We start from the raw sequence: 54,782 nt of genomic DNA, 5'->3' as shown, positions 1-54,782 counted from the left end.
GATGGCCAGCTGTTGGCTTACGGCGGCATTAGCCGAACGCTCTTCCACTCCTGCGAGCAGAGAGAAAGCAAGCACAACAAATGAAACCAGAGCCTTCAAGACGGACCTCCTCCCAAAGAGCCGATCAGGTCATATAGTTTTCATAGAGTCATCGAAATCAACAAAGTTCATCCAACCTGTATCAAACCCTTTTATACCTGCGTCAATGACAGTGCACCGAGCAGCACAAACAGACCACAGGCACTCCAGCGCACCCAGTGCAGCGGAATTTTCTGCATCAGCCAGCCACCAAACCAGGCCACCGGCACATTGGCCAGCAGCATACCCAGGGTCGTACCAGCAACGACGGCCAGCAGCGCATCTTCATAACGGGCGGCAAGAATCACGGTGGCGATCTGGGTTTTATCACCGATTTCGGCAATAAAGAACAGAATACAGGTGGCGATAAAGGCGCCGTATTTCAGCGAACCGCTCTCCTCCTCGTCATCCTTGTCCGGCACCAATACCCAGAGCCCCACCGCGATAAAGCTCAGGCCGATAATCCAGGGAACCCAGTTTTCCGGAATCCATTCCACCAGCCAGGCACCAAACCAGGCGGAAACACCATGGTTAACCAGGGTTGCGATCAGAATGCCAAAAATGATGGCCATACGCTGCGCCGGAAAACGGGCAACGAGAAAGAGAGTAAGCAGCTGGGTTTTATCACCGATTTCGGCGATAGCCACCGCAAGAGTAGATGAGAGAAAAGCTTCCATTGATAGACTTCCGGGCGGGCATAAACCATAAGACACCAACACGCCGGCCCGCCTGGAGCAGCATGCAGTGTCTCAGGTCTCGTCAAACCGCGGATTGCGGTTGTCATTGCCATGAGCATTGAGGCTCAATTATGTTGACAATGACGCTATCCGGCTGGGAACCGGAAAACAGACTACTCCCCCAAGAGCGTAGGCCATCATAGCAAACCTGCCCGCCGGAAAAAACCTCCAGCGGGCAGATAAGGCTCGATCAGAGCTGTTCGAGACTCCAGTCGAACGCGATCCGGTCTTCATCGTCGACCAGCGCTTTCAGAGCCTTAAGGCTCTCTTCTAGCTGAGCCAGGGTCGGACGATTGATATTCACATGGCCCACCTTGCGTCCCGGACGCAGGGATTTGCCGTACCAGTGCACATGCACACCGTCGACACCCAGCCATTCCGGCTTCCAGGTGCGGCCCAGCAGGTTGTACATCACTGAGACGCCCTTGATCTCCGGCGTAATCAGGGGCAGCTCCGCCAGCGCCCGCAGGTGCAGCTCGAACTGGCTGATGGTCGCGCCTTCCTGGGTCCAGTGGCCCGAGTTGTGAACACGGGGAGCCAGCTCGTTGACCAGCAGATCACCGTCAACCACGAAGCACTCCATCGCCATGACACCGATGTAGTCCTGGTCGTCCATGATCCGGCCCAACCACTCTTCTGCGTGTTGCTGCTGGATCTCCGGCACCGGCAGACCGGCGACGCTGGCGCGCAGAATACCGTTCTCGTGCCAGTTGCGGGTCAGCGGATAGAACACCTTCTCGCCCTTGGCATTGCGGGCACCGACCAGTGAAACCTCATGACTGAACGGGATCATCGCCTCGGCGATACAGGTTTCAGCCCACTCGGCTTCAACCTCGCCACCGCGCTGCCAGCGCCACTGGCCACGACCGTCGTAACCGCCGCGACGACGCTTGACGACCGCACGTTCACCCAGACTTTCCAGCTTCTCGGTCAGACCGGCTTCGCTGTCCAGATCAACCCAGGGCGCAGTCGGCACCTGCAGCTGATCGAGCAGGCTCTTCTGGCGCTTGCGATCGATTACCGCATGCAGCGCTTGAGCGTTGCGGAAGTTAGGGTGATTCTTCAGCTGCAGACCGGTGACCGTGTCGGGCCAGTGTTCGACCTCAACGGTGATCACGTCATCCGCATGCAGGGCAACCTCGATATCCTGGTTGGGCTCAACCGGCATCACCTGCAACTGCATCGGCGCACCGGCCTGCTGCAGCATCTGACCCAGCTGACCGTTACCGGCCACGACAATTCTTGGCAACATCATTCAACCTGCAATCTATTAGTCACGGGGATCGGGATTATCGAGCACAGCCTGGGTCTGGGCCTGACGCCAGTTCCCGATTCGCTCGGCCAGTTCGCTATCCTCAACAGCCAGCATCTGGGCCGCCATCAGGCCCGCATTGAACGCGCCGGCACCGCCGATCGCCAGTGTACCCACCGGGATACCACGCGGCATCTGTACGATGGACAGCAGGCTGTCCTTACCGCTCAGCGCCTTGCTCTGAACCGGCACACCCAGTACCGGCAGCAGGGTTTTGGCAGCGATCATGCCCGGCAGGTGCGCCGCACCACCGGCACCGGCGATGATAACCTTAAAACCATTCTCGGCAGCATGCTCCGCGAAGTCGAACATCTTGTCCGGTGTACGGTGAGCCGAAACAACTTCTGTATGGTAAGCCACACCCAGAGTCTCGAGGATTCCGGCGGCCTCCTCCATTGTCGGCCAGTCCGAGCGCGATCCCATCACGATCGCAACTTTTGCACCCATCTGTGTCTCCTGTCACAACACTGTTCGGCAGTCGGGCCTTTGGCCTGCGCTGCGCTCGAAAAGAGACAAGCGTTCGGGTTTTCGGAAGACGCTTGCCATTGAAGGCGGGGGATTATAGCAAGCCCGAGCCTTAATAAGGAGGCTTGGTCTGATTTGTCACTGTTTTCGTCGCAATCAGGCCAAAGCGCTTACCGGGACTAGCCAAGCGCTGCCGTCCCCAGGGCATTGACCACGGGTAAGATAGCAATGCCCCCTCTCTTTCAGGGTACGGGATGCCTCCGGGGCGGGCCTCGGTTAGAATGGCCGCACATCCATTATTACAGGGACCTCTGGAATGCGTGTTTTTACCCCGACCCGTGGCCTTACCCTCGCTGTTGCCGCGCTGCTGCTGACCGGCTGCGAGTCGATGTCGTCCATGCCGTTCATCGGCCAGCAAGCCGCCGAGCCGGAACCGGCGGCTGTACAGAAGTCGCAAGCGAAAGCCGAGCCGATGAGCCGCAACGAGAAGATCTCCCTGGGTCTCAGTGAGGAGCTGGATTGGTTCCCGGACCTGGATGAGCCGCTGGAACAGCTGCAGTCCCAGTACAGCACAGAATCCTCACCGGCCGAGCGCAGCCGGACCCTGTCCAGCATCGCCTACCTGCATGACGCACGTCTGTTTGTGCTGTTTCAGGATATGCTCGACTTCCTGCCCAGGGATGCGCGCGTCAATGAACTGCAAGAGCAGAACACCTGGCTGGACCGCCGTAAATCGCTGATGACCCGCGCGTTCCTGAGCCGACAGGACGCAAACGAGGCACGCATCGCCGCAGGTCAGGCCTTTATCGATGCAACCCTGGCCCGGATCGACGAGATCGAGGCCAAACGTAAACTGGTTATCATCGAGTAAAGTGGAACCAGACCTTCGGCGCCTATAACCAGAAATGCGCCAGGATCCCAACCACAGCAAAGGAGGTCGGGATCGACAGCAGTATCAGGCCGGCGACCCTGTCCGTCGGCCCCTCATACCTCAGCGTCAGTACATAGCTGATAACCGCCACCGGCATCGCAGCCTGGACCATCAGCACCCTGGCCTCCAGCTCATCCATACCCAGCACCCAGACCACGGTCGCAGCAGCCGCGAGACCGACCAGGGGCCGGTAGACTGCCATCAACAGTAGCGGCGTCCACTCTGTTGAGCGCCCGAACTTCAGATCTGCCAGGGAACGTCCCAGCATCATCAACATGATCGGCAGCGTGATACCGCCCACCATATCCAGGGTTTTCATCACGAATCCCGGCGGCTGCAGATCCAGCCCCAGCAACAGAGCGGCCACCAACAGCGCCAGTGCAGGCGCATTGCGCAGCAACTGCCGCGGCGCAAAACTGCCGGACATCACCGATACGCCCAGCGTAAAGTGACTGATGGTCACCACCGACGACACCACCACCGCAATCGCCAGAGCCTGCTCACCAAACAGGGCAAAGACCACCGGAATCCCCAGGTTGCCGGTATTCGGATTAACCAGTACAGAGAGGTAGCGCCTGATCGGCTGACCGCACAGTCTGAGCACCACCAGGGTCACAACCGCCGAGAGCACCAGCGTCGACGCCATGGCAAGAATCAACAGCCCCATGCCGGAAAGATCCATCTGCATATTAAGCAACGAATGGATCAGCAGCGCCGGCAGTCCGATATTGGTGACCATCTGCCCCAGGGCAGGATTATCCAGCCAGGTGGTGGTGCGGCTGAGCAAGGCGCCCAGCAGGGCAATAAACAGAACAGGCAGGATCGGAACGAGGAACGCTTCTAACATCGGGGAGAGCAACCCTAACAATCGGATCGGCCGACAACGGCGCCAGCAGACAGGGGTAAAGAGTGAAACCACGCCCCCACTGGCAGTTAACCGGGTATGATCCTGCTCGCGGGCGTCAGCCGAAGTCAGCCCTGGAAGTGGAACTGTTCGGCCGCCCTATTATGCTCGATCCGCCACTAAAATTCAGTGGCTTAGACTCATAGGCTTAGACTCAGTCGTCCCAGCCCTCATCTTCCATCAGGTCGAAGCGGTCATCGCCGTTACTGCGTTTGCGCTTGAGGATATTGGCCAGCCAGAACTCCGGCGCGTCGCTTGCGAGCTGTGCCTGAAGCGAATCGACCAGCTCCTCCACATCCGGCCCACCCTTGACCTTGATCGGGTTGATTCCAAGGGTGACCAGCTGACGGGTGGCCGAGCCTCCTATCGAGCCACAGTAGACCACGTCAGCCCCTACCAGCCAGGCCATTTTCGGCTTCAGCTTGTCTTCATTGCCATCTTTCTTCTCATATCCGAAGTCACGGCTGGCGATCAGCTCGGCACTGTCTGCAGTAACCGCCCAGGTATAAAACGCCTGGGCAGAACCAAAGTGCTGATCCACCATATCCCCATCCTGGGAGGCAAAGGCCACGATCAAAGCCTGTTCGTTGTCGATCGCATCGGCAACACACTCAACGCTAACAGCAGTGTTCATACTTTTCTCCTCTCGGGTGAGTCTCCGGCAGGCGCCGGGTGCGGGTGCAGTCGGTACTGGCCATTAGATAACTGCAAGCCGCGCACCATCAGGACCAGCCACAGAGACGCGGAGAAAAAGCGATATTTTTCAACAAACTAGAGAAAGGAATGTACCAAGACGAGGCAAACGCGGGGAACAGCGCCCCGCGATTGTCGGTTTTATAACACTCGGATCAGCTTCGTTTAACAAACACTCAAGCGCTGCGGGCAACCTGTGAGTCCCCCAGGGACGGAGCATCACGCAACTGACGCCGTATTACCTTGCCAACGGGTGACTTCGGCAACTCTTTGACGAACTCCACATCCCGCGGCACCTTGTAGGCAGTAAGGTGTGATCGGCACCAGGCCCTGATCGCGGCCCGGTCCAGCGACGACGAGGTGCTGACCACAAACAGCTTTACGCGCTCGCCGCTGTCCGGGTCGGGTACGCCGATGGCTGCACACTCGACCACCTCAGGGTGTGCGGTAACCACATCCTCCACCTCGTTGGGAAAGACATTGAAACCGGAGACGATGATCACATCCTTGGCCCGATCCACAATGCGCAGGTAGCCATCACTCTGCTGGACCGCGATATCGCCGGTTTTCAGGAACCCCTCTTCGTTGATTGTCTCTCGGGTCTCCTCCTGGCGCTGCCAGTAGCCGGCCATCACCTGCGGGCCGCGCACACACAACATACCGGGCACTCCGTCGGGTACCTTTTGCCCGTCGTCATCAATTACCCTGACCTCGGTGTAGGGCAGTGGTATGCCTATGGTACCGGACTGGATCGCATGACGGGGGTTGATCGCCACCGCCGGAGACGCCTCGGTCAGGCCATAGGCCTCGACAACCGGGCACCCGGTCACTTTTTCCCAACGCTGTGCCGCATCCCGGGTCAGCGCCATGCCACCGGAGAGTGTCAGCTCAAGCTGATCGAACGCCTGGGACCTGAAGCCTTCGCGATTACACAGGGCGTTAAACAGGGTGTTGAGTCCGATAAACGCGGTCATCGGCCAATGAGCGATCTCCCGAACCAGCGAATCGATATCCCGCGGATTGGCAATCAACACACTGTGCCCTCCTGAGGCCATAATGATCTGGGATACGGTAAACGCGTAGATATGATAAAGCGGTAACGGCAGTACCACGGTTGACGCCCAACCCGAGCCCTCCCGGTTGATAAAGTCATAACCCTGCATCAGATTGGCCAGCAGATTGCCGTGCGTAAGCATCGCGCCCTTGGCCACCCCGGTCGTCCCACCGGTGTACTGCAACACAGCCAGGTCATGCAGCCCGGGCTTCACCGGCTCAGGTTTTTCGCCCATATGCTCGAGCAGAACATCTCTAAGCCCCAGCGACCCCGGCAGATAAAAATCCGGTTCCAGATGGCGAATATATTTTATCGTGGCATTAATGAGCGCGCGTTTTACAAAGCCGTGCAGATCACCCACCTGGGTCACGAACAGGTGCTTGATATCGGTCTTTTCGAGAATTCCTTCCGCCTTGTGCGCCATGCTTTTGTGGATGACCAGTGCACGTGCACCCGAGTCGACAAACTGGTGCTCCATCTCTTCGGCGGTGTACAGCGGGTTGGTATTGACCACCACCAGCCCTGCTCTCAACGCACCGAACAGTACCACCGGATACTGGATCAGATTAGGCAGCTGAATTGCGATACGGTCGCCCGGACGCAGGTCAGTGTGACGCTGCAAATAGACCGCAAAGGATGCGGACAGGCGTTCCAGCTCGGCATAGTTCAGGGTGCGTCCAAAACTGGTGAAGGCGGGCTTGTCCCCATAACGGGCACAGGTTCGTTCGAAAAAGTCGACGAGATTCGCATAGGCCGACCGGTTCAGGCCCGCCGACAGCGTTGCATAAGCGTTAGTACTGGCCATCATCTTACTCGCCCTCCGCTTGTTATTATTGCGGGCGACCCGAAAAAAAGGGGCTTGATTTAAGCTTAGTCCGATCCCCTTGGCTGTCACGCATGAAAAACAAAAACCGGAAATAAAGCCCGACGCCACCCCTTAGCTCAGAACAAAAAAGGGTGCCCCATGAGCACCCTTTGACGGTTCAACTTTTAACGGTTTATCTGCACTTGGGACCATTACCCTTGCAGGTACTTGAACCACCTCCAGAATCACCGCCACTGGAGGTGTTCGAAACCGTTACGTCATTACTGTAGGCCCAGGCCGATGCCCCCGCCGCATTGTAGGACTGGACCCGATACTGATAGATGCCATCGAGTCCCGTATCAGTAAAGCTGCTCGAGGTAACCTCACCAACAGTCGAATAGCCAGACCATTTGTTCTTCCGATTCTGTTGGCTGCGCTCAACCCTGAAACCGGTCTCATTGTCGCTCTCATCAAACCAGCTCAACGTTACGATACCAGCATCGGCAAAAGCGAATGCATTGGTCGGTGCCATTGGTGGCACGGGCTCCGGCTCTACAGTGCCGCCAGCAGCAAGCGTCAGCGCATTGCCTGCGCTGAGCAGCCCATCACCACAGAGATTGCAGGTACCGGGTATGGTTCGAGCACTGGCCTTAAGCACCGCTTCAACCTCGGCGGGTGTGATCGAGGGGTTCTTGATGTAGAGCAACGCCGCCACAGCAGCTGCATGTGGCGTCGCCATACTGGTTCCCTGGTAGTAGGCGTAGCTTTCGCCCGCCGGTGTCTTAGTACCTGCGTTTAAGGTCGACAGCACACCAGCGGTGTTATCACTACTCATATCACCGCCGGGGGCCGCCAGATCAACACTTTCGCCGTAATTGGAATAGTAGGCACGGTCGCCGGAAGGCCCGGTAGCCGCAACAGAGATGACATTGGCACAACTCGCGGGAGAGTAGTTCGCTGCATCCGCATTGGAGTTGCCTGCCGCAACAACAACGGTTGTGTTCGCTGCGACCGCATCGTTAATCGCCAGCTGGTACTCGGAATCGGGTGCGCAGGCACCGCCGCCGCCCAGGCTCATATTAATGACCTGTACCGGCTTATCGATGGTCGGCAGGCCCGGGATGTCATAACCCGCCGCCCAACGGATACCGTCAGCGATATCCGAGCCATAGCCACCACACTGACCCAGGCCTCGGACAGGCACGACCTGAATCAGGTTATAGCCCACTCCGGCAACGCCTTTACTATTGTTGGTCACGGCCGCGATAGTACCCGCCACATGGGTACCGTGCCAGCTGCTGTCGCTCGACCTTGAGCCGAGATAACAGTAGTTGCTGGGCGTCCAGTCGCCGGGATCGCTGGCATCGGTGTCACGACCATCACCATCGTTGGAGATATACGGGTCGTGAACCATATCCACCCCGTCCACCAGATTAGCCACCAAATCGGAGTGAGCGGTGTATCCGGTATCGATCACCGCGACACGTACCGGCGTATCTGCGGAGTCCAGCTGGGCCCAGGCGCCAGGCGCGTCCATCCCGGCACTGCCGTGATAGTGCCACTGAGAATCATAAACAGGGCTTCCGTCCGAGACCCATTTACCTTCAGAAGGCGGATCCTGCAGGGTATCGATGGCGAACATCATCTCGTCCGCCGCCGCGTACTGGACGCCAGAGGTTGCCATCAGTGCCTTGGCGTAACCTTTCACCTGCGGCAGGGATTCACGGGAAGGCAACTTATAAACTGTCGAGCCCAGCGAGGTTTCCCGCACGTAGATGAGGTCCTGCCCGATTATCCGAGAAAGCCCAGGGGCCTTGGGACGCCCATTTGCCCAGTTGTCATCAAAGCGAACAATAATCTGGTCGGTCAGGTTGTGGGGTTGACCCGCCAAAGCTGTTTCAACCGAAAGCAGACTCACGGGAATAAGTAATGCAGAAGCCCAAGCGTAGAGAGATTTCATTTTTTATAATCCAACAGCAGGTTCATCGACGGGTCTTTTGGCCACTCATTCTTATGTAATCGGCCACGAAAAGGCGTTATTCAGCCAGAATTTCTCAAGAAAAACCTCAACATTTATAGTTATATTCAAGTTCAGCGCCCTGCTGTGCTCTTTTTTCACCCACAGACAGCCTTAATCGGCAATAAGCCGCGACGAACCGCTCAGACCTTGCCCTACTGCACGGGACCTCTGAACAATTCGCTAAAAAATCGTCTTAACATCCAGCCAGACAGCATAAAGTGGAAGGTCAGCGCGTTTATAGTTAACCGGCTCGCTGCTAAACTACAGCCCGCAAACGGCAGCTTTGGTTTCGCTGCCCAACTCACTCTTGCAGACAGGACGAGTGGATGAAATTTCGTTTTCCCGTTGTCATCATCGATGAAGATTTCCGCGCGGAGAATATCTCCGGCTCCGGCGTCCGTGACCTGGCCGACGCCATCAAGAACGAGGGTATGGAGGTCATCGGCTTCACCAGCTACGGCGACCTTACCTCCTTTGCCCAGCAGGCCAGCAGAGCCTCGTGCTTCATCCTTTCCATCGACGATGAAGAGTTCGGCAGCGGCAGTGACGAAGACGTCAGCATTGCGCTGAAAGCGATCAGGGATTTCATCAACGAAGTGCGCAAGCGCAACAACGAAATTCCGATCTTTTTGTACGGTGAAACCCGCACCTCGCGCCATATCTCCAACGATATCCTGCGCGAACTGCATGGCTTCATCCATATGTTCGAGGATACGCCGGAGTTTGTTGCCCGCCATATCATCCGGGAAGCGCGCAAATACCTGGACAGCCTGGCACCGCCGTTCTTCCGTGCGCTGATGGATTACGCCAGCGACTCCTCCTACTCCTGGCACTGCCCGGGGCACTCAGGTGGCGTCGCCTTTCTGAAAAGCCCGGTGGGCCAGATGTTCCACCAGTTCTTCGGCGAGAACATGCTGCGCGCCGACGTCTGTAACGCCGTCGACGAACTGGGCCAGCTGCTCGATCACACCGGCCCCGTTTCCGATAGTGAGGCGAACGCAGCGCGCATTTTCAACGCCGATCACCTGTTCTTCGTCACCAACGGTACCTCCACTTCCAACAAGGTGGTCTGGCACTCCACAGTGGCGCCAGGCGATATTGTCGTGGTCGATCGCAACTGCCATAAATCGATCCTGCACTCGATCATCATGACCGGTGCCGTTCCGGTATTCCTGATGCCGACACGTAACCATTACGGCATCATCGGCCCGATCCCGAAGAGTGAATTCGACCCGGAAACGATCCGCAAAAAGATCGAAGCCAACCCGTTCGCCCGCAAGGCTAAAAACAAGAAGCCGCGTATCCTGACCATTACTCAGAGCACCTACGACGGCATTCTGTACAACGTTGAAACCATCAAGGGGATGCTCGGCAACACCATCGACACCCTGCACTTCGACGAAGCCTGGCTGCCGCATGCGTCCTTCCACCCCTTCTATCGCAACATGCATGCGATCGGTGAGGGACGTCCTCGCTCCGACGAGACGCTGGTTTTCGCCACCCAGTCCACTCATAAGCTTCTGGCCGGCCTGTCTCAGGCTTCACAGATCCTGGTGCAGGACGGCACCAAGCGGAAACTGGATACCCACCGCTTTAACGAGTCCTACCTGATGCACTCGTCCACCAGCCCGCAGTACTCGATCATCGCTTCCTGCGACGTGGCCGCGGCGATGATGGAACCGCCGGGGGGCAAGGCACTGGTCGAGGAATCCCTGCACGAAGCACTGGATTTCCGTCGTGCCATGCACAAGGCCGATGAGGAGTTCGGCAAGGATGATTGGTGGTTCAAGGTCTGGGGACCTCTGCCCAAAGCGGAAGAAGGTGTCGGTGACCGTGACGACTGGGTGATCCACGAAGACGACACCTGGCACGGCTTCGGCAAGATCGAATCCGGCTTCAACATGCTCGACCCGATCAAGTCGACCATTATCACTCCGGGACTCAACCTGGATGGCGAGTTCGACGAAGACGGTATCCCAGCCGCCATCGTCAGCAAATACCTGGCTGAGCACGGCATCATTATCGAGAAGACCGGGCTCTATTCGTTCTTCATCATGTTCACCATCGGCATCACCAAGGGCCGCTGGAACTCCATGGTGACCGAGCTGCAGCAGTTCAAGGACGATTACGACCACAATCTACCGATGTGGCGGGTGATGCCGGAATTTGCCGCCAAGTACCCTCAGTACGAGCGTGTCGGCCTGCGTGATCTGTGTAACGCTATCCATAACGTCTACAAGGAGTACAACGTCGCACGGATCACCACAGACATGTACCTGTCCAACATCGAGCCGGCGATGACTCCGGCGGATGCCTGGGCGAAGATGGCACACCGTGATGTGGAGCGGGTATCCATTGATGAGCTGGAAGGCCGGGTAACCGCCATGCTGGTCACCCCCTACCCGCCGGGGATTCCCCTGCTGGTGCCGGGTGAGCGCTTCAACAGCACCATCATCGATTACCTGAAGTTTGCCCGTGACTTCAACTCTCGCTTCCCCGGCTTCGAGACCGATGTACACGGCCTCGTGCGGGAGAATATAGACGGTGAAGACCGCTACTTCGTCGATGTGGTAAAAGACTGAGGTCTTAATCAGGCCGCCTGGACACGATCCTCGATGGTGTTCAAGCGGTCAATGATCTCACTGGAGATCTGTGAAACCTGGTCGTAGACACCTTCGGCCGCTGCCTTATTGCCCTGCTCGACCAGCTCAATCGCCTTCCTGACCAGCGCGTGCAGCTCTTCATGGGGCTTCTCGATCGCCTTCATCTCCTCGATACGACCGTACTTTTCCATCCCTGTGCTGTAAAACCACTTACCGAATGCACAGTCATGGTGAGATACGGCCTCATCCCGCTTCAGTGTTGCCTGACCGTCCAGGTAGCGGCGCAGGCGTACTTTCCAGTTCAGGTGCGCAGCCTTGGCCGCGCCGAGATCCACTCCCTGAACACCGGTCTTGAAGTGGCCCAACTCTTCCATCAGCTTGTGAATGTGGCCGGTGATATTACCTGCGGCGCCGACAGTGCTTTCGGAGAATGCGGCGGTGCGCCGCGAACCATCGGATATGGCCAGGATGTTGCGATCCATGTCCTGAGCGACCTGGCTCTGCTCTTCCGCCGCGGCCGCAATCTGCGCATTCATATCAACAATGACCCCGACGGCGGCCACTATCTCCTCCAGTACACCACGGGTATGGTGTGCATCCTCGGCAGTGCGGCCCACGGCGGCACGGGATTTATCCATCGCCTCCACCGCCGAGCGGGCCCCACCCTCGAGACGCTCAACGATCTCGCGAATACTGTCGATCGAGTCCTGGGTCCGTTGTGCCAGGGAGCGCACTTCATCGGCAACAACCGCAAAACCGCGACCCTGCTCACCGGCCCTGGCAGCCTCTATGGCTGCATTCAACGCCAGCAGGTTGGTCTGTTCGGCAATACTGGTAATCACGCCGAGGATTTTGGAAACCTCCCCGGTATCCTCCGCCAGGCTGTCGATCACCCGGTTGGAATCATCAACCATGGCAACCACCTCCTCAACACTGACAACCGTATGCTGCATCACCCGCTGCCCCTCTTCCGCGGAGCTGCTGGCCTGCTCTGCCGCCTGTGCCGCGCTGGCGGCATTACGCGCCACCTCCTGCACAGTGGCCGCCATTTCGTTAATCGCGGTTGCCACCTGCTCGATCGACGCCTGCTGCTCCCTCACGCCCCGGTTGGTATCGCCCAGCGTAGAGATCACCTGGTCCGAGGTGGTATTCACCCGGCTGGACGTCATGGTCACCGTGTGCAGCAGCTTACCGATCTGAACGACGATATCGTTGTAGGCGGTATAGTTCTGACCGATCTCGTTATCGGGATTGTCCACCTGGATCGGCACGGAAAAGTCGTGACTGCTGAGAAGACGCAGATGATCGCGCAGGCTGGCCACCTGTCGCATCATCACGGTCAAGCCGAAAACTCGACCACAGAACAGCATCAGGACCAGCAGCAGTGTCACCCCGACAACCACCCACTGCGCCTGCTCGGTAGTTGCCTGCTGCCGGGCCTGAAGACTTGCCTGCTCAGCACTCACCTGCGCGATAACATCCGCCGCCACGCCCTGCTGTGTAAGACGGGTCGCCAGGCCGGCACCCGAGTCGGTAACCGTGGTCAGCTGATGCTCCAGCGCCAGCCAGGCGAAGACGGCAAGCGCAAGAACAAGCACCAGGCTGACGAGGTAGGAGAAAAGAAATTGGGCGTTTAAGGAGCGCATCCCGAACATCGAGAGGATACGTTCTATGGATTTACCGATCCGGTAGCGGGTTCCACGCACAAGCGAGGGCGAAGAGGTCATCGGGGAACATCTCCCTGTATTTAAAGAAGTAACTCACATACAGTAAAGATATCTAATAAAGCGGATTGATATGCAATTAAAAAAGCGTAAAGCGGGCCTGCGCAGAACAAAAAGCTGATATCTGTCACCTGCTTCAGTATTTTACGACACGCATCGCCCGCGCAATACTAAGGCCTAGTCGGACTCGCCCCGCTTTTTGTCACTCTTCTCCATCGCCTCTTTAAGCGCCTTGCGTTCCGCCTTGCTCAACCACTTGTCGATCCAGTCCTGCATGTCTGAGCGCTTGCTTGAGCTCTTGCGCCAGGCCTTGTACGCCTTGATATGCTTCTTGGTGACACCCGCCTTACCGTCATTTTTCTCTGAGATACAGCTCTCCGGAAACAGAGAATTCTTTTCAAACTGGCGGCTTATCCACCTGGCTACGAAGCTTTTGTCATCCTTGCTGAACTTCATGGACTTTCCTCAGCTGGGTTAGGAGTTGCGGCGTTGGCACACCGCCCGGTGGTCGCCACCCTATGACACATAAATGACAATATTATTAAGCTTTGCTGTGACGCAACTAAAGAGCGCTCCTGTGCCCGCCCACGCCTGCTTCTGGACGAATCGGTCGCCACAGCCATACTTAATGGCAGCACCGACGTTGACGAGGTCAAATATGAGCAAACCAATATCCCGGGCAACCTTTGACCAGGTGATCGTACCCTGCTATATGCCACCGGATGTTATCCCGGTGCGCGGGGAAGGTTCGCGACTCTGGGATCAGCATGGCCGGGAATATATCGACCTGGCGGGCGGTATCGCCGTTAACTGCCTGGGCCATCGTCACCCGGCACTGATGCAGGCACTGCAGGAACAGGCAGAGCGCGTCTGGCACCTCAGTAATGTATTTACCAATGAACCTGCTCTGGAGCTTGCCGAGCGGCTGACGGAACTGACCTTTGCGGAACAGGTTTTCTACGCCAACTCGGGGGCTGAAGCCAATGAAGCCGCGTTCAAGCTGGCGCGAAAATACGCCTTCGATCACGCCGGCCCCGAGAGCGGCAAACATGAAATCATCTCGTTCTACGGAAGCTTCCATGGCCGCACGCTGTTTACCGTGACTGTGGGCGGACAGGCCAAATACTGCCAGGGGTTCGAGCCGGTGCCCGGCGGCATTACGCACCTGCCCTATAATGACATTAGCGCGCTGGAGCAGGCGGTCAGCGATAAAACCTGCGCTGTCGTCATGGAACCGATCCTCGGCGAGGGCGGCATCATCCCCGCCGACCCCGCGTTCGCCGAGCGTGCACGCCAGCTATGTGATGAACACGATGCGCTGCTGATCTTCGACGAGGTACAGACCGGTGCCGGCCGCACGGGTTCGCTCTATGCCTATATGGAGATGGGCATCACGCCGGATATCCTGACATCGGCCAAGGGGCTCGGTGGCGGATTTCCGATCGGCGCCATGCTGACGACGCGAAAAATCGCCGCCAGTTTCGGCTTCGGCAGCCATGGCACCACCTACGGTGGCAACCCGCTGGGCTGCGCCGTCTCGCTGGCGGTAATCAACACACTCGATGACACCCGTCTGATGGCGGCCGTACGGCGAAAATCACAGCTCATCCAGAACGAGCTGCATGCATTGAATCTTCGTCATGCCGTCTTCAGCGATATTCGCGGACGCGGACTTCTGCTCGGCGCACAACTGGCCCACCACTGGACAGGCCAGGCCCGCCGGGTACTCGAATCTGCCAGAAACCAGGGGCTGATGCTGTTGATGGCCGGCCCCGATGTTATCCGTCTTACCCCATCCCTGGTCATTCCCGACGCCGATATACAGGAAGCGATGACGCGCCTGGACCGGGCCCTGAACGACATGATCAGCGAAGGGCCGGTGGACAGCTGAGCGGAGCGGCCTTCCCCGGAGTTACGGACATAGACAGGAGTATTCAGTTATGAATCTCAGCCCTTACCAGTCCGAACTCGATTGGATCGACTCTCAGCAACAGACGATGCTGGAAGCCACCATAGAGCTCGCCCGGATCAACTCCGGCAGCTGGAACGCGCAGGGCGTTAACCGTGTCGGGGAACACCTGCTGAAGTACTGCGAGACTCTCCGGGTCAAGCAGCGCCTGATCGATCTGCCCCCGGTGGAGGAGATCGATAAGAACGGCGAGATCCGCCAGCGCAACGTGGGACGAGCGATCCGCCTGCAGAAGCACCCCGGGGCCGACCGGCAGATCATGCTGTGCGGACACCTGGACACCGTTTTCCCGCAAAGCGACAGCTTCCAGAGCGTCGACTGGCTGGACGACTACACCCTCAACGGTCCCGGCGTCTGTGACATGAAAAGCGGATTGCTGATCATGATCCACGCCCTCCTCGCCCTGGAGCAAAGTCCCCTCGCCGGCCGTCTGGGCTGGACGGTGATTCTGAATCCGGATGAGGAGATCGGCTCTCCCAGCTCTGCCGCACTGATCGCAGACACCGCGGCTCATGCCCAGGCGGGCTTGGTATTTGAGCCTGCCCTGCCGGATGGCAGCTTCGCCGGTCAACGCAAAGGCAGCGGCAACTTCAGCGCAGTAGCCCGGGGCCGCGCCGCCCATGCCGGGCGCGACATCGAACGGGGCCGCAATGCGATCAGGGCCCTGTGCGATTTTGTCGCCGCACTGGATGAGCTTAACGGCCAGCGGGAAGGCGTCACCTTCAACCCTGCGCACGTCAGCGGCGGCGGTGCCCTTAACCAGGTGCCCGATCTGGCGATCGCGCGCTTTAACATACGCACCGAGCACCATGACGACGAGCATTGGGTCCAGCAGCAGCTGCGCCGGCTCGCCGGCGAGATCAACGAACGGGACGGGCTGTCTCTGAAGATCCACGGCGGTTTCACCCGTCCGCCTAAACTGCTGACCCCGGCCAACCAGGCCCTGTTCGGGCTGCTGGCGGAGTGCGGCAGCTCGCTCGATCTGCAGGTGCGCTATTCCAAAACCGGTGGCTGTTGCGATGGCAACAACATCGCCGCCGCCGGCACCCCCAACATCGACACCCTTGGTGGTGAAGGTGGGCACATCCACAGCAGCGAAGAGTTTCTCGTCGTCAGCAGCCTGAGCCGACGCTGCAAACTTACCGCCCTGCTACTTTTCTCATTGGCGAAAGGTCACCTGGATTACCAGCTCTGGCCGCATCTGGAACGCTGAGGACACCAGGGAGCGACTATGTCAGGCAAACTACTGATCAACAATCGCTGGATCATTGGCAAAAACGACCCCTTTGAGTCCTTCGACCCGGGTCGGGGTCAGGTTTTATGGCAGGGCCGGGAAGCCAGCGCAGACCAGATAGACGATGCCATCGAAGCCGCGCGCCACGCCTTCAGAGACTGGTCACGCACATCCCTGGCCGAGCGGCTCGATATCTGCCACCTGTTTGCTCAGCGCCTTAAACGGGACCAGGAGGCGCTGGCAAGGGCGCTTGGCGAGGAAACCGGGAAACCGCTCTGGGAGGCCCGGACAGAAATCACCGCGATGATCGGCAAGGTGGATATTTCAGCCCGTGCGGCCGCGCAACGCAGTGGCGACACCGAGCAGCCCCTCGGCGATGCGCGCTCGGTTGTACGGCATCGTCCCCACGGCGTTCTGGCGGTATTCGGACCCTATAACTTTCCGGGGCACCTGCCCAACGGACATATCGTGCCGGCCCTGCTGGCCGGCAACACCGTTGTTTTCAAACCCAGCGAACTAACGCCAAGATTCGCCGAACTCACCCTGGGCCACTGGCTCGCCGCCGGTATACCGGCGGGTGTCATCAACCTGATTCAGGGTGATGGCGACGCCGGACGGGCATTGGCGTCCCACCCCGGTATCGATGGCCTGCTGTTCACCGGCTCTTCCGCAGTAGGCCACCATCTGCACCGTCAGTTTTCCGGCCAGCCGGAGAAGATCCTGGCGCTGGAGATGGGCGGTAATAATCCGTTGATCATCGGAGAGGTCAGCGATCTACGCAGCGCCAGTTACGAAACGATCCAGTCCGCCTACCTCAGTGCCGGCCAGCGCTGTACCTGCGCCCGGCGTCTTATCGTACCGGCGGGAGAAAAAGGCGAGGCGTTTCTGCAAACATTGACGGCGATGATTAAGACAATCAGCGTGGGCCTATTTGATGATGACCCTCAGCCCTTCATGGGCTGCCTGATCTCCAGCGAGGCGGCCGACCGGATGCTCGGCGCCCAGGCGAATCTGGAAGCGATGGGCGGCCAGGTTCTGCAACGCATGGCTAAACTCCCGCGCAGCAACGCCCTGCTGAGCCCCGGCCTGATCGATGTGTCCGGCGTCGACATCCTACCGGATGACGAATATTTCGGTCCCCTATTGCAGGTGCAACGTTATACCGGGTTCGACGAGGCGATAGAGCTGGCCAACGAAACCCGCTTTGGGCTGGCGGCCGGCCTGTTCAGCGACAGCCGCGATCAGTACGAACTGTTCTGGCACGCCGCCCGCGCCGGTATCGTCAACTGGAACCGCCAGCTCACCGGCGCCAGCAGCAGTGCGCCCTTTGGCGGCATAAAATCCAGCGGTAACCACCGTGCCAGCGCCTGGTATGCCGCCGATTACTGCGCCTATCCCGTGGCCGGCCTGGAAAGAGACCGGCTAATAACACCCGATTCGCCGACACCGGGCATCGTACTGGACCCCTGACGATGAACGCGGTCGAGGCAAACTTTGACGGACTGGTCGGTCCAACGCACAACTACGCAGGCCTGTCGCGCGGTAATATCGCGTCGGAGCGGCACCGCGGGCAGGCATCCAGCCCCAGACAGGCAGCCCTGCAGGGGCTGGCGAAGATGAAATACCTGGCCGATCTTGGTCTGGTGCAGGCTGTACTGCCACCCCAGGAACGCCCGGATATCACCACGCTGCGACGGCTTGGCTTTTACGGCAGTGACACGCGGGTACTTGCCGATGCCATGCAACAGGCTCCCCTGCTCCTGGCCAACTGCAGTTCTGCCTCGGCGATGTGGAGCGCCAATGCCGCGACGGTTTCGCCCAGTGCCGATACGCTCGACGCCCGGGTGCATTTCACCCCGGCCAACCTGATCAGCAAACTGCATCGCTCCCTGGAAGCCGCCACCACCGCCAGAGTACTGCAGGCGATTTTTCCCGACGATGAATATTTCCATCATCATTCCCCACTACCGGCCCATGAGTCCCTTGGCGATGAGGGCGCAGCCAATCACAGCCGGTTTTGCAGCGATTACGGCGAACCTGGCATCGAGCTGTTCGTCTACGGCCGCAGCATCTTCTCATCAGCCGACTCGCCGGTTCGCTTCCCGGCGCGGCAAACCCTGGAAGCCAGCCAGGCCATAGCTCGCAAACATCGATTAAAACAGGACGCGACCCTGTTCCTGCAGCAGAACCCGGCCGTCATCGACCAGGGAGTGTTCCACAATGATGTGATCGCGGTGGGCAACCGCACACTGCTGTTCTGCCATGAACACGCCTTTGTCGACCCCAAGCCTCTATACCGCCTGCTGGAACAGCGATTGGGTGCGCAATTCCGGTTAATCGAGGTGAGCGAAAATGAGGTCAGCGTCGCGGATGCCGTATCGAGCTACCTGTTCAACAGCCAGCTACTTTCACTGCCGGAAGGCGGCCAGCTGTTACTGGTCCCATCGGAATGCCGCGAAAATCCGGGCGTCTGGTCGTATCTGCAACGGATTCAGGGGGAAAGTGTCAGGCAGATCGAGGTGTTCAAGCTGAACCAGAGCATGAATAACGGCGGTGGCCCCGCCTGTCTGCGCTTGCGGGTGGTGCTGAACAATGACGAGCTGAGCGCGGTCAATGCCGGAGTTCTGCTGACCGACCACCTCTACAACCGTCTTTGTGACTGGGTAGAGAAGTATTATCCGGACCGGCTGCTGCCTGCGGACCTGGCAGACCCGGCACTGTTACGAAGCTCGCGGGAAGCGCTTGACAGGCTGGCACAGATACTCGGTCTCGGAGCGGTTTATCCGTTTCAGATCGAGCCGGGTCCTCGGCCCTGAAGCGTCCGCAATAGATCCGCACGCGCAGAAATTCAGGCAGGAACCAGACTGCTCTCGCGATTTAGCTGAGAAATGTAATTTTTAGTTCTCTGACATCCAACGTGGGGCAATAGAAGGCGTAAGCGCGGGCAAGCGATGCCCGCGCTGATGATCCAACGCACCACTGGACAGCAATCTGTACCGGGGTGGTCAGCCTTTCTCGTGCTCCGGCAGCGTGACGTTCAGCTCCAGAATCGAGCAGTTCTCGTCCAGGTTTACCTGCACGTCATCCACATCGATATCGACATACCGGGAGATCACCGCGAGAATCTCCTGCTGCATCTGTGGCAGATAATCCGGCTGGTTACGCTGGTTGCGCTCGTAGGCCACCAGCACCTGCAGGCGTTCCTTGGCGACATTGGCCGAGGTCTGCTTCTTGGAGCGGAAATAACTCAGAATACCCATTAGCCCTTCCTGCCGAATACACGGCTGAACAATCCTTTGCGCTGAACTTCCAGGAAGCGGTGCTCTTTTTCCTCACCCAGGAAACGGCCGATCGCATCCATATACGCCTGACCCGCATCGCTTTCGCTATCCAGTACCACCGGCTGCCCCTGGTTCGAGGCTTTGAGCACTGCTTCGGATTCCGGTACCACGCCGAGCAGCGGAATGGCCAGAATCTCCTGCACGTCCTCAACGCTGAGCATCTCACCGGCCTGAACACGGGCCGGGTTATAGCGGGTCAGCAGCAGGTGTTCTTTCACCTGTTCGCCGTTTTCCGCCTTGCGTGACTTGCTCTGCAGTACGCCCAGGATACGGTCGGAGTCACGTACCGAGCTTACTTCCGGGTTGGTGACGACGATGGCGGTATCGGCGAAGTAAAGCGCCAGCTGGGCGCCCTTTTCGATGCCGGCCGGGGAGTCACAGACGATGTAATCGAACATCTCTGACAGCTCGTTCAGGACGCGCTCCACACCTTCGTGGTTAAGCGCGTCTTTATCCCGCGTCTGGGAGGCCGGCAGGATATAAAGTCCTTCGGTACGCTTGTCCCTGATCAGCGCCTGGTTCAGTGTCGCTTCGTTGTTGATCACATTGACCAGGTCGAACACCACACGGCGCTCGCAGCCCATGATCAGGTCCAGGTTACGCAGGCCTACGTCGAAATCGACCAGAACAGTCTTGTGCCCGCGCAGGGCCAGTCCAGTACCGATTGCCGCACTGCTGGTCGTTTTTCCGACCCCGCCCTTTCCGGACGTCACAACAATAATTTCAGCCATTTAAACAGTTTCCATACATATGGATTAAACAGGTTCCGGTGCGGTTCAGCTTAGCGCCACAACAGCCGCTACAACAGCACCGTGTCCAGCCGGGTCCCGGACAGGTGTGCCTGTACGGGCTTCTTCCAGTGTTCGCTCTGTAGATCTTCGCACGCTTTGAAGTAACCGGCTATTGAGATCAGTTCAGCTTCCAGGCTTTGACAAAAGATACGCGCCCCGGTATCACCGCTGACACCCGCCATCGCCCGCCCCCGCAGAGGACCATAGATGTGGATGTTGCCATCGGCCATCACTTCGGCACCGGCACCCACGGACGACAGTACGATCAGGTCTCCCCCCTGCACATAGACCTGCTGACCGGAACGCACCGGCGCAGTCAGAATCCGGGTTTTACTGCCGACCTCCTCAGCCGTGTCGTTCGGGTCTGCGGCCGGCTCGGCCTTTTTCTCCTCGACGGGTTCTTCCACCACGCGCTCGGCCCGGGCCGCGCCCCCGAAACAGCTGAGCCCGAGGCTCAGGCACAGGGCCTCGTCGTAACGGCTGCTGCCGCGGATACCGATGGGGTTGAGCTCACTCTCGCGGCAGACCGCCAGCAGTTCATCCAGCGGCGGCAGTGGCTTGTCGGCGGGTAAACGCTCGAAATTAAGCACCACCGGCATCTGCCGGAACAGGGACGGCAGGCGCGCCGCATGGCTGGCCAGATCCGCCTTGAGGCGTGATTCGTCGTAGTCGAGCAGTACCAGCTCGTTGAGTGATACGCGAGAGTTTTTAAACTGAAAAAGAGGGGTATCGCTGGTACGGGTATCTGAATTCATAAGCAGGCGTTTTGAGCGTTCTCACTCCAAAGATTGAAAGCGCGCTAAGAGTATCACGCGCTCCCGGGACTCACTACAGCCCCGCTGCCTTATCCTGACCCGAATTGGCCTTAAAGGTTCGTCCCGGGCGAAAAGTTTCGCCTCAGATGAGGCCCTTCACACCGGTCGCTTGAAATCAGCCCGGGCGGCATCAACCTCCTTGCGGCTGACACAGTCGTGCAGATGGTCGTTAATCAGCCCCATCGCCTGCATGAAGGCGTACACGGTGGTGGGACCCACGAACTTCCAGCCGCGCTTTTTCAACTCTTTAGACAGCGCGACCGACTCCGCTGACGTGGTCTGGCTCTGGGGCTCGGCCGGGGACGCCGGTTCATAGCCCCAGACGAAGGCGGCGATCGAGCCTTCACGCTCAACCAGCTCCTGCGCCCTGCGAGCATTATTGATGACCGCCTCTATTTTGCCGCGGTGACGGATAATTCCCTTGTCCTGCAGCAGCGACTCCACATCCGCCTCCCCCATCTCGGCCACCCGGTTGAAATCAAACCGATGGAAGGCGTGGCGAAAGTTGTCCCGCTTGGCAAGGATGGTGCGCCAGCTCAGCCCGGACTGAAAACTCTCCAGACAGAGTTTTTCAAACAGGCGACGGTCATCGTCCACGGGAAAGCCCCACTCCCGGTCATGATAGGGAAAGAATTCAGCCACTTCGCCACACCAACCGCACCTTGGCCGACCGTCCGGGCCCTGCACCGTTTTACCCATCTCTTTTCCCTCTCCAGTGTTTTCTTATTCGCCGGACGCCTACCTTGGCAATCAGCGCCCAATGATCCTGCCGGGACAATGTCACGGCCCCGGCAAACGCCTTACATTGCATCAAAAATGCTGGGTTTAACGGCTGTTCTCCCGACCGTTGAGCCATTCAGCTCCGAACTTCCCATGCCCGCCAGGGTCTTTGTAATCACCATTGAAGCTACTCTATCGCACCACTTGATGAAACCTGACTTGGCGATATCATTGTTACAATATAACATACCGCCGTTTGACACTATTGTTGTCCCTCTCAGGATAGGAGGTCCCATGATCAAAGCCGCCAAACTCGTAGCTCCCGTGCTGCTTTTAGCCTCCGGGAGCGCAATCGCGCAGGATGCCCTGGCCCCGCACGTACATGGCGAAGCCAGGCTGCAGGTCGTACTCGACGAACAGGAGCTGGTCATCAATCTGAACAGCCCCGCGTATAACCTGTTGGGCTTTGAGCACGCGCCACAATCGGCTGAAGAGCACGCGCTGGTCAGCAAACTCGACAACAGGATGCGGGAACCCGCGTTCTGGATCGAGCTGCCCGCGGCCGCCCGCTGTTCATTAAGCCGGGTCACTCTCGGTCAGCATGTGGAGCAATGGGGACACGGCGAACCACACGACCATCAACAGGGCCTGGCAGATCACGACCATGCGGATGCCCCCTCGGCCCACAGCGAACATCGCGACCTGGCCTACGAATACCGGTTTCTCTGTGCCTATCCCGAGCAGTTCGAGCAGGCGCGGGTCAAACTGTTTGAGCACTTCCCCGCCCTGACCAGCCTGCACGCCGAGGTGATTGGCGCCAGCCAGTCCCTGCAGGAACTGAACGCCGGCAACCCGATGCTGCGTATGCCATGAGCAGTAAACCCACAATCGCGATCGAAGCACTGAGTTTCGGTTGGCCCAAGGCGCCACGGCCACTGCTCAGTATCCCGGAGCTCAGCCTGTCACCCGGGGAAAGCCTGTTTCTGCAAGGCGCCTCGGGCAGCGGCAAAAGTACGCTGTTGAACCTGATCGCCGGCGTACAGACCGGTTACCGGGGCTCCATCAGCGTCTGCGGTGAACAGCTCGAACACCTGTCAACACGGGGCAGAGACCGGTTACGGGCGGAGCGGATCGGCTTGGTTTTTCAGCAGTTCAACCTGCTGCCCTGGCTGTCCCCGCTGGAAAACGTGGTGCTCGGATGCCGCTTTTCAGCTCAGCGCCGCGAGCAGGCCTGCCAACAGGATGGATCGGTGGAAGCCCAGGCACTCAGGCTAATGGAAGAGCTTGGCCTGAAGAGCCTGTCGGGGGAAAAGCGGTCTACCGCGACCCTGTCGATCGGCCAGCAGCAACGCGTTGCAGCGGCACGGGCACTGATTGGCAATCCACCGCTGATTATTGCCGACGAGCCGACCTCCTCTCTGGATAGTGATCATCGTGACCGCTTTATCGAGCTGCTGCTGTCGGAGTGTGAGCGCAGCGGCGCATCCCTGCTGTTTGTCAGCCACGACCGGTCACTGGCCGATCATTTTGACCGGGCGTTGAGCCTGGAGACGATCAACGGTTCAGCCCGGGAGGGCCTGCCATGCTGATCGGACTGGCCTGGCGCAGTCTGCTGAACCGCAAAGGCGCGGCGCTGCTCTGCGTGTTGACCATCGCCATCAGCGTCACCCTGCTGGCTGGTGTCGAGAAGGTCCGCCAGGATATGCGCGACGGTTTCTTCAATACCGTCTCGGGGACCGACCTGATCGTCGGCGCCCGTTCGGGTCAGGTTGAGCTGCTGCTCTACTCGGTGTTTCACCTGGGATCAGCCACCAACAATATCCGCTGGTCCAGCTACCAGACCCTCGCCGGAGACAGCTCGGTGGATTGGGCCGTGCCGATTTCGCTGGGGGATTCACACCGCGGCTTTCGCGTCGTAGGCACCAGCCAGGCATTTTTCGAACGTTATCGCTACGGCGACAAGCGTCCTCTCAGCTTTGCATCCGGGCGCGGCTTCAACGGCCTGCACCAGGTGACCCTGGGCGCCGACGTTGCCAAGAGTCTGGATTACAAAGCAGGTGACCGGATCATCCTGTCACATGGGCTTGGCAATGTAAGCTTTGCGCAGCACAAGGATCAGCCATTCCGGGTGGTGGGTGTGCTGGCCCCCACCGGCACACCCGTAGACCGCTCCCTGTTTGTCAGCCTTGAATCGATCTCTGCCATTCATGCCGGCTGGCGCGCCGGCGTGCCGATACCCGGCCTGTCTGTCAGTGACAAGCAGCTGGCCGAGATGGACCTGACGCCGAAAGAGATCACCGCCGTGATGGTCGGGCTGAAATCTAAAACCTCGGTTTTCCAGTTGCAGCGCGCGATCAACAACTTCAGGGGCGAGCCGCTGCTGGCGATCCTGCCCGGTGTCGCACTGCAGGAACTGTGGAAAGTGGTTGCTCGCGCCGAGCAGGCGATGCTGGCGATCTCTGCCTCTGTGGTACTGGTTGGACTGACCGGTATGCTCGGTGTGCTACTCACCGGCATGGAGCAGCGGCGGCGCGAGCTGGCTCTGCTGCGGGCGATCGGCGCCTCCCCCCACCACCTGCTGTTCCTGGTCATGCTTGAGGCTTGCTTGCTGACCGCCAGCGGTATCGCGCTGGGCCTTGGCAGCCTCTGGAGCGTCCTTATCATCGGCGGCGATAAACTTCAGCAGTTTCTGGGGGTCTACCTGACATTAGCCTGGCCGCCGTCCCTGGGCTGGATTATTCTGGCGATCTTTGCCGCCGGTCTGCTCGCCGGCTTGCTACCTGCCTGGCGTGCCTGGCGCTATACCCTTGCCGACGGCCTGACGCCCAACACCTGACATGCCAACTGAAAAATGGCCCGACAAAAACGGAAACACCCGATGAAAAATCTGCCCCGGCTCGCCCTGTTGTTGCTACCCCTGCTGCTGGTCGGACCACTCCACGCTGACATGCTTAACGGCGAGAAAGTGGAAGAGATCACCTGGGACAGCCTGATGCCGCCGGATTACAACCTGAGCTTCGAAGACCTTTACGGCGCCAGCGAGGATATAGTCAACGCGCTGGACGACTATGACGCCGAGGCCGGCCAGCTGCTCGATCATATGCAGCAGGTGCTCGCCTCGGCGCCGGTTGTCGAGGAGCTGGATGGAAAAATGGTACGAATTCCCGGTTTTGTGGTCCCGCTCTCGGGCGAAGATCAGCTGATCGACCGGTTTTTCCTGGTACCCTATTTCGGCGCCTGCATCCACACTCCGCCACCACCCTCGAACCAGATCATCGATACCCATTATGAGCCGGGCACCAAGCTCGACAGCCTCTATGACGCGGTCTGGATCACCGGAAAGCTGACGTTGCACACCTACCAGCATGAGATGGGGACCGCCGGCTACAGACTTGAGGCTTACCAGATCGAGCCCTACGAAATGGAGGACCAGGAAGGCTAGGCAAACAGGGCGCAGATTTATCACTTCCCGGGCATATAGGCTGGCTCGCTCTCAACGCCGTCAGGCTGCGCAGAATCAATGTTCGCGGTCGTTTCCACCGCTTCCCTGAGCATCTAATGCCACTGGGGTATAACTCCTTTTCGCCAGAGCGGTTACAATTGTCTACAGCGTCTCCAAATGACCACTGTAGACAAGGAGTCAATATGCGCATATCGACAACGGGCAGCATCTCGCTGGCCGCCGCCCTTCTGGCAACCTCTGTATATGCACAGAACCCACCGAACACCCATACTCACGGCACCTCGACCGTACAGCTGGTGCAGCGTAACCAGGAGTTGGTGATCTATGTCAGAAGCCCGGGCGTTGATATGCTCGGCGTCGGCCGCCTCCCCATCAACATGGAGGAGCAGACCAAACTGAGCCAGGTCGAAGACAACATGCGTAATCCAGCTTTCTGGATCGACCTGCCCGCTGCCGCAGGCTGTAACATGACGCGCTACTACCCTTCCCAGCATCCTGTCATTGCGGGCCGTGGCGCGCTGCAGGAGATGAGCCCGGGCAAGGACTACAGCGACAAAGGCGAGCACATGGATCTGAACTTCACCTATCACTTCCACTGTGCCAACCCGGGCGCCCTTGATTCCGCCCGTATCAAGCTGTTCGACCAGTTCCCGAGCATTCAAACCGTGAACGCCAAGGTGCCCGGTCATCCGGTGCAGGCGCTCAGTGCGTCATCGAATATGGTGCAGCTTCGCTAAAACGCAACAGCGGCCAAGTGGGTATGAAGTGATCGAACCGATCCTTCATACCCTCTGACCAGCCGGTTTACTGCGGCCTGATATTCTGGTTTTCCCGGAAGAAGTTGTCTGGGTCCATCTGCGCCTTGATCGCCGCCAGGCGGTCGTAGTTTTCACCATAGGCACCGTCTACACGCTCCTCCCCCTCACTGATGAAATTCACATAGACACCGCCGGTCGCCAGCGGCCTGGTTGTATCGTAAAAATCCCGCGCCCAGTCGATACAGGTTTTATCCTGATCCGCGCTGTCCCAACGGGTGTGCACGTTCATAATGAACTCGGTATCCCGATGCGGATAGGCAGTCGCAGTCGGATCTACCCGGTTTATCACCCCTCCCATCTGCGCCACAAAGATTTCTGACTGAGCGCTGGGTAGCCGGCCGCCGAAGTCCACCAGCATATCGATGAGGTTATCGGGCAGTCCGGTAAAGTTGTGAGACTTCCAGTAGTTGCGCGCGCCCGGCGTTAATAGCGGATCAAACGCCTGCTGAAAGCCTGCAAAGGGATAAGCCCCGATACCGGTGCCAACCTCCTGGCCCAGCTGATGTACCGGCGCCAACGCCTTTTCACCCGACTCAAGATCACCGTTGTAGACGCCAACAATAATCACCACGCGGGTTCCATGTACCTCTTCAGGCAGGAATGGCAGAGGTGGCGCATCACGAATCACCGCCCAGAGGGTCAATTGATCGGGGCTCTTTTCACACAACGCCCGGTATTCGGTCAGCACCGATTTTGCCTGTGCAAATGGGAACACCGTGGGCCCTGCCATGACCTGAGGTCCAACGGAATGCAGCTTGAATTCAAACTCGGTCACTATGCCGAAGTTGCCGCCACCGCCACGAACCGCCCAGAACAGGTCCGGGTTCTGCTGCTCGTTGCAGACCAGACGGGCACCGTCGGCGGTAACCATTTCGGCCGAGAGCAGATTGTCCACCGTCATCCCGTAGCTGCGACTAAGCCAACCAAAACCACCGCCCAGTGTCAGCCCGGCAACACCGGTGGTCGAGTTAATGCCCACCGGACAGGCGAGACCGAAGGTCTGACATTCATGATCCAGGTCGCCGAGCGTAGCCCCCGGTCCAACCTTTACTGTTTTCGCCTCGGGATCGACCCGGACCGATCTCAGGGCACTGAGGTCGATCAGCATGGCACCGTCTGACAGCGATTTGCCGGCGATGTTGTGACCTGCGCCGCGCACCGATACCAGCAGGTTATTCTGGCGCGCGAATGAGACTGCGTTCATCACATCAGCCGTGCCGGAACAGACGACAATCAGCCCCGGTTTTCTGTCGATCATCGCATTCCAGATCTCTCTGGCGCTGTCATATTCCAAATCGCCGGGACACAGCACCTGGCCGTGGATCATCCCCTGCAGTTGGGACAGTTGTTCTTCGTTAAGCGCAATTGAATCGCCGCTCAGAGAGCGAACCTTGAGTTCAGCCATAACACATGCCTCCACTTTCTTATTCTTCTGCGTGGAATACGCGTACGGCGGGCACAATTAGATTTTGGGCCCACCAGTGTGGGCTGGCTGGCTTGTAAGCTGAATGGATTTCAGTCGCAAGGAAACCGAACGGACTGTCGATACACCTCCTGGAAAAGAGATCTTTTCGCAGTAAACAGGCCGTAGCTCACACGAAGAGCTTTTCGTAGCTGCTTTATTAGCAGTTACGAAAAGTGTAATGCATCAACAGCAATCCACTCGGAACCACATCAGTATGAATATTCATCCGATTCTGTATTACGGGTATTCCTGATCATAGTGCAGGGTTATTTCGGACTAAAACCGACAATACAGACGCAGGACGCAGGACAGGGTGAACATTGGAGCTGGTATACAGAAACGAAAAACGGAGGCCCGAGAGCCTCCGTTTCAGTCAGCCAAGATGAGGCTGTTAAGCGTAAACCGGTGCGAATGCCTCGTCCGGATTTTCCACCGGGCCGTTGTCACCCCAGTAAGGTGACAGCTTGCGCAACTTGGCGACGATGGGCGGTACCTCTTTGATCACCCTCTCCACCTCTTCCATGGTGTTGTAGCGAGAGAAGGAGAACCGTACGGTGCCGTGGGCCGCGGTGTACGGGATTCCCATGGCCCGCATCACGTGGGAGGGCTCCAGGGAACCTGAGGTACAGGCGGAGCCGGACGATGCGGCGATACCTACCTTGTTAAGCAGCAGCAGGATCGCTTCACCCTCGATGTACTCGAATGCGATGCTGGCGGTATTCGGCAGACGGTTATCCGGATCGCCGGTGGGGAAGCAGTTCGGGATAGCGGCCAGCAGCCCTTCCTGCAGGCGGTCGCGCATCGCCTTCACCTGGGTGTTCTCGAACTCCATGTGCAAGCCGGCCAGTTCACAGGCTTTACCGAGGCCGACGATCGCAGCCGCGTTCTCGGTACCGGCGCGACGGCCGCGCTCCTGGTGACCACCGCGCAGCAGCGGGCGATAGCGCACGCCACGACGCAGATAGAGTACACCTATGCCCTTGGGTGCGTGCAGCTTGTGGCCCGACAGGGACAGCATGCTGATGGCACTGTCTTTCAGGTTGATGGGCACCTTGCCGACCGCCTGCACCGCATCGGTATGGAACATGACGCCGGCTTCAGCCGCCATCTGTGCCATCTCTTCAACCGGGAACAGGGTACCGCTCTCGTTGTTGGCCCACATGACGCTGACAATCGCCACCTTGTCGCTGAGCAGGGACTTGTACTTGTCCAGGTCGAGGCGGCCCTTTGAATCCACCTCCAGCCAGTGAACGGTGTAGCCCTCGGTTTCCAGATGCTCACACAGGGTCAGTACCGCCGGGTGTTCCACCACGGTGGTGATGATCTCCTTACGCTCCGGCTGCGCCTTGAGTGCAGACAGAATCGCCGTGGAGTCCGACTCGGTACCGCAGGAGGTAAAGATGATCTCGGAGTCATGCTCGGCGCCGAGCAGATCCTGTACCTGCTTGCGTGCCTTTTTCAGCGCGAAGCCCACCTTGTTACCGAAGTTGTGCAGTGAAGAGGGGTTACCGAACTGCTCACAGAAGTAAGGTTTTATCTCCTCAAACACGATCGGGTCGACCATGGTGGTTGCGTTATTGTCGAGGTAAATATCGCTCATGATCAGGCCCCCATGCTTACCAGTGATTCTTTGGAAACCGGCACAACCTTAACGAACTCGCCCAGCTCCTCAATCAGGCGCTGCTGGATACCGCCGAGGGTCATCGCCGCCATCTGGCAGCCGGTGCAGGCACCGGTCAGGTTCACGTAGATGCTCTTCTCATCCACATCGATCAGCTCCACATCACCGCCATCGGCCTGAAGTGCCGGACGGATTGAGTCCAGCACCGCTTCGATCTTGCGAATACGGGCCAGGGTACCCATCTTCGGTGATTCCGGTGCCTTGGCTGCTGCAGCGGGCTTGGCAGCAACGGCAGCGCCGCCAGCGACAAAGGTTTCACCGTTTTCAGCCAGCACGCGGGTGAGGATATTCTCGATACCCTCATGGCAGGATGAGCAGCCACCACCGGCCTTGGTGTAGTTGGTGACCTCTTCCACAGTGTGCAGGCTGTTGGCACGGATGGTTTCTTCGATCATCACTTCATCGATGGCGAAGCACTTGCAGACCAGCGCGCCCTCTTCGTGATCATCTTCCCAGACCTCGCCACGGTAGTTCGCTACCGCCGCCTGCAGCGCTTCGCGCCCCATGACCGAACAGTGCATTTTCTCCGGCGGCAGGCCATCGAGGTAGTCGGCGATATCCTGGTTGCTGATCTTCAGCGCGTCGTCCAGGGTCATCCCCTTGATCATCTCGGTCAGTGCGGATGAGGAGGCGATCGCGGAACCACAACCGAAGGTCTGGAACCCCGCATCAAGTATCACCTCGGTTTCCGGTTCCACCTTCAGGGTCAGGCGCAGCGCATCACCGCAGCTGATCGAGCCCACATCACCGACCCCGTTCGCGCCTTCGACTGCACCGGCATTCTTTGGATCGTAAAAATGTTCTTTAACCTTTTCGGAATAATCCCACATCGCTTGAACTCCTCAGTCGATTTCTGCCGGTTAGGCCTTATGAGAATGATTTACCGCAGCCGCAGCTGTTGGTGGCATTCGGGTTTTCAAATTTGAAGCCGCTTCCCTCGAGGCCATCGAGAAAGTCCACGGTCACGTTTTCGAGCATCGGCTGGCTGGCCGGGTCTACCAGAATCCTGAGCCCGCCCATCTCGACGACCTGATCGTCATCCGCCGCGCTCTCTTCCAGCTTCATGCCGTACTGGAGCCCGGAACAACCACCGCCTTCAACCTTGATACGCAAGCCGGCAATGGGCTTGCCTGCAGATTCAATAAAACGGCTTACCGCACCTATTGCGTTTTCTGTGAGCTGTATCATCGCCTTCTCCTCGCGTGATCGAGTTGCTTGCAAAGACCGCTGCAAGCCCGGTGCCAGCCCTCTTTCGCAAAAATATCCGTTTATTATCAACAAAATAAAAATACACATACTTTAATTACGTGTATTTTTGTCGGAATTGGCGAGACAGGGAAAGCGGCAAGTGTCGTGTTTACTACATCGGGGTAGCGCAATGACGTCAGTCAACGCAGCGGGCCAGGTTAATCGCCCAGAAGTGCCTCATACGCCTGACGCATCAGCAGACGCTCAGTCACCGGGACCTGGAGCAGCTCCATGAGGGTGATGAAGCGTCCAGCCGGTAACGCGGGCAGGTCGTCACCGGCAATTCTGAGCAGTGCAACGGGCGTCCACTGGCGGGGCTCTTCAACCCAACCAAGCAACGGCGACGCCACACTGAGCTGCTCCGCTTTCAAACCAAGCCTTTGCGCCGCGGGCTCCAGCAATTGAACGGCCAGGGGAACCGGCATTTGCGGCTGATAGTCGGTGTGCAGGATCGACAACGGTGACAGCGGGCGCGGCAAACAGGCCGAGGTACCCTGCTCAGCATCCTGCACCCAGAAATGCAGCCGCGCACTGACCGCATGCAGGTGCACAACCATCACCCGCATCATTGCAGTGATCCTTCGCTGGAGAGCAGCCTGTAGCCAACGCAGCCCTGGAAAATACGTACGCCGCCTCCTTCCATTGCAGTACTCCAGAGGCGCTCCTCGTCGAGGACCTCCACACCGGCGAGGTAATCACACCCCAGATCGAACCATTGTCGGCTCCAGGGCAAAGAGGGGCCCATCAGCAGAGTGTCCGGCTTACGACAAAGTGCCAATAGCCGGGGTAAGGTGCGGTTAGCCAGCGCGCTGGCGGTCACAAAGGCCCAGCGGCTCTGCGGCAGCACCGTCTCGGCCGCCTGGTCCGGTAGATCGTTCACCCCGGGATTACGCTCGATACAATGGTAATCCAGCCCTTCCAGCACATCGTCAAGGCCGGGATAGCGCCCTATTACCGTCACCGGTCCTTTCCCCAGCCGCTCGCGCATGGCGCTGAACACCGCCAGGTTTCCGCCCCCAAGCGGACGAGCGTTGGCAAGCATCGGCGCATAATCGCTACTGCCGCGCAGCACCGCGTTAAGCGTGGCAACGGCAAGTGTGGTTTCAAACGGCTGCCAACTGTCGAGCCAGGCGATCAATTCGCTGGCAGGGCGGCCGCAGAGATCACCGGGCCAACTCAGCGTACGGCTGTACGCTTGGGGCGTCATGCACAAACCGGTATGGCCATTGACACGCACCAGCGTCCAAACCTGACCGATGCAGACCCGCTCAACAGGCGCAGAAAACCCCGGGCAGGACTGTGCCTCCCGGGTTAGCGAGGTATAAATCGATTGCGGCAAGTGGCACTCCTTATCAGCGCGGAAGAGTGTTAACAGCCTTCAAGTTCAGCCAGCAGTCCAACCTCGGCCTTGAGACGATCAGGCTCCCGTCCCCAGATACTGATCTGCTCCGCCCAGCGCCCCTCATGGGCGGGATGGGCGCACAACAGATCGCACTCCAGCAACAGTGAGCCATCGGCATTAACGACCAGCGTCGAGCGCCGCTGGGAGCCGTTCAGCGCCCAGCGGCCGTTCAACGTTGGCTCCCCGGTAAAGGGGTCGGTGCGCTGTTCAAAGCTGTACTGATCCACACCCGGCAACATCGCCATATCGAAGCCGCTTTTTTCCAGATGCTCGCGGCCGACGACGCAAGCGGCGTCCAGCAGCGTCCGGTAGTTTTCAACCAAGGCAGCAGTATCCATGCATCAAGCTCCTTCCCGGGCGGGAATTACCACTCCGCCTCCGGCGCCAGCAGTTCGGTCACAGGCGCGCCGCCGAGCAGATGCTCGTCGATGATCCGGTTCACGTCATCCGCTTTCACCGACTTGTAGAGGTGCCCACCGGGGTAAATCAGTACATTGGCGCCGAGATGGCAGGGTCCAAGGCAGCCGGTCGGCGTTACCGCTAACTGCTGGAACAGACCACGCTTGGCGATCTCCTCGGAAAAGGTCTGAGCAACCGCCGAGGCACCCACCGCACCGCAGCTGCCGCGCGGATGGCCTTCCGGTCGCTGTTGACCACATACAAATACATGAGCCTGAGGTCTTGGCATGATTCTGCTCCTTTCGGTTGATTAACGGGCTGTTAGGCAGCAGCCGGTTCGTGGCTATGACACTGTTTCGGACAGACACGGAAGCAGGATTCGCAACCGATACAGTCTTCCACGTTGGCGATCGCCATCACCTTCATCTCGTCGTCATCATCGTAATCGTCGTAGTCATCATCATCGGCGTCAGCCAGGGCCTCGCCGCGATCCACCAGTTCGAATACATCCCGCGGGCAGACCTTGTAGCAGCGGCCACAGCCGATGCAGGTCTGCTGGTTCAGGTCGGTGATAAAACTGGGCACCCACTCGGCACCGCCGCGGGTACGCCCTTTTATTAGCTCTGCAGACATCTCAAGATTCTCCTCAGCTCTGTACCGAATCCAGCTTCTCCTGAGCCGATTTCCAGGCCAGGCAGGCATCTACGGTTTTCTGTGCCAGGTCCGGCAAGGTCTGGTAGTCGGTCCAGAGGCTGTCCTCGACCAGGTCGTGCACGGCGGAAGCACACTCGGTGGCGATACGCTTGGCCTTGCGCGCTTCCTTCTGCAGCTTCTTCAGTTCTTCGTCTGTCATAACTCCCCCTCCTTCAGCGTTAATCTTCAGCGGCGGCGCGGAACTTCTCGATGGTTCCCAGTGCGCGGGCAACCAGCTTTTCGCCCTCGGCATCCAGCTTGTCGACGGAGTCGAATCCGAAGCGATGCACGTCACGCAGCGCCTTATCGACAACCACCAGCTTGCCGACCATGATCAGTGCCCGGCCGAAACCCTCATGAGTCAGGTTGATCATCGGCACCGCCATCAGCCCGCACTCCTGCTCCACACGCACGGCAATGGCGTTGTAGTACGCCTTGACGCGGGACACGACGACCTCGTCGGGATCGCCCACCACCGGGATCTCGCGACGACGCGCTTTGGTCAGGATCATCGGATCCAGCACTTTTTCATCGCCCCAGGTGTCGTAGGTGCCGTAGCTGTCCATGGCTCGCAACTGAACCACCATCTGTTTGACGAACGGGTTTTGCAGCGCGGCGGCGCCGACTTCTACACACATGTCGCTCATTATCGCTCTCCAGTTTTTACGAAACGTCCGCCGGGGTTATTCGTCCCAGCCTTCCGCCTCCATCGAATCGAATACATCCGGTCCCAGTCTCTGCCGCTGGATCGCCTTCGCCAGCCAGCTAGACGGCCCCGCTCTCAACTCCTCCTGCAGTGCCGCCAGCAGCTCCTCGATGGAGGTTTCATCGGTAACCCTTACCGGCTGTATCCCCTGCGCCAGCAGTTGCCTGACCGCCGAGGCACCGCAGGCGCGGCAGTAGAGCGCAGCACAGCCGGCAAGCTGTTCGATCTTGGCCGGCAAGCGGTCTTCGTTGTCCTCTTCGGTTTGGTCGGAAAACTCACAAACGGACAAAAGCCGGCTGCTTTCCACACCAACCGAAAAGATCGCGAATGCCCGCGCAGAACCGAAATGCTGGTTGACGTACTCACGGTCAGTGGTCGCGAAGGCAACGCGCAGTATTTCGATCTCCTCCGCACTGCCGACGACCTCTAGCCGTCGCGTCAGCGGTGTCATATCAGCCTCCCGAAGCCACCTGCAGCGCTGGCTCGTCGTCGCGTTTCTGGGCGTAAATCGAATGGTAAGGCGCGATCTCCTCATGCTGAGACAGCTTCAAATTGGAGATATCGAACAGCGTCTGCTGAATGCCGCGATAACCGCACCAGACGCGCTGGAAGCCGCCCACGTAGTCGTATTGCGGGAAGCCGGCGCGCAGTAACGGCTTGTGCAGCCGGGCAGAGGTTTCCGCCAGATGGCTGTTGCCGATCAGCAGTTCCGCTCGCGCCTCTTTGGCATCGTTTTCCAGATCCTCCAGATCGCCGATCTGCACCTCTTCCATGGCCAGCTCCTTCAGCGCCGGCCCCTTGGCCGGTGCCACGGCGGTGACCACTTCTCCACCCATGCTGACCACCAGGTCATGCAGCGCCAGCAGCAGATCCGGATCGGCGGCGATGGCTACGCGCAGCTGGCCGAGCATAAAGTGGGTATCGAGCATGGCATCCTGGAGCTGGCTGCGGTGACGGCGCCAACGTGTGGGCACCTCGGTACCGGAGAGCTCAGACAGGGTCATCATCCAGCGATCAACCTGTTTCAGGCTGTGCAGATGGGGGAATTCATGGTTCTCCACGCCGGTGCGCTGCTGCAGCAACTCGGCAGCGGTATGCATGGAAGCGCCGATTACCAGGGTGGCCCGACTTTCACAGGCGGTGGCCAGTTCATCCATGGTCAGACCGCCAGTAGTCAGCGGGTTGAACTCTTCCGTGGGCAGATGGCCATCCAGCGAAGTGGACAGATCGGGCAGCAGCAGCGGACGCAAGCCGAAGCTTTCGATGCTGTCACAGATAAACTCCAGGTCACCGGGCGTCAGGTGGGTACCGCAGATCACGTTGACCTGCTTGTGACGGCGTCCGGCACGGTCCGATTGCGGAATAAGCGCGTCGAAGATCGCCTTCATCGCCAGGGCATAGCCGGTCTCGAAGCAACCGCTGAAGTCCGGCGTATTCGCCGCAACCACGGCGACCTTATCGAACTCCGGGTGCTTGCGACGGAACTGGCCGATGGCGCCGGACATATCGCAGCCCTGGGTTTCGGCAAGGCCGGTGCTGCACAGGCCGATCAGCGCCGGCTTCTGCTTGTCGCTGATGGCTCGCAGCGCCTCAACGATATTGTCGTCGGCACCCATGATCGAGCTGACCTGATCCATCGCCGTGGTCTGCAGCGGGATCGGCTCACGGAAATGGCGTACAAAGAACACCTTGGCGAAGGCGGTACAACCCTGGCTGCCGTGCATCAGCGGCATGCTGCGATTGAACCCCAGGTAGGCCAGTGCCGCCCCCATGGTCTGACTGGCCTTGAGTGGCGCTACCGCCAGCGGCTTTTTGCGCTTATGAATCTTAGCCATGCTTCACCTCCGCCAGCTGCAGTGGTTCGATACTGTCGGAGCGCTCGCCCCAGGGAGCGGGCTCACGCACGGCCTGCCAGATCGGGCTTTCCATGGTCAGCGCCAGCTGACGCACCAGCTCCAGCATCCCCTCGTAACCGGCGTAGCCGAATTCACGTTCCTGGTTGATATCGAGGAAAGGAATCCGGGCCTTGAGCGCGGTATAGAGGTTACGACCACCGGCGATCAGGATATCCGCCTTGTAGTCGTGAACGATCTGGATCAGCTCCTTGGCACCACCCTCCTCGATCATCTTGGTGTCTTCACCCATCAGTTCGCGGATTCGGGCCTTGTCCTCTTCGGTGGACTTCTTGGTGCCGGTAGCAACCACCTTCATACCCAGGTCCTGCAGCGCAGAGATCACCGACCAGGACTTCACACCACCGGTGTAAAGCAGCACACGCTTGCCTTCGAGACGCTCACGCCAGGGCTCCAGCGCGGCGCGGATCCGCTTCTCTTCACGCTCGATCAGGGCCTCGGTGCGCGCAGTCAGATCCGGGTCATTGATCGCTTTGGCAAAGTCACGCAGCGCCTGGGAGGTATCGGTGATGCCGTAGAAGCTGCCCTCGAACCAGGGCACGCCGTACTTATCTTCCATCTTGCGCGCCACGTTCAGCATCGCCTTGGAACAGACCATCATCGTCACTTCCGCCCTGTGCATGGTCTGCACCTCACGGAAGCGCGCATCGCCGGACAGGGTGCAGAGCACACGGATACCCAGCTCGTCGAGCAGCGGCAGCACATGCCAGAACTCGCCGGCGATGTTGTATTCGCCCACCAGGTTCACATCATGAACCTTGATGCCGTCGCGGCGACCGGCCTCGGGCACCGGATCCGGGTCTCGGGTGCCGATCACATGCTTGAACATCGCCTCGCCGGCAATGCGGTTACCCAGGTTCTTGGTGCCGTAGAAACCAGCGCCATCCACCGGTACCACCGGTGTACCCCAGCGTTCGGTGGCGGCCTTGCAGACCGCATCCACATCGTCGCCAATCAGAGCGGGCACGCAGGTGTTGTAAACAAAAATGGCGGAGGGGTTATAACCGTCGATCGCCTGCTTGATGGAGTGGAACAGGCGCTTCTCGCCCCGCCCCATGATCACATCCTGCTCGGTCAGGTCGGTGGTCATACCGATGCGGTACAGCGTCGGCCCACTGGAACGTGTCCCCCGGTTATCCCAGGAGCTACCGGCACAGGCGATGGGGCCGTGGACGATATGCGCCACATCGGCGATCGGCAGCAACGCGATCTGCGCACCGTCAAAAGCACAACCACCGGCAGAAGCACCGGGCTTGGGCTTGGCACAACCGGATTTCTCTTTCTTGTTATGCTCGCAGGCTGGTTCGTCCAGCAGCTCGGCAATATCCTTGGCTTTCATCGGACCCTCCGGTTACACGGCGTGGATAGCTTGCAGACAGGGAGAAAGCATCTGTCCCTTGTCCGTAATCATCCTGCAACCGATATGCCACGGATAAATTATTGATTTTATTGAATAGAGAAACCGAGTAGATGTGAGAAAACCGACAAAGCAACAAGCGTCGTCCGGGTTGGTGCTAATGCGACAAAGGCGGTTATTGCAGGGGCGCTATCAGGCTGTATGCAGATGCCTACAGGTTTCCAAGAAGCGCTTCTCTTGGTCATACTAGGGCAGTAGACTCTCTACCTATCCCACACTTGCTAAAAGGATTTACTGATGGACATCGTTCAATTTCTGCTGAACAACCTGTTCACCGTACCGGTGGCGCTGTTTATCTTTGCGCTGGTACTGCTCAAGTCTTCAGTGATTTTTGTGCCGCAGAACCGCGCCTTCATGATCGAACGCTTCGGTAAATACCGGGCGACCAAAGAGGCGGGGCTCAACTTCCTGGTGCCCTTTATAGACAAGGTGGCAGCGGACCGCTCACTCAAGGAGCAGGCCGTCGATGTACCCCAGCAGGGAGCGATCACCAAGGACAACATCTCGCTGCACGTGGATGGCGTGCTCTACTTCCGCGTTCTGGACCCTTACAAAGCGACCTATGGTGTCGATGACTATGTCTTCGCGGTGACTCAGCTGTCGCAGACCACCATGCGTTCCGAGCTTGGCAAGATGGAACTGGATAAAACCTTTGAGGAGCGCGATGCCCTGAACACCAATATTGTCACCTCCATTAACGAGGCGGCCGGTCCCTGGGGCATCCAGGTGCTGCGTTACGAGATCAAGGACATCATCCCGCCCCAGTCGGTTATGGAGGCGATGGAAGCACAGATGAAAGCGGAGCGTGTGAAGCGCGCCCAGATCCTGGAATCCGAGGGTGACCGTCAGGCGGCGATCAACCGCGCCGAGGGTGAAAAACAGGCGATCGTTCTTGCCGCAGAAGCCGACAAGGCCGAGAAGATACTGCACGCGGAAGGTGAAGCGAGAGCGATCATAGCCGTAGCCGACGCCCAGGCGGAGGCACTGAAGACCGTCGGTGAACAGGCCAACACCGAAGAGGGTCAGAAAGCGATTCAGCTGGACCTGGCCACCAAGGCGATCGAAGCCAAACAGGCGATTGCGAAAGAGTCCTCCATGGTTATCCTGCCGGATAATGCCACGGACGCCAGCTCACTGGTTGCCCAGGCCACGGCCATCATCAATCAGATAAACAAGAGTGCCTGATGGAGCTATTAGCATCGTATCTGATTGAACTGCTTGCCATTCTGGGGCTGGCTCTTCTCGCCATTGAGGTGTGGGTACTGGGAGTCAGCACCCTGGTGCTGCTGTTTGCCGGGATTGCTCTGCTGCTCACCTCGTTATCGATGTATCTGGGCTTGATTCCCGATACCTGGCAGTGGGCGCTGATCGCGACAACAGGGTTTACGGTGCTGACCGGCGCCATTCTCTGGCCGATATTCAAGCGGCTGCAGCAGACCTCCGAGCATAAGGCCGTTACCAGCGACCTGATCGGTCACAGCTTTTACCTGCCTGCCGATACCTCGGTGCAGAACCCGACGAGCTATCGTTTTTCAGGGGTCAGCTGGCAGGTTATCAGCCAGGAAGAACTCAGCAAAGGAACGCTGGTTGAGGTGGTTGATCTGCAGGTTGGTCAGCTGTTCGTCCGGGCTAAACAGCCGGAGTAGTCTGTGACCCCGGAGGTTCACAGACAGGTGAGTCGTTTAGCGATATAACGACTCACCTTCCCTCTTTCGTCTTTTACTGCTCCTACTTCTTTTACTGGCGTCACCGAGTTCAAGCCTCCCCAGCTATGCGTTACCTGCCGCCATGCGCCTTGACCAGGGCATCACATGACCTTTCAGCGGCGATCAAGATGCAGCACCTGGTTCCGCGTAGCCGTGCCTGAAATAGAACCTCTCCAGCTCCTTGCGCTTGGGATATTCGCCGGTAAAGGTTTTCACATACTCAGGTATACGCTTCATCCTCACGTCGAGACTTTCATCGGACTGCATGGAGATATAACCAATCTGGACGAGGTAAATCGTCCGTGCATGCACATCGGCTGCCGTCTGATCAAAACCGTTACGCTGAAACAGGTCACATAGCGCACCAAGCCGCTGCTGATCCGCAAGCTGCACCTCGGCCTGGATCTCCTTCGATTGCAGCGCCCAGCTGCGCATCGCGAACTCGAAACGGGAATCAAACAGGGATTCATCCAGCCAGCAATCGAAAACATTCAGCGTTGCCTCAGCCAGGGACTCGGCATAGGCCTGAGACTGCCTGACGATGCTGCCGGTGTTTTTGTCCTTCCACTTTTGCACCAGTGCATCGAGCAGCTCCTCCCGGTCGCGGAAAAACCAGTAGAAGCTGGTACGCGATAGCTGCAGCTTCTTGCCCAGGGCGGCGATTTTTACCCCTTCTACACCCGACTCAACCAGAATTTCACTGGCCGCATCGAGCCAGAGATCGGCCGATCCACGCCAACCACTGTCATTCGACGTTTGCTTATTCATAGGCACTTTTTCATCCAACCAGAACCGCCAAGTGTACACGGCATAGCCGTAAACGACACTAATGAACAATTAATTGACACTACTGTACATTCTACCTAGGATCGGTCCATCGAATAAAAAATCACCACTTCAAACAGTGGTTTCCACAGCCCATATAACGCCCGACGCCGGAGCCCGATCATGTCCAATGACCCGCTTTTGCAGCCTTATAAAATCAACAACCTGACCCTGCGCAATCGCATTATCATGACGGCCCACGAGCCCGCTTACCCGGAAGACGGTATGCCCAAGGGCCGCTACCGCGCCTACCACGTGGAACGGGCTAAAGGCGGCGTCGCGATGACCATGACGGCTGGCTCCGCTGCGGTGTCGAAAGACAGCCCGCCCGTCTTCAACAACCTGCTGGTCTACAAGGACGAGGTTGTGCCCTGGATGAAGGATCTGACCGATGCCGTTCATGAGCATGGTGCTGCCATCATGATCCAGCTCACTCACCTGGGCCGACGCACACGCTGGGACAAGGGCAACTGGCTTCCGGTGGTGTCTCCGTCCCACCATCGTGAAGCCGCTCACCGGGCCTTCCCCAAGAAGATGGAAGACTGGGATATCGAGCGCATCATCAAGGATTACGCCGATGCCGCCGAGCGCATGAAAGCCGGCGGCATGGACGGTATCGAGCTCCAGGCATACGGTCACCTGATGGACCAGTTCTGGTCACCACTGACCAATGAACTGGATGGCCCCTATGGCGGCTCCCTGGATAACCGCCTGCGTTTCACCTTCGACGTGCTGGGTGAAATCCGCAAACGGGTAGGCCCCGACTTTATCGTCGGCATGCGCTACACCGGTGATGAACTGCTGGAGAACGGCCTGACCCGGGAGGATGGTCTGGAGATCTCCCGTCGTCTCAAGGAAAGCGGCATGGTCGACTTTCTCAACGTGGTGCGCGGACATATAGATACCGATGCCGGGCTGACCGACACCATCCCGATCCAGGGAATGCAGAACAACCCACACCTGGATTTTGCCGGTGAGATTCGTGCTGCCACCGATTTCCCGGTGTTCCACGCCGCCAAGATTTCCGATGTCGCCACAGCCCGCCATGCCATCACGTCAGGCAAGGTCGACCTGGTCGGCATGACCCGTGCCCACATGACCGACCCCCATATCGTGCGCAAGATCATCGACAAACGGGAAGACGAGATTCGCCCCTGTGTCGGCGCCAACTACTGTCTGGACCGTATCTACCAGGGCGGCTCTGCGTACTGCATCCATAACGCGGCGACCGGCCGTGAAGAAACCATGCCCCACGAGATCGCCCAGGCGGAAGGCCGCAAGAAAGTGGTGATCGTCGGCGCTGGCCCCGGCGGCCTGGAAGCGGCCCGTGTGGCTGGCGAGCGCGGCCATGAGGTGGTGGTGTTTGAAGCGGCGAACCAGCCTGGCGGCCAGATACGCCTCACCGCCCAGAGCGAGCGGCGCCGCGAGATGATCTCGATCATCGATTGGCGTATGACGCAGTGTGAACGCCTCGGCGTTCGCTTTCAGTTCAACACCTACGCGGAAATCGAAGAGATCGAAGCGGAAACACCCGATGTGGTTGTCATCGCCACCGGCGGCCTCCCCCATACAGAGGTTTTGTCAGAGGGCAACGAACATCTGATCTCCGCCTGGGACATTATCTCTGGCGACGTAAAACCCGGCAAAAATGTTCTGGTCTATGACGACGCCGGCGACCATGCGGGGCTGCAGGCGGCCGAGATCATCGCCAAGACCGGTGCCAGGGTGGAGATCATGACGCCGGACCGGGCCTTCGCCCCCGAGGTGATGGCGATGAACCTGGTGCCCTACATGCGCACACTGCAAAAGCTGGATACCGCCTTTACCGTGACCTATCGCCTGCAGGCAGTCGAGAAGACAGGCACCGGACTCAAGGCCCATATCGGCAGCGACTACGGCGGCGTCGCACAGCAACGGGAGTTCGATCAGATAATCGTGAACCATGGCGTGGTGCCGATGGATGACCTCTATTTCGACCTGAAACCCGGATCATCCAACCAGGGTGAAATTTCCCACGACCAGCTGCTTGCCGGTCAGCCGCAATCCGTGCAGCGCAATAGCGAGGGCAGCTACCAGCTGTTCCGCATCGGTGATGCCGTGTCCGCGCGAAACACTCATGCTGCCATCTATGACGCCCTGCGTTTAATGAAAGATATCTGAATAGAAGGCCGGTCTGCCGATGGTCCAGATGATCACCGGTAGACCGAACCGCCCCTGAATACCCCGCTTTTGAGAGAAGGTTAAGCGCATGAAAATCCTGGTCGCAGTTAAACGCGTGGTCGATTACAACGTCAAAATCCGGCTTAGAGATGACGGCTCTGGCGTTGAACTCAATAACGTCAAGATGTCGATCAACCCGTTCGACGAGATCGCCGTCGAGGAAGCTATTCGACTGAAAGAGGCCGGCGTCGCCTCCGAAGTGGTGGTGGTTTCCGTCGGCACCAGCAAGTCGGAAGAGACCCTGCGCAGCGCGCTCGCCATGGGCGCCGACCGTGGCGTACTGGTGGATCTGGGCGATGCCGGCATCGAACCCCTGGCAGTGGCCAAGGTACTGAGAAAGGTGGCCGAACAGGAGGACCCGGGGCTGGTGATTCTGGGCAAACAGGCGATCGACGACGACTGCAACCAGACCGGACAGATGCTGGCGTCCCTGCTTGGCTGGGCACAAGGGACCTTCGCCTCTGTGGTTGAGGTGGTCAGCGCCACCAGTGCAAAGGTGACACGTGAGGTGGATGGTGGCCTGCAAAAGGTGCTGCTCAAACTGCCCGCCGTCGTGACAACGGATCTGCGCTTGAACGAGCCACGCTACGCCTCGTTGCCCAACATCATGAAGGCGAAGAAGAAACCGATCGGCAAGCCAACTCTGGCAGAGCTCGGACTCAGCGAAACCGATATCGCCCCGCGGTTGGAGGTGATCGAAACCCGGGCCCCGGAGACACGCTCTGCAGGGGTAAAGGTGACCAGCGTCGCGGAGCTGGTCGACAAACTGAAAAACGAAGCCGGCGTTCTTTAAGCGGGAGGAAAAATCATGACCACACTGTTAATCGCAGATCACGATAACACCAGACTCTCCAGCCATACCGCGAAAGCGCTCACTGCGGCATCGAAACTGGGTGAGGTACACCTGCTTGTTGCCGGCCATGACGTTGCGGCGGTAGCCGATGAAGCGGCACGGTTGGTAGGCGTCAGTAAGGTGCTGGTGGCCGACCACCCGGAATTGAGCCATCAACTGGCCGAATCGCTGGCCAGCACAATACTGGCGCTGGCAAAGGACTATTCCGCCATCGTCGCTGCCGCGACCACAACGGGCAAAAACATCCTGCCCCGTGTGGCCGCACAACTGGACGTGATGCAGCTGTCTGACATTGTCGAGGTGATAGCCGAGGATACCTTCAAGCGCCCAATCTATGCCGGCAATGCAATTCAGACCCTGCGTTCACACGATAAAATCAAGGTCATCACCGTACGCACCGCAAGCTTCGCAAGCGCCCCAATGAAAAGCGCAGCAACGACAGGCGCTACACTCATCGAGCGGATCGACGCCATGACCGGCGAGAAGCTATCCGCCCATGTTGCCGATCAACTGTCGAACTCGGATCGACCGGAACTGGCGTCGGCAAAGATAATCATTTCCGGTGGCCGCGCCCTCGGCTCTGCCGACAAGTTCACTGAGGTGATCCTGCCTGTTGCCGACAAACTCGGTGCCGCGGTGGGTGCATCCCGCGCCGCTGTGGATGCGGGCTTTGCCCCCAACGACTGGCAGGTGGGCCAGACCGGCAAGGTGGTATCGCCTGACCTGTATATCGCCTGCGGTATCTCCGGTGCGATCCAGCACCTGGCGGGCATGAAAGATTCAAAGGTGATTGTGGCCATCAACAGCGACGAGGACGCCCCGATCTCTCAGGTGGCGGATTACCAGCTGGTTGCCGACCTGTTCGAGGCGCTTCCCGAGCTTGAAAAGCAGCTGTAAGTCGAGCGGGAAGACGGGCCATTGAGGCTGCGCCATTAGCTCAAAGCGCGGGGCAGCCTCGGGTCAGGCGTCGGTCTTCGCCAGTCGCGACGCCACCAGATCCCGTACCTCGGGATCGGGATCATCCTTTAACCTCGCCAACGCGCTCAGCGGCGCATCCATCGCCGCCGCCAGACGCACGGTCCAGTCGCTGTCTTTCAACATCGGTACCACGGCCTCGCCCTCCAGGCGATCAGCCACGATGCGGCGCACTTCCGCCTCGGGATCGTGCATCATCAGGCCGAGACTGACCTCCGGCAGGCGACGCGCCACCAGTTTACGGACCTGACGGTCCGGGTCGCGGATCATGCGGAACAACCGCCCTTCCGGCAGTCGCTGGGTGACATAGGCACGTACCAGGTAATCGGAATCGCCGGCGAGCTTTTCCAGATGCTCCACCGGAATCCGGTCGGCCACGGTGATACGGACCTCTCGGTCCTCATCGTTAATCAGCGCCAGCAGCTTTTCGCGCGGCAGACGATAGGCCACGGCACGGCGAACCGCCTCGTCCGGATCACGGATCAGCTTGTCGAGCGCATCCAGCGGCGCGTAACGCACGGCGATGGCACGACGCTCCCAGAAGGAGTCCTGCAGGTAGTAGATCGCCAGATGCGGGTTAACCCGCAAGAACCGGTCGATCTGCCGGCCGCTGTGGGCGGCAACGCAGACATCCCCGGGCACGCAGCGGCCTGTCAGCAGCAGGTCGGCCTTGAAGCGGCAGAAGCGACAATCGGCGACCGGAGTCAGGTCGCCGCCCTGCTCAGTCGTCATCCGCAATCACCTCCGCCAGCACCACGCCGGATGCGCTCTCGGCATCGTTGGATAGCTTTGAGCAGTGGTCGCTGGAGTTCACCAGGTAAAGATTGAAGCTGTCGTACTCTTTCCAGGGCTTGGCGGTTGCGCCGATATCGTCGTCGAAGCACCAGGTAAAGTGATAGTCCGGGTATTTGACCCGAAGATCTGCAATCAGCGGCTCGCCCATTACCTGGGACGCGGCGAACTCAGCGATTTCGTTAAGCGTCGTTTCAGTGATCATGCGAGTTCCTCCTCATCCTGGCGAAAACGTATACGTTCCTCGGCATCGACGCCCATCACCTTGGCGAGCCAGGGCGGCGGATTATTACCGATAACCCCTTTCAGCTCGGCCATCAGCTCGGTCGCTTCACCGCCATCGGGCAGCTTGACCGGATGCAGACCGGCACGCACCACCTTGGCGGCAGCGGGACCGCCAATGGAGACGGTGTAGAGCAGCTGACAGTCTTCGATCAGGCCGGCCCGATAGATGTTTTTGTCCTCTTCATCCGGCGTTTTTCCTGCGCTTCGAATATCCACCAGTCGAACTTCAGCGTCGGATACCTGGTAGATCAGAAAACGGGCACAGGAGCCGAAGTGGCCATCTATTCGGGTGTCATGGTTGGACGCACAGGCGATACGGATGGAGCCCGGCATATCGCCATCCGCATAGGGTTGGATTTCGGGCAGGGCTTCTTCGCCGGCCTCAACGTTAACACCTATGCCTTTCAGCAGGTTAAGCGCGGCTTTCAGGTGCGCCGTATCGATCTCGGCAAGCTCTTCATTGGCCGCGGCCTTTAGCTTGGCGACCTTAAGCCGGCCCAGCTTGGTTGGTGTAATCGGCAGACCCAGCGCCGAGACCAGCACAGTCATCAGGCGTTTCGGGTCTGTGTCGGGAAGCGCCCGGGCGGCAAGCCCGATACGCAGAGCAACTTCGGGGGAAAGTTTATCTGCCATGGCACTGTCCTCTTTATCCGCGCTTGGCGCGCAGGGTGATCGGCAGCTTGGGCGGAGCATCGAGCGGATCGATGTAGTAGCGGGTACCATCGGTCAGCTCGATGGTGCCACCCCAGCTGTCATCTGAAGTGAATTCGATGGAAGAGATCTCGTCTTCCTGGTCCTTCTTGGCGACATACAAAGTCATTTTGCCTTCGTTCTGTCGGATCATTACGTTTGGCATGGGTCTATCCTCTCGGCAGAGAACCGCTTGGTGGAGAAGCCTGCCGCTGCAGAAGCAGACGGCAGGCAGTGTACCGACCTACTACCCCGCTCCTGCGCATCCATGCGCACGCGGGGTACCGTACATCCTGTACGTATTAACGAACCAGGTCGTAGTTGAAGTCGGTGGTCTGCATGCCGCGCGTATCGTCGTCGAGACGATCCAGAACAGCGTTGACGATGGTGGTCAGCATCTGCATAGCGCCTTCGTAACCCAGGGTAGTCTGGCGATGCAGGTGGTGACGGTCGAAGATCGGGAATCCGAGACGGATCAGCGGTACCTCGAACTCCTTGCCCTTGTACAGGGTGTCGCGGGAGATCTCTTTACCGTAGGAGTTACCGATCAGGAAGTCAGGCTTGTTGGTGAAGCACAGGGAACGCATGTGCCACAGGTCCTTGCCGATGTGTACTGTGCTGTCAGCACCATACGGAGAGGAGGCCAGAATCGCTTCCATCTCTTTTCTCCAACGCTTGTTGGCGTGGTTGCAAAGAACATGGATAGGCTCAGCACCCAGCTCCAGCAGGAACTTGGTCAGACCCATGACGAAGTCAGCATCACCGTAGAGAGCGAACTTCTTGCCGTGCAGCCAGGTGTGGGAGTCGGTCATCATGTCGACCAGACGACCACGCTCAAGCTCCAGAGCAGCACCCACCGGCTTGCCAGTGATCTCGGAGACCTTCATCAGGAAGTCATCGGTGTATTCCAGACCCATAGGGATCTTCAGCTTGGGTACTTCATGCTTCCAGGTGTTCTTGACGAACTTCTCGGTTTTCACCAGCTGCCAAGGCTGCAGCATGATGGTATTCAGCGCGTTCGGAGCATCCTTGATCTCGTCCAGGGTAGTACCGCCTTCATACATGCGGAACTGACCGTCGGCCGGAGTATCAAGCACTTCTGATGGATCTGACAGCAGGGTCGCATCGACACCCATGTCAGCCATCATGCGCTTCATGACACGGAAGTTACCCAGGTAGGTTTCGAAGCCCGGCACCAGGTTAAGCTTGCCGCTCTTGCCGACTTCCTTGTCTTCCATGAAGTTCAGCGTGAAGTAGCGAGCGATACCTTCGAACATGTTGTCCCAGCCAGTGGTGTGGCTGCCGACGAAGCTCGGGGTGTGCGCGAACGGAGTCGGGAACTCCTGCTCGATGTGACCTTCCTTCTTGGCGTTGCCGATGAAGGCGTTCAGGTCGTCACCGATAACCTCGGCCATACAGGTGGTGGAAACAGCGATCATTTCCGGCTTGTACAGCGCTTTGGCGTTTTCCAGGCCGTCGAACATGTTTTTCTGGCCACCGAATACCGCCGCGTCTTCAGTCATGGAGTCCGATACGCAGGATACCGGCTCTTTGAAATGACGGTTGAAGTAGGTACGGAAGTAAGCGACGCAACCCTGGGAACCGTGTACGTAAGGCAGGGTCTTTTCAAAACCCAGTGCGCAGAGTACGGAACCGAGCGGCTGACAGGCTTTCGCCGGGTTCACGGTCAGCGCTTCACGCTGGAAGTTCAGTTCCTGGTACTCTTCAGTGGTAGTCCACTGGAACACTTCGTCGATCTTGGCCTGCGGATGCTTCTCTTCGAAGTCATCGCGTTTCCGGGCCAGCATATCCTGGTATTCGTCTTCAAGGAAAAGCGGATAGCTCGGCTTGATATTGTCAACTGACTGACTCATTTCAATCTCTCCTCCCGCGCCACTAATCTGTGAACTGACGGGTTAAAGTGGGTAGTTGGGTTCACGGCCAAGGCCGCGAACCTTTCAGCCAACTCAGGCGCTGGCAGCAACGGCGGAATCTTCTGCCGCTTCAGCTTTCCAGGGAGCCTGCAGCTTTTTCCAGCAGGGGTTGTTCAGGGTCATATCCATGTCACGGGCGAAGATCGCGAAACCGTCGTAGCCGTGGTACGGGCCTGAGTAATCCCAGCTGTGCATCTGACGGAAAGGGATACCCATCTTCTGGAAGATGAATTTCTCTTTGATACCAGAGCCGATCAGGTCAGGCTTAACTTTCTTGACGAACTCTTCGAATTCGTAGCCGGTCACATCATCGTAAAGCAGGGTAGCGTTACCCATTTCCTTGATGGTGCGATCGTAATCGTCGTTGTGCGCGAATTCGTAACCGGTACCAACCACTTCCATACCGAGATCTTCATAGGCACCGATCACGTGACGCGGGCGCAGACCGCCGACGTACAGCATGACGCGCTTGCCTTCGAGACGCGGACGGAACTTGTCGATAACGGCCTGGTACTCGAGCTTGTACTTGGCGATAACCTCTTCCGCTTTCTTCTGGATAGACTCATCGAAGTGGGAAGCGATTTTGCGCAGGGACTCGTCGGTTTTGGTCGGACCGAAGAAGTTGTACTCAACCCAGGGGATGCCGTACTTCTCTTCCATGTGACGAGAGATGTAGTTCATGGAGCGGTAGCAGTGAACCAGGTTCAGCTTGACCTTCGGCGTCAGCTCCATCTCGGCGATGGTGCCGTCACCGGACCACTGAGCCACAACGCGCAGACCCATCTCTTCCAGCAGGATGCGGGAAGACCAGGCGTCACCACCGATGTTGTAGTCACCGATGATCGCCACGTCGTAAGGCGTGGTTTCAAAGCTGTTGTCGTCGTCACGCTTGTCCAGCGCCCAGTCACGCACCGCGTCGTTGGCGATGTGGTGACCCAGGGACTGAGACACGCCACGGAAGCCTTCACAACGAACCGGAACGACGGTCTTGCCGGTGTCTTTGGTGGCTTTCTTGGCTACGGCTTCGATGTCGTCACCGATCAGACCGATCGGGCACTCGGACTGGATGGAAACACCTTTGTTCAGCGGGAACAGGGTTTCGACTTCTTCCAGCAGCTTGGCCAGCTTCTTGTCGCCGCCGAATACGATGTCCTTCTCCTGGAAATCAGAGGTGAAGTTCATGGTAACGAAGGCGTTGATGCCAGTAGTACCGATGTAATAGTTACGACGACCATTACGTGAGTACTGACCGCAGCCGACCGGACCGTGAGAGATGTGGATCATGTCCTTGATAGGACCCCAGACCACACCCTTGGAACCCGCGTAGGCACAACCACGAATGGTCATTACACCCGGCAGGGATTTTTTGTTAGAAGTGATGCACTTCTTGGACTGCTCTACAGACTGATCGTTGGTTGCCAGGTGCTTGGCACGATCTTTCTTGGCTTTTGCAGGATAGACTTCGAGCACTTCATTGATAAGCGCATCGGTCTCTTCACGTGACATGACAGACATGACCTGTCTCCTTTACATGTTGGGTTGCGAACAGAGGCTAATCTGCCCCATGCTCGTCCTCGGAGCGGGCAGCCCCCGGACATACCGGGAGGCCCCCCGTCCTGCCGACAACTTGCAATACCAGACCGAATTACTCTTCAGCCGCAGTCTTACCGATGATGCTGGTGTCTTCCTCGTCCATGATGCCGAACTCCATCAGCAGAGCTTCGAGCTCATCCATGGTTACAGGAGTCGGGATAACCAGCAGCTTGTTGTCTACGACTTTCTGTGCCAGGGCACGGTACTCATCAGCCTGCTTGGCGGCCGGATCGTACTCGATAACGGTCATACGACGGATTTCAGCGCGCTGTACCACGTTGTCACGCGGAACGAAGTGGATCATCTGAGTGCCCAGCTTCGCAGCCAGTGCTTCGATCAGCTCATCTTCGCGGTCAGTCTGACGGCTGTTGCAGATCAGGCCTGCCAGGCGCACGCCACCGGAGTTAGCGTATTTCACGATACCCTTGGAGATGTTGTTGGCTGCGTACATAGCCATCATCTCGCCGGAGCATACGATGTAGATTTCCTGAGCCTTGTTTTCGCGGATCGGCATAGCGAAGCCACCGCATACAACGTCACCCAGTACGTCGTAGAATACGAAGTCGAGATCGTCTTCGTAGGCACCTTCCTCTTCGAGGAAGTTGATAGCGGTGATTACACCGCGGCCGGCGCAACCAACACCCGGCTCAGGACCACCAGACTCGACGCACTTAACTTCGCCGTAGCCGGTTTTCATTACATCTTCAAGTTCCAGGTCTTCCACGGTGCCGGCTTCAGCAGCCATTTCCATGATGGTGTTCTGGGCTTTGGAGTGCAGGATCAGACGGGTAGAGTCTGCTTTCGGGTCACAGCCCACGATCATGACTTTCTTACCCATTTCAGCCAGGGCAGCTACCAGGTTCTGAGTAGTGGTAGACTTACCGATGCCGCCTTTTCCGTAGATTGCACATTGACGCATTGCCATAGTGTTGCTCCTCGTTTCGGACATTGCTTCCGAGCCCAGACTCACAGCCTATTACTGAGTCGCCTCGGCCTTCGTAACTTCCCGCTACTCGTTGCGAAAGCTGTACCAGAATTGGCATGCGAATTTATCTAATTGTTTCTAAAAGGGTTTTCTTTCACCCCCGCCGTGTTGGCACTGTGTAACCCACGACAAATCCCCCGTTGTCTGTCGCAACAACAACAAAAAACCCTGCGCTTTGTCAGGGCTTATACCTCTGTCGACAATGCGACAAACGCCCACATCCATCACGACGTTGGCTTTCATACAGTCGACACTAACTTTAATAATCAACAAGTTATCCGTGGCGTAACTATTGCAGCCTCTCTATATGGCCCACTACGGGCCGCCACTGTCAGAACCCAACATGAAAGGCCCAGCCATGTATAAAGAGCTAATTGAAGGTATTCAGAATGGTAAGATCGTCCCCTACCTCGGGGCCGGTGCACTCAAGGATGTAACCAGTAAACTCGACGGCAGCCCGATCCCCGCAGACAGCGACAGCCTGATCCTGGCGATGAACAACGGCCAGCCGATGGCGCCACGCCTGATGTATGAGTTCCCGCGCGCGGCCATGAGCATGGAGAACAAGAAGGGCCGCAGTTTCGTTACCCGTTTCCTTAACGAAACCTACGGCGAGAAGGAGTGGAGCCGGGGCCAACTGCACGACTGGCTGGCGGACCTGAAGCCCAACTACGTGATCGATGTGAACCGCGACACCCAGCTGCTCGACAGCTACGCAGACACCGAACACAACCTGATCCTGGGCGTGGCAAGAATCATGGCCGGCAACTACCGCTTCAAGATCTTCCATTACGATGGCAGCAGCTATAAAGAGATCGAGCAGAGCGAGGTCAACACCAGCCTGCCGATCCTGTTCAAGCCGCTGGGTGCGCCGAAGCCGGAAGCCAACTACATCGCGGCCGATGCAGACTTTGTCGACTACATTACCGAGCTGATGGGAGGCTTCGCGATCCCCTCTTTCCTGAAGGAGTACCGCGAGAAGAAACAATACCTGTTCCTGGGCATGCGTTTCACCCGCGACACCGAGCGCATGGTGATGAGCGATATCATCTACGCCGCCGACGAACCGGCCGGCTGGGCATTCATCCCTGAGCCCAACGACAAGGAACGTCGCTTCTGCAAACTGAAGAAGATCGAGATTATCGAAGAGGACTGGACCGCGTTGCTGAACACCGAAGCTGCGCGGGCTACTGCCTGATTTATCCCCTGTCCCGGCCTTTACTGGCCGGGACAGGAACCTCTTAAAACGGTCTTATACCGACGCCCTGGCGCCCCAGCTATTTTCCTTTCCCGTTTTATAGAATTTATCGCAGGCTTTTCGGTAGATGGAATATCCGGCGTTGAAATACCCAGTTAGCTATGAAATCTTTAATACGAAGTAGCTGAAAAACCTCAGCCGTATAAATTCCAGCTCAATTTCGAAGGGCTTTAATTCAGTTACTGCATTGGCATGCTTGCACCCATAGATCCAGCAATGAGAATGATTGCCAGTCCCGCCAGCTGCAGAAAAAATGGATTTTTCGCTTCAGACCAATGAAGTATTAAATAGATAATCGAAACGGGCGAGATTATCAGGCACGCCAACCCCCATAAAATACTTGTTCTAAAGGCAGCTATCAGAAATCCAATTCCGCCGATAACAACGATTAAAACGCCAACGAACACCAATATATCCATATATTTAGACCCTGCTATTCAATGCACCTTATATTCAGGATTACCGGGTACTCCAGTCACCCAGGTTTTCTAATATAGATGATGCTGGCAGCTGCCGACAGTCTGGGGTAAAACTCGAGTCAGAGGGACTCGTCGTGATGCAGACGGGATTGCATAGCGGCTCTATGGTCGCATGAAGCATGCAGTAGCAGCTACGCGGTGAAGGTGACTTTGCAGAAACCAGGGGGAAACGGCCGGTTTGTGGCTTAAACCGGCCAACGCTGAAGTTCGCGTTAGTGCGCGGTTTCAGACTGCTCCGACTGGGCAACTCCCATGTACTCCTCGAAGTTGGCGATATAGTCCATCAGGTTGCCGTCATACAGCTTGCGGAAACGGTCGGTGAAGTACTCCACCGCCTTGTCGCGCTTGCCGGAGAGTTCATCGGCACTGGTTACACTGCTGGCGGCGATGTAGGCATTAAAGCGGGCGGCGGCATAGATGAATGCGACACCCATCTTGTGCTCGCCATGCTTGGCGCCCATCTCGTTGGCGATCTCGATCAGCTTGTTGGTGGCTTCAACGAACTCGTCATCAAACAGGTTCTCTTCAGTACTCATCGTGGTTCTCCATCAGTTTTCGCTGGAAGGTGGACTGGCGACCGATCGACAGGTGGCGATGACGGCAGTAGCGACCGGCGGCCAGCAGCATCGCCACACGGGCGATACCGCGCCCTATGCCGCTGCGTTCAGTCAGGCTGGCAAACTGGTCGAGGGCCTGATCGCTGTTTTCATGGGGTATCAGTGCTTTCATGGTGGGCACCTCCGCTTGTCACCGGGCGATCAGCACTCGAGCTGGACCAGGTGTGTGTTTTGCAATTCGGCAAACTGCGCCGGCGTATAAGCCTTGATCGTCAGCGCATGCAGGCGCCCTGTCTTCAGCTGGGTTTGAAACAGCGCAAGGACCGACTTCTGCCGCTGCATCAGGTTCTGCCCTTCGAACGATTCGCTGATGATGGCGAGGGTGAAACTGCACTCTTCACCGCTGACATCGATCTCGGCATCCGGCAGCGCCTGCTGGATGATCGCTTCGATTTCACTGGTCTCCATCAGGCACCTCCCACGGCATCCATCATCGGCTTGAGACTGCCGTCTTCGACCATGGCAACAATCACGTCGCTGCCACCTACCAGCTCACCTTCGATGAACAGCTGCGGATAGGTTGGCCAGTTCGATACGCTGGGCAGCTTTTCGCGGATAAACGGTGCTTCCAGTACGTTGACGAAGGCGTAGCCGGTACCGGTGGTTTTCAGGGCCTCAACCGCGTTGCGCGAAAAGCCGCACTTGGGCTCTTCCGGCGTACCCTTCATGTAGAGAAGGATCGGGTTATCGGCCAGCTGTTTACGGATCTTGTCTTCAGTTGTCATGGTGCGTACCTCAGGTTTATTGGCCTACCGCCTGGCGGTGCGTGGCCATGAGCAGTTTCATGATCTCTCGGCTGCCGGCAACTTCCTGTGCGGAAAAACCGTCCAGCGTTTTAAGCCCTGTGTTGGCGCCGCTGGCCAGCAGAATCTCGACCATTTCGCGACGCGCCGCGGATGCAGCCCAGATCAGTGGCGTGGCGCCGTTGGCATTCTGGTTGTCCACGTCGACACCCTGGCCGATCAACATACCCACCGTAGCCGCATCGCCGGAGCGGATCGCGAACCAGAGCGCGTTGTTACCGTCATCGTTACGTTGATTAACCTCGGCGCCGAGGCCGATCAGCCTGTCGACCTCCGGACTGTCGCCGCGGTGAGCGGCCTGCATCAGCGCCGTCATGCCGTACTCACCTGCCGCATTGGGGTTATCTGCTGTATTCATGCACGCTTCTCCCGGCAAGGTCGATCTGCTGAATTCCTGATACTAGGCATCGGCCACCTCCCGCAGATGGTGGTAGCCGGACATGCCGCTGACCCGCTCATCCTTCAGGCCTTCACCGGCAGCAAAGCCATAAACAACCTGTAATGACTGGTCTTCGATACCGAGTAGCTGGTGCACGCCGTCATCGAAAAAACAGCCGATGCCGGTGCCATTGAGTCCCAATGCCGAGGAGGCCAGGTAAAGGTTCTGCCCCAACATCCCGGCCTCTCGGTAGAGCTGCTGATAGGCGGTCAAACCCTGGTGTTGCAGCGGCGCGTCAAACTCAGCCAGCATCATCAGGGTGACGGCGCTGGAAGCGGCGATCATCTGGTTGCAGCACAACTGCGCTGCAGCCTTGCGGGTATTGGCGGTTTTCAGCTTCAACAACCGCAGCTCAGGGGCGGGATAGACCTCCTGCAGCGCCGGCCAGCGGGTACAAACACTGCGCAGTAGTGCATCACCGGATTCAGAGCGGGGCATCAGGTAAAGCCCCGGTTCCAGCTCTTCCACGTTGTGTACGAACAGCAACAGGTGCACACCAACGGGCTCCAATTGCATGCGGCTGAGGCCCGGCATCAGCGGCCGTAACAGAGCACTGAACTCTTCACACTTGAGCCTTCGATTATTGTCATAGCCCTGCGCACTCCGCCGTTGCAGCACTGTCTGCCTGGCATTCAGTTCTGCGTTGGCAAACTCGGCCATCTCACTCGGTACGCTGACCAGTTGGGCGGACATCTGCGTATCAAACTGCCCCGCCATCGCCTCGCACTCGCGCCAGCGCTGCAGCGGACGTGGTCCCAGACGTGAGGGTGTGCCCTTCCAGTCACCGGACGCCCGGCACTCTTCAGCCAGTTTGGCGATATCCATAACGCTATCGGTCAGCTTTAACAGCAGCTCCGGGTGCTCCGCTTCCACACCCTGGTATTCGGGTCGATCGATACCGCAGATCGTCGCAAGAACGTCCCGATC

60 protein-coding genes and 1 riboswitch (2 of these 61 only partly in view) are annotated in these 54,782 nt (G+C 58.3%); of the genes, 17 read left to right on the top strand and 43 right to left on the bottom strand.

The window, feature by feature from the left end; all coding sequences use genetic code 11:
• The 4 genes from ACQUQP_RS09290 to purE form a co-directional block, all read right to left on the bottom strand.
• Positions 1–75 carry the 5' end (the start) of a hypothetical protein gene (locus ACQUQP_RS09290; protein ID WP_432698516.1) on the bottom strand. The gene continues 186 nt to the left of window position 1, outside the view, so 75 of the gene's 261 nt are visible here — the first part of the coding sequence; the start codon lies at positions 73–75; its stop codon lies beyond the left edge, outside the window.
• A gap of 116 nt (positions 76–191) precedes the next feature.
• Positions 192–755: a TMEM165/GDT1 family protein gene (locus ACQUQP_RS09285; protein ID WP_432698515.1), complete on the bottom strand. Its 564-nt coding sequence runs from the start codon at positions 753–755 to the stop codon at positions 192–194.
• 14 nt (positions 756–769) lie between these two features.
• Positions 770–949, bottom strand: a riboswitch (yybP-ykoY riboswitch).
• 56 nt (positions 950–1,005) lie between these two features.
• On the bottom strand, positions 1,006–2,070 hold the full coding sequence (purK, locus tag ACQUQP_RS09280) for a 5-(carboxyamino)imidazole ribonucleotide synthase (protein WP_432698514.1): 1,065 nt from the start codon (positions 2,068–2,070) through the stop codon (positions 1,006–1,008).
• A gap of 15 nt (positions 2,071–2,085) precedes the next feature.
• Entirely contained in the window at positions 2,086–2,574 is a 489-nt protein-coding gene (gene purE / locus ACQUQP_RS09275; protein WP_432698513.1) for a 5-(carboxyamino)imidazole ribonucleotide mutase, read from the bottom strand.
• Positions 2,575–2,908: 334 nt separating this feature from the next.
• On the opposite strand from purE, the gene ACQUQP_RS09270 reads away from it, so the two are divergent.
• Positions 2,909–3,463 carry a hypothetical protein gene (locus tag ACQUQP_RS09270; protein ID WP_432698512.1) on the top strand — a complete coding sequence of 185 codons (555 nt, stop codon included), beginning with the start codon at positions 2,909–2,911 and terminating at the stop codon, positions 3,461–3,463.
• Between the two features lie 22 nt (positions 3,464–3,485).
• Here ACQUQP_RS09270 and ACQUQP_RS09265 read toward each other — a convergent pair whose 3' ends face one another.
• The 4 genes from ACQUQP_RS09265 to ACQUQP_RS09250 form a co-directional block, all read right to left on the bottom strand.
• The gene (locus ACQUQP_RS09265) at positions 3,486–4,370 is read right to left on the bottom strand and encodes an AEC family transporter (protein WP_432698511.1); all 885 of its coding nucleotides are present in this window, start codon (positions 4,368–4,370) and stop codon (positions 3,486–3,488) included.
• Between the two features lie 211 nt (positions 4,371–4,581).
• Positions 4,582–5,061 (bottom strand): NifB/NifX family molybdenum-iron cluster-binding protein, encoded by a 480-nt coding sequence (locus ACQUQP_RS09260; protein WP_432698510.1) that lies wholly within the window; start codon positions 5,059–5,061, stop codon positions 4,582–4,584.
• A 235-nt stretch (positions 5,062–5,296) separates the two neighbouring features.
• Entirely contained in the window at positions 5,297–6,982 is a 1,686-nt protein-coding gene (locus ACQUQP_RS09255; protein WP_432698509.1) for an AMP-binding protein, read from the bottom strand.
• A gap of 190 nt (positions 6,983–7,172) precedes the next feature.
• Positions 7,173–8,939, bottom strand: a complete 1,767-nt coding sequence (locus tag ACQUQP_RS09250; RefSeq protein ID WP_432698508.1) for a S8 family serine peptidase — start codon at positions 8,937–8,939, stop codon at positions 7,173–7,175.
• Between the two features lie 386 nt (positions 8,940–9,325).
• Between ACQUQP_RS09250 and ACQUQP_RS09245 the strand changes: the two genes are divergently transcribed.
• Positions 9,326–11,581, top strand: coding sequence for an Orn/Lys/Arg decarboxylase N-terminal domain-containing protein (locus ACQUQP_RS09245; RefSeq protein WP_432698507.1), 2,256 nt, complete (start codon positions 9,326–9,328; stop codon positions 11,579–11,581).
• An 8-nt stretch (positions 11,582–11,589) separates the two neighbouring features.
• On the opposite strand, the gene ACQUQP_RS09240 is transcribed toward ACQUQP_RS09245, so the two are convergent.
• Positions 11,590–13,329: a methyl-accepting chemotaxis protein gene (locus ACQUQP_RS09240; RefSeq protein ID WP_432698506.1), complete on the bottom strand. Its 1,740-nt coding sequence runs from the start codon at positions 13,327–13,329 to the stop codon at positions 11,590–11,592.
• 174 nt (positions 13,330–13,503) lie between these two features.
• Positions 13,504–13,782 (bottom strand): hypothetical protein, encoded by a 279-nt coding sequence (locus tag ACQUQP_RS09235; protein WP_432698505.1) that lies wholly within the window; start codon positions 13,780–13,782, stop codon positions 13,504–13,506.
• A gap of 202 nt (positions 13,783–13,984) precedes the next feature.
• On the opposite strand from ACQUQP_RS09235, the gene ACQUQP_RS09230 reads away from it, so the two are divergent.
• Genes ACQUQP_RS09230 through astB form a run of 4 tightly spaced genes read left to right on the top strand, consistent with a single transcriptional unit; the run spans position 13,985 to position 19,345 of the window.
• Positions 13,985–15,217 carry an acetylornithine/succinyldiaminopimelate transaminase gene (locus ACQUQP_RS09230; protein WP_432698504.1) on the top strand — a complete coding sequence of 411 codons (1,233 nt, stop codon included), beginning with the start codon at positions 13,985–13,987 and terminating at the stop codon, positions 15,215–15,217.
• 49 nt (positions 15,218–15,266) lie between these two features.
• Entirely contained in the window at positions 15,267–16,508 is a 1,242-nt protein-coding gene (locus ACQUQP_RS09225; RefSeq protein ID WP_432698503.1) for a hydrolase, read from the top strand.
• A gap of 18 nt (positions 16,509–16,526) precedes the next feature.
• Positions 16,527–17,999 (top strand): succinylglutamate-semialdehyde dehydrogenase, encoded by a 1,473-nt coding sequence (gene astD, locus ACQUQP_RS09220; RefSeq protein ID WP_432698502.1) that lies wholly within the window; start codon positions 16,527–16,529, stop codon positions 17,997–17,999.
• A 2-nt stretch (positions 18,000–18,001) separates the two neighbouring features.
• A complete protein-coding gene (gene astB, locus ACQUQP_RS09215; RefSeq protein WP_432698501.1) occupies positions 18,002–19,345 on the top strand; it encodes an N-succinylarginine dihydrolase in 1,344 nt (447 codons plus the stop codon).
• Positions 19,346–19,534: 189 nt separating this feature from the next.
• On the opposite strand, the gene minE is transcribed toward astB, so the two are convergent.
• The 4 genes from minE to ACQUQP_RS09195 all read right to left on the bottom strand — a co-directional run bounded on the left by minE (position 19,535) and on the right by ACQUQP_RS09195 (position 22,175).
• Complete coding sequence (gene minE / locus ACQUQP_RS09210) at positions 19,535–19,789, bottom strand: cell division topological specificity factor MinE (protein ID WP_432698500.1); 255 nt, start codon at positions 19,787–19,789, stop codon at positions 19,535–19,537.
• On the bottom strand, positions 19,789–20,601 hold the full coding sequence (minD, locus tag ACQUQP_RS09205) for a septum site-determining protein MinD (protein WP_432698499.1): 813 nt from the start codon (positions 20,599–20,601) through the stop codon (positions 19,789–19,791). The genes minE and minD overlap by 1 nt, the downstream gene beginning before the upstream one ends.
• A 68-nt stretch (positions 20,602–20,669) precedes the next feature.
• On the bottom strand, positions 20,670–21,416 hold the full coding sequence (minC, locus tag ACQUQP_RS09200) for a septum site-determining protein MinC (protein ID WP_432698498.1): 747 nt from the start codon (positions 21,414–21,416) through the stop codon (positions 20,670–20,672).
• A 156-nt stretch (positions 21,417–21,572) separates the two neighbouring features.
• Positions 21,573–22,175, bottom strand: coding sequence for a DNA-3-methyladenine glycosylase I (locus tag ACQUQP_RS09195; protein WP_432698497.1), 603 nt, complete (start codon positions 22,173–22,175; stop codon positions 21,573–21,575).
• 315 nt (positions 22,176–22,490) lie between these two features.
• Here ACQUQP_RS09195 and ACQUQP_RS09190 point away from each other — a divergent pair, with 315 nt between their 5' ends.
• The 5 genes from ACQUQP_RS09190 (at position 22,491) to ACQUQP_RS09170 (ending at position 26,396) form a co-directional block, all read left to right on the top strand.
• Positions 22,491–23,069 carry a ZrgA family zinc uptake protein gene (locus tag ACQUQP_RS09190; RefSeq protein ID WP_432698496.1) on the top strand — a complete coding sequence of 193 codons (579 nt, stop codon included), beginning with the start codon at positions 22,491–22,493 and terminating at the stop codon, positions 23,067–23,069.
• Complete coding sequence (locus ACQUQP_RS09185; RefSeq protein ID WP_432698495.1) at positions 23,066–23,785, top strand: ABC transporter ATP-binding protein; 720 nt, start codon at positions 23,066–23,068, stop codon at positions 23,783–23,785. The genes ACQUQP_RS09190 and ACQUQP_RS09185 overlap by 4 nt, the downstream gene beginning before the upstream one ends.
• The gene (locus ACQUQP_RS09180) at positions 23,779–25,032 is read left to right on the top strand and encodes an ABC transporter permease (RefSeq protein ID WP_432698494.1); all 1,254 of its coding nucleotides are present in this window, start codon (positions 23,779–23,781) and stop codon (positions 25,030–25,032) included. The genes ACQUQP_RS09185 and ACQUQP_RS09180 overlap by 7 nt, the downstream gene beginning before the upstream one ends.
• A 42-nt stretch (positions 25,033–25,074) precedes the next feature.
• Positions 25,075–25,638: a DUF3299 domain-containing protein gene (locus ACQUQP_RS09175; protein ID WP_432698493.1), complete on the top strand. Its 564-nt coding sequence runs from the start codon at positions 25,075–25,077 to the stop codon at positions 25,636–25,638.
• Positions 25,639–25,841: 203 nt separating this feature from the next.
• Positions 25,842–26,396, top strand: a complete 555-nt coding sequence (locus ACQUQP_RS09170) for a ZrgA family zinc uptake protein (protein ID WP_432698492.1) — start codon at positions 25,842–25,844, stop codon at positions 26,394–26,396.
• A gap of 67 nt (positions 26,397–26,463) precedes the next feature.
• Here the strand turns inward: ACQUQP_RS09170 and ACQUQP_RS09165 are convergent, their stop codons facing one another.
• From ACQUQP_RS09165 to nifE, 14 genes are all read right to left on the bottom strand, one after another.
• Positions 26,464–27,882, bottom strand: coding sequence for an FAD-binding oxidoreductase (locus ACQUQP_RS09165; protein ID WP_432698491.1), 1,419 nt, complete (start codon positions 27,880–27,882; stop codon positions 26,464–26,466).
• A 451-nt stretch (positions 27,883–28,333) separates the two neighbouring features.
• Positions 28,334–29,542 carry a cysteine desulfurase NifS gene (gene nifS / locus ACQUQP_RS09160; protein ID WP_432698490.1) on the bottom strand — a complete coding sequence of 403 codons (1,209 nt, stop codon included), beginning with the start codon at positions 29,540–29,542 and terminating at the stop codon, positions 28,334–28,336.
• Positions 29,543–29,544: 2 nt separating this feature from the next.
• Complete coding sequence (nifU, locus tag ACQUQP_RS09155; RefSeq protein ID WP_432698489.1) at positions 29,545–30,453, bottom strand: Fe-S cluster assembly protein NifU; 909 nt, start codon at positions 30,451–30,453, stop codon at positions 29,545–29,547.
• A gap of 37 nt (positions 30,454–30,490) precedes the next feature.
• On the bottom strand, positions 30,491–30,811 hold the full coding sequence (locus ACQUQP_RS09150; protein ID WP_432698488.1) for a HesB/IscA family protein: 321 nt from the start codon (positions 30,809–30,811) through the stop codon (positions 30,491–30,493).
• Positions 30,812–31,029: 218 nt separating this feature from the next.
• Positions 31,030–31,440, bottom strand: coding sequence for a hypothetical protein (locus ACQUQP_RS09145; protein WP_432698487.1), 411 nt, complete (start codon positions 31,438–31,440; stop codon positions 31,030–31,032).
• Positions 31,437–32,210 (bottom strand): Rossmann-like domain-containing protein, encoded by a 774-nt coding sequence (locus ACQUQP_RS09140; protein WP_432698486.1) that lies wholly within the window; start codon positions 32,208–32,210, stop codon positions 31,437–31,439. Before ACQUQP_RS09140 ends, ACQUQP_RS09145 begins: the two co-directional genes overlap by 4 nt.
• A 29-nt stretch (positions 32,211–32,239) precedes the next feature.
• The gene (locus ACQUQP_RS09135; RefSeq protein WP_432698485.1) at positions 32,240–32,611 is read right to left on the bottom strand and encodes a hypothetical protein; all 372 of its coding nucleotides are present in this window, start codon (positions 32,609–32,611) and stop codon (positions 32,240–32,242) included.
• 26 nt (positions 32,612–32,637) lie between these two features.
• Entirely contained in the window at positions 32,638–32,961 is a 324-nt protein-coding gene (locus ACQUQP_RS09130; protein ID WP_432698484.1) for a (2Fe-2S) ferredoxin domain-containing protein, read from the bottom strand.
• Positions 32,962–32,993: 32 nt separating this feature from the next.
• A complete protein-coding gene (fdxB, locus tag ACQUQP_RS09125) occupies positions 32,994–33,305 on the bottom strand; it encodes a ferredoxin III, nif-specific (protein WP_132286934.1) in 312 nt (103 codons plus the stop codon).
• Between the two features lie 13 nt (positions 33,306–33,318).
• Positions 33,319–33,525, bottom strand: a complete 207-nt coding sequence (locus ACQUQP_RS09120; RefSeq protein ID WP_432698483.1) for a CCE_0567 family metalloprotein — start codon at positions 33,523–33,525, stop codon at positions 33,319–33,321.
• Between the two features lie 19 nt (positions 33,526–33,544).
• Positions 33,545–34,012 (bottom strand): NifX-associated nitrogen fixation protein, encoded by a 468-nt coding sequence (locus ACQUQP_RS09115; RefSeq protein ID WP_432698482.1) that lies wholly within the window; start codon positions 34,010–34,012, stop codon positions 33,545–33,547.
• A 36-nt stretch (positions 34,013–34,048) separates the two neighbouring features.
• A complete protein-coding gene (locus ACQUQP_RS09110; protein WP_432698481.1) occupies positions 34,049–34,522 on the bottom strand; it encodes a NifB/NifX family molybdenum-iron cluster-binding protein in 474 nt (157 codons plus the stop codon).
• 1 nt (position 34,523) lies between these two features.
• The gene (gene nifN, locus ACQUQP_RS09105) at positions 34,524–35,906 is read right to left on the bottom strand and encodes a nitrogenase iron-molybdenum cofactor biosynthesis protein NifN (RefSeq protein ID WP_432698480.1); all 1,383 of its coding nucleotides are present in this window, start codon (positions 35,904–35,906) and stop codon (positions 34,524–34,526) included.
• Positions 35,899–37,323: a nitrogenase iron-molybdenum cofactor biosynthesis protein NifE gene (gene nifE, locus ACQUQP_RS09100; protein WP_432698479.1), complete on the bottom strand. Its 1,425-nt coding sequence runs from the start codon at positions 37,321–37,323 to the stop codon at positions 35,899–35,901. Before nifE ends, nifN begins: the two co-directional genes overlap by 8 nt.
• 315 nt (positions 37,324–37,638) lie before the next feature.
• On the opposite strand from nifE, the gene ACQUQP_RS09095 reads away from it, so the two are divergent.
• On the top strand, positions 37,639–38,586 hold the full coding sequence (locus ACQUQP_RS09095) for an SPFH domain-containing protein (protein WP_432698478.1): 948 nt from the start codon (positions 37,639–37,641) through the stop codon (positions 38,584–38,586).
• The gene (locus ACQUQP_RS09090; RefSeq protein WP_432698477.1) at positions 38,586–39,047 is read left to right on the top strand and encodes an NfeD family protein; all 462 of its coding nucleotides are present in this window, start codon (positions 38,586–38,588) and stop codon (positions 39,045–39,047) included. The genes ACQUQP_RS09095 and ACQUQP_RS09090 overlap by 1 nt, the downstream gene beginning before the upstream one ends.
• Positions 39,048–39,230: 183 nt before the next feature.
• Here ACQUQP_RS09090 and ACQUQP_RS09085 read toward each other — a convergent pair whose 3' ends face one another.
• Complete coding sequence (locus tag ACQUQP_RS09085; RefSeq protein ID WP_432698476.1) at positions 39,231–39,875, bottom strand: TetR/AcrR family transcriptional regulator; 645 nt, start codon at positions 39,873–39,875, stop codon at positions 39,231–39,233.
• 180 nt (positions 39,876–40,055) lie between these two features.
• Here ACQUQP_RS09085 and ACQUQP_RS09080 point away from each other — a divergent pair, with 180 nt between their 5' ends.
• The 3 genes from ACQUQP_RS09080 to ACQUQP_RS09070 all read left to right on the top strand — a co-directional run bounded on the left by ACQUQP_RS09080 (position 40,056) and on the right by ACQUQP_RS09070 (position 43,902).
• A complete protein-coding gene (locus ACQUQP_RS09080) occupies positions 40,056–42,092 on the top strand; it encodes an FAD-dependent oxidoreductase (RefSeq protein ID WP_432698475.1) in 2,037 nt (678 codons plus the stop codon).
• Between the two features lie 88 nt (positions 42,093–42,180).
• Entirely contained in the window at positions 42,181–42,945 is a 765-nt protein-coding gene (locus ACQUQP_RS09075; RefSeq protein ID WP_432698474.1) for an electron transfer flavoprotein subunit beta/FixA family protein, read from the top strand.
• 15 nt (positions 42,946–42,960) lie between these two features.
• Entirely contained in the window at positions 42,961–43,902 is a 942-nt protein-coding gene (locus tag ACQUQP_RS09070) for an electron transfer flavoprotein subunit alpha/FixB family protein (protein WP_432698473.1), read from the top strand.
• A gap of 63 nt (positions 43,903–43,965) precedes the next feature.
• Here the strand turns inward: ACQUQP_RS09070 and ACQUQP_RS09065 are convergent, their stop codons facing one another.
• From ACQUQP_RS09065 to nifH, 7 genes are all read right to left on the bottom strand, one after another.
• Positions 43,966–44,712 (bottom strand): 4Fe4S-binding leucine-rich repeat protein, encoded by a 747-nt coding sequence (locus ACQUQP_RS09065; RefSeq protein ID WP_432698472.1) that lies wholly within the window; start codon positions 44,710–44,712, stop codon positions 43,966–43,968.
• On the bottom strand, positions 44,702–44,977 hold the full coding sequence (locus ACQUQP_RS09060; protein WP_432698471.1) for a DUF6129 family protein: 276 nt from the start codon (positions 44,975–44,977) through the stop codon (positions 44,702–44,704). The genes ACQUQP_RS09065 and ACQUQP_RS09060 overlap by 11 nt, the downstream gene beginning before the upstream one ends.
• The gene (locus tag ACQUQP_RS09055) at positions 44,974–45,690 is read right to left on the bottom strand and encodes a dinitrogenase iron-molybdenum cofactor biosynthesis protein (RefSeq protein ID WP_432698470.1); all 717 of its coding nucleotides are present in this window, start codon (positions 45,688–45,690) and stop codon (positions 44,974–44,976) included. Before ACQUQP_RS09055 ends, ACQUQP_RS09060 begins: the two co-directional genes overlap by 4 nt.
• A gap of 13 nt (positions 45,691–45,703) precedes the next feature.
• A complete protein-coding gene (gene nifT, locus ACQUQP_RS09050) occupies positions 45,704–45,913 on the bottom strand; it encodes a putative nitrogen fixation protein NifT (RefSeq protein ID WP_104002706.1) in 210 nt (69 codons plus the stop codon).
• 136 nt (positions 45,914–46,049) lie between these two features.
• Entirely contained in the window at positions 46,050–47,621 is a 1,572-nt protein-coding gene (gene nifK, locus ACQUQP_RS09045) for a nitrogenase molybdenum-iron protein subunit beta (protein WP_432698469.1), read from the bottom strand.
• 93 nt (positions 47,622–47,714) lie between these two features.
• On the bottom strand, positions 47,715–49,196 hold the full coding sequence (nifD, locus tag ACQUQP_RS09040) for a nitrogenase molybdenum-iron protein alpha chain (protein WP_432698468.1): 1,482 nt from the start codon (positions 49,194–49,196) through the stop codon (positions 47,715–47,717).
• Positions 49,197–49,326: 130 nt separating this feature from the next.
• Positions 49,327–50,199, bottom strand: a complete 873-nt coding sequence (gene nifH, locus ACQUQP_RS09035) for a nitrogenase iron protein (protein WP_432698467.1) — start codon at positions 50,197–50,199, stop codon at positions 49,327–49,329.
• A gap of 418 nt (positions 50,200–50,617) precedes the next feature.
• Here nifH and ACQUQP_RS09030 point away from each other — a divergent pair, with 418 nt between their 5' ends.
• A complete protein-coding gene (locus ACQUQP_RS09030; RefSeq protein WP_432698466.1) occupies positions 50,618–51,457 on the top strand; it encodes an SIR2 family protein in 840 nt (279 codons plus the stop codon).
• Between the two features lie 239 nt (positions 51,458–51,696).
• Here ACQUQP_RS09030 and ACQUQP_RS09025 read toward each other — a convergent pair whose 3' ends face one another.
• The 7 genes from ACQUQP_RS09025 to ACQUQP_RS08995 form a co-directional block, all read right to left on the bottom strand.
• Positions 51,697–51,936 carry a hypothetical protein gene (locus tag ACQUQP_RS09025; RefSeq protein WP_432698465.1) on the bottom strand — a complete coding sequence of 80 codons (240 nt, stop codon included), beginning with the start codon at positions 51,934–51,936 and terminating at the stop codon, positions 51,697–51,699.
• Between the two features lie 272 nt (positions 51,937–52,208).
• On the bottom strand, positions 52,209–52,532 hold the full coding sequence (locus ACQUQP_RS09020; RefSeq protein WP_432698464.1) for a DUF3144 domain-containing protein: 324 nt from the start codon (positions 52,530–52,532) through the stop codon (positions 52,209–52,211).
• A complete protein-coding gene (locus ACQUQP_RS09015) occupies positions 52,522–52,725 on the bottom strand; it encodes a hypothetical protein (protein ID WP_432698463.1) in 204 nt (67 codons plus the stop codon). Before ACQUQP_RS09015 ends, ACQUQP_RS09020 begins: the two co-directional genes overlap by 11 nt.
• A gap of 29 nt (positions 52,726–52,754) precedes the next feature.
• Positions 52,755–53,021 (bottom strand): BolA family protein, encoded by a 267-nt coding sequence (locus tag ACQUQP_RS09010; RefSeq protein WP_132286824.1) that lies wholly within the window; start codon positions 53,019–53,021, stop codon positions 52,755–52,757.
• The gene (gene grxD / locus ACQUQP_RS09005) at positions 53,021–53,338 is read right to left on the bottom strand and encodes a Grx4 family monothiol glutaredoxin (RefSeq protein WP_432698462.1); all 318 of its coding nucleotides are present in this window, start codon (positions 53,336–53,338) and stop codon (positions 53,021–53,023) included. The genes ACQUQP_RS09010 and grxD overlap by 1 nt, the downstream gene beginning before the upstream one ends.
• 16 nt (positions 53,339–53,354) lie before the next feature.
• The gene (locus tag ACQUQP_RS09000; RefSeq protein ID WP_432698461.1) at positions 53,355–53,774 is read right to left on the bottom strand and encodes an ankyrin repeat domain-containing protein; all 420 of its coding nucleotides are present in this window, start codon (positions 53,772–53,774) and stop codon (positions 53,355–53,357) included.
• A gap of 42 nt (positions 53,775–53,816) precedes the next feature.
• A protein-coding gene (locus tag ACQUQP_RS08995; RefSeq protein ID WP_432698460.1) for a nitroreductase family protein crosses the window boundary here: on the bottom strand, positions 53,817–54,782 show its 3' portion. 636 nt of this gene lie beyond the right edge of the window; the window shows 966 of its 1,602 coding nt (coding positions 637–1,602); the start codon falls outside the window, past its right edge; it ends in the stop codon at positions 53,817–53,819.

This window comes from Marinobacterium sp. YM272, from assembly GCF_050908845.1.
Classification (GTDB): Bacteria; Pseudomonadota; Gammaproteobacteria; order Pseudomonadales; family Balneatricaceae; genus Marinobacterium_D.
The sequence above is the reverse complement of the archived record's forward strand: the minus strand, read 5'-3'. Positions and strand labels throughout refer to the sequence as shown.

Excerpts from the sequence above, each read along its gene's own strand:
- ACQUQP_RS09025 (WP_432698465.1), bottom strand. The coding sequence starts at position 51,936 with ATGGATATATTGGTGTTCGTTGGCGTTTTAATCGTTGTTATCGGCGGA.
- nifS (WP_432698490.1), bottom strand. The coding sequence starts at position 29,542 with ATGAGCGATATTTACCTCGACAATAACGCAACCACCATGGTCGACCCG.
- ACQUQP_RS09270 (WP_432698512.1), top strand. The coding sequence starts at position 2,909 with ATGCGTGTTTTTACCCCGACCCGTGGCCTTACCCTCGCTGTTGCCGCG.
- ACQUQP_RS09285 (WP_432698515.1), bottom strand. The coding sequence starts at position 755 with ATGGAAGCTTTTCTCTCATCTACTCTTGCGGTGGCTATCGCCGAAATC.
- ACQUQP_RS09000 (WP_432698461.1), bottom strand. The coding sequence starts at position 53,774 with ATGAATACAGCAGATAACCCCAATGCGGCAGGTGAGTACGGCATGACG.
- ACQUQP_RS09195 (WP_432698497.1), bottom strand. The coding sequence starts at position 22,175 with ATGGGTAAAACGGTGCAGGGCCCGGACGGTCGGCCAAGGTGCGGTTGG.
- ACQUQP_RS09120 (WP_432698483.1), bottom strand. The coding sequence starts at position 33,525 with ATGACAGACGAAGAACTGAAGAAGCTGCAGAAGGAAGCGCGCAAGGCC.
- nifH (WP_432698467.1), bottom strand. The coding sequence starts at position 50,199 with ATGGCAATGCGTCAATGTGCAATCTACGGAAAAGGCGGCATCGGTAAG.
- grxD (WP_432698462.1), bottom strand. The coding sequence starts at position 53,338 with ATGACAACTGAAGACAAGATCCGTAAACAGCTGGCCGATAACCCGATC.
- ACQUQP_RS09145 (WP_432698487.1), bottom strand. The coding sequence starts at position 31,440 with ATGATGCGGGTGATGGTTGTGCACCTGCATGCGGTCAGTGCGCGGCTG.
- ACQUQP_RS09115 (WP_432698482.1), bottom strand. The coding sequence starts at position 34,012 with ATGAGCGACATGTGTGTAGAAGTCGGCGCCGCCGCGCTGCAAAACCCG.
- minE (WP_432698500.1), bottom strand. The coding sequence starts at position 19,789 with ATGGGTATTCTGAGTTATTTCCGCTCCAAGAAGCAGACCTCGGCCAAT.
- nifD (WP_432698468.1), bottom strand. The coding sequence starts at position 49,196 with ATGTCTGTCATGTCACGTGAAGAGACCGATGCGCTTATCAATGAAGTG.
- ACQUQP_RS09070 (WP_432698473.1), top strand. The coding sequence starts at position 42,961 with ATGACCACACTGTTAATCGCAGATCACGATAACACCAGACTCTCCAGC.
- ACQUQP_RS09060 (WP_432698471.1), bottom strand. The coding sequence starts at position 44,977 with ATGATCACTGAAACGACGCTTAACGAAATCGCTGAGTTCGCCGCGTCC.
- ACQUQP_RS09245 (WP_432698507.1), top strand. The coding sequence starts at position 9,326 with ATGAAATTTCGTTTTCCCGTTGTCATCATCGATGAAGATTTCCGCGCG.
- nifU (WP_432698489.1), bottom strand. The coding sequence starts at position 30,453 with ATGTGGGATTATTCCGAAAAGGTTAAAGAACATTTTTACGATCCAAAG.
- ACQUQP_RS09230 (WP_432698504.1), top strand. The coding sequence starts at position 13,985 with ATGAGCAAACCAATATCCCGGGCAACCTTTGACCAGGTGATCGTACCC.
- ACQUQP_RS09190 (WP_432698496.1), top strand. The coding sequence starts at position 22,491 with ATGATCAAAGCCGCCAAACTCGTAGCTCCCGTGCTGCTTTTAGCCTCC.
- ACQUQP_RS09090 (WP_432698477.1), top strand. The coding sequence starts at position 38,586 with ATGGAGCTATTAGCATCGTATCTGATTGAACTGCTTGCCATTCTGGGG.
- nifE (WP_432698479.1), bottom strand. The coding sequence starts at position 37,323 with ATGAAAGCCAAGGATATTGCCGAGCTGCTGGACGAACCAGCCTGCGAG.
- ACQUQP_RS09095 (WP_432698478.1), top strand. The coding sequence starts at position 37,639 with ATGGACATCGTTCAATTTCTGCTGAACAACCTGTTCACCGTACCGGTG.
- nifK (WP_432698469.1), bottom strand. The coding sequence starts at position 47,621 with ATGAGTCAGTCAGTTGACAATATCAAGCCGAGCTATCCGCTTTTCCTT.
- nifT (WP_104002706.1), bottom strand. The coding sequence starts at position 45,913 with ATGCCAAACGTAATGATCCGACAGAACGAAGGCAAAATGACTTTGTAT.
- ACQUQP_RS09075 (WP_432698474.1), top strand. The coding sequence starts at position 42,181 with ATGAAAATCCTGGTCGCAGTTAAACGCGTGGTCGATTACAACGTCAAA.
- nifN (WP_432698480.1), bottom strand. The coding sequence starts at position 35,906 with ATGGCTAAGATTCATAAGCGCAAAAAGCCGCTGGCGGTAGCGCCACTC.
- ACQUQP_RS09225 (WP_432698503.1), top strand. The coding sequence starts at position 15,267 with ATGAATCTCAGCCCTTACCAGTCCGAACTCGATTGGATCGACTCTCAG.
- ACQUQP_RS09250 (WP_432698508.1), bottom strand. The coding sequence starts at position 8,939 with ATGAAATCTCTCTACGCTTGGGCTTCTGCATTACTTATTCCCGTGAGT.
- astD (WP_432698502.1), top strand. The coding sequence starts at position 16,527 with ATGTCAGGCAAACTACTGATCAACAATCGCTGGATCATTGGCAAAAAC.
- ACQUQP_RS09260 (WP_432698510.1), bottom strand. The coding sequence starts at position 5,061 with ATGAACACTGCTGTTAGCGTTGAGTGTGTTGCCGATGCGATCGACAAC.
- ACQUQP_RS09235 (WP_432698505.1), bottom strand. The coding sequence starts at position 13,782 with ATGAAGTTCAGCAAGGATGACAAAAGCTTCGTAGCCAGGTGGATAAGC.
- ACQUQP_RS09130 (WP_432698484.1), bottom strand. The coding sequence starts at position 32,961 with ATGCCAAGACCTCAGGCTCATGTATTTGTATGTGGTCAACAGCGACCG.
- ACQUQP_RS09180 (WP_432698494.1), top strand. The coding sequence starts at position 23,779 with ATGCTGATCGGACTGGCCTGGCGCAGTCTGCTGAACCGCAAAGGCGCG.
- ACQUQP_RS09065 (WP_432698472.1), bottom strand. The coding sequence starts at position 44,712 with ATGACGACTGAGCAGGGCGGCGACCTGACTCCGGTCGCCGATTGTCGC.
- ACQUQP_RS09240 (WP_432698506.1), bottom strand. The coding sequence starts at position 13,329 with ATGACCTCTTCGCCCTCGCTTGTGCGTGGAACCCGCTACCGGATCGGT.
- purK (WP_432698514.1), bottom strand. The coding sequence starts at position 2,070 with ATGATGTTGCCAAGAATTGTCGTGGCCGGTAACGGTCAGCTGGGTCAG.
- ACQUQP_RS09010 (WP_132286824.1), bottom strand. The coding sequence starts at position 53,021 with ATGGAGACCAGTGAAATCGAAGCGATCATCCAGCAGGCGCTGCCGGAT.
- ACQUQP_RS09015 (WP_432698463.1), bottom strand. The coding sequence starts at position 52,725 with ATGAAAGCACTGATACCCCATGAAAACAGCGATCAGGCCCTCGACCAG.
- fdxB (WP_132286934.1), bottom strand. The coding sequence starts at position 33,305 with ATGTCTGCAGAGCTAATAAAAGGGCGTACCCGCGGCGGTGCCGAGTGG.
- minC (WP_432698498.1), bottom strand. The coding sequence starts at position 21,416 with ATGAATTCAGATACCCGTACCAGCGATACCCCTCTTTTTCAGTTTAAA.
- ACQUQP_RS09255 (WP_432698509.1), bottom strand. The coding sequence starts at position 6,982 with ATGATGGCCAGTACTAACGCTTATGCAACGCTGTCGGCGGGCCTGAAC.
- ACQUQP_RS09165 (WP_432698491.1), bottom strand. The coding sequence starts at position 27,882 with ATGGCTGAACTCAAGGTTCGCTCTCTGAGCGGCGATTCAATTGCGCTT.
- ACQUQP_RS09135 (WP_432698485.1), bottom strand. The coding sequence starts at position 32,611 with ATGGATACTGCTGCCTTGGTTGAAAACTACCGGACGCTGCTGGACGCC.
- ACQUQP_RS09265 (WP_432698511.1), bottom strand. The coding sequence starts at position 4,370 with ATGTTAGAAGCGTTCCTCGTTCCGATCCTGCCTGTTCTGTTTATTGCC.
- ACQUQP_RS09170 (WP_432698492.1), top strand. The coding sequence starts at position 25,842 with ATGCGCATATCGACAACGGGCAGCATCTCGCTGGCCGCCGCCCTTCTG.
- astB (WP_432698501.1), top strand. The coding sequence starts at position 18,002 with ATGAACGCGGTCGAGGCAAACTTTGACGGACTGGTCGGTCCAACGCAC.
- ACQUQP_RS09110 (WP_432698481.1), bottom strand. The coding sequence starts at position 34,522 with ATGACACCGCTGACGCGACGGCTAGAGGTCGTCGGCAGTGCGGAGGAG.
- ACQUQP_RS09030 (WP_432698466.1), top strand. The coding sequence starts at position 50,618 with ATGTATAAAGAGCTAATTGAAGGTATTCAGAATGGTAAGATCGTCCCC.
- ACQUQP_RS09175 (WP_432698493.1), top strand. The coding sequence starts at position 25,075 with ATGAAAAATCTGCCCCGGCTCGCCCTGTTGTTGCTACCCCTGCTGCTG.
- ACQUQP_RS09085 (WP_432698476.1), bottom strand. The coding sequence starts at position 39,875 with ATGAATAAGCAAACGTCGAATGACAGTGGTTGGCGTGGATCGGCCGAT.
- minD (WP_432698499.1), bottom strand. The coding sequence starts at position 20,601 with ATGGCTGAAATTATTGTTGTGACGTCCGGAAAGGGCGGGGTCGGAAAA.
- ACQUQP_RS09055 (WP_432698470.1), bottom strand. The coding sequence starts at position 45,690 with ATGGCAGATAAACTTTCCCCCGAAGTTGCTCTGCGTATCGGGCTTGCC.
- ACQUQP_RS09020 (WP_432698464.1), bottom strand. The coding sequence starts at position 52,532 with ATGAGTACTGAAGAGAACCTGTTTGATGACGAGTTCGTTGAAGCCACC.
- ACQUQP_RS09150 (WP_432698488.1), bottom strand. The coding sequence starts at position 30,811 with ATGATACAGCTCACAGAAAACGCAATAGGTGCGGTAAGCCGTTTTATT.
- ACQUQP_RS09080 (WP_432698475.1), top strand. The coding sequence starts at position 40,056 with ATGTCCAATGACCCGCTTTTGCAGCCTTATAAAATCAACAACCTGACC.
- purE (WP_432698513.1), bottom strand. The coding sequence starts at position 2,574 with ATGGGTGCAAAAGTTGCGATCGTGATGGGATCGCGCTCGGACTGGCCG.
- ACQUQP_RS09185 (WP_432698495.1), top strand. The coding sequence starts at position 23,066 with ATGAGCAGTAAACCCACAATCGCGATCGAAGCACTGAGTTTCGGTTGG.